The organism is Actinokineospora sp. PR83 (genome assembly GCF_021056305.1).
Classification (GTDB): domain Bacteria; phylum Actinomycetota; class Actinomycetes; order Mycobacteriales; family Pseudonocardiaceae; genus Actinokineospora; species Actinokineospora spheciospongiae.
The window spans coordinates 56,684-113,606 of the sequence record NZ_JAJCXD010000065.1 but is presented as its reverse complement, the minus strand read 5'-3'; the positions used below and the strand labels follow the sequence as shown (position 1 = coordinate 113,606).

The 56,923-nt window shown below is 72.9% G+C and carries 53 protein-coding genes and 2 pseudogenes (2 of these 55 cut by a window edge); 10 read left to right on the top strand and 45 right to left on the bottom strand.

The genetic code is table 11. The features are described 5' to 3' along the window. The 7 genes from gap to L6E12_RS21980 all read right to left on the bottom strand — a co-directional run. On the bottom strand, positions 1–867 hold the 5' portion of the coding sequence (gene gap / locus L6E12_RS22010) for a type I glyceraldehyde-3-phosphate dehydrogenase (protein WP_236229808.1). Its footprint begins 138 nt before the window's first position; the window shows 867 of its 1,005 coding nt (coding positions 1–867); its start codon is at positions 865–867; the stop codon falls past the left edge of the window. Between the two features lie 507 nt (positions 868–1,374). After that, complete coding sequence (gene whiA / locus L6E12_RS22005) at positions 1,375–2,361, bottom strand: DNA-binding protein WhiA (RefSeq protein WP_035287665.1); 987 nt, start codon at positions 2,359–2,361, stop codon at positions 1,375–1,377. 79 nt (positions 2,362–2,440) lie between these two features. Continuing rightward, positions 2,441–3,391, bottom strand: coding sequence for a uridine diphosphate-N-acetylglucosamine-binding protein YvcK (gene yvcK / locus L6E12_RS22000; protein WP_236229862.1), 951 nt, complete (start codon positions 3,389–3,391; stop codon positions 2,441–2,443). Between the two features lie 11 nt (positions 3,392–3,402). After that, positions 3,403–4,311, bottom strand: coding sequence for an RNase adapter RapZ (gene rapZ / locus L6E12_RS21995; protein WP_035287664.1), 909 nt, complete (start codon positions 4,309–4,311; stop codon positions 3,403–3,405). Further along, positions 4,308–6,383: an excinuclease ABC subunit UvrC gene (gene uvrC / locus L6E12_RS21990; RefSeq protein ID WP_236229807.1), complete on the bottom strand. Its 2,076-nt coding sequence runs from the start codon at positions 6,381–6,383 to the stop codon at positions 4,308–4,310. Before uvrC ends, rapZ begins: the two co-directional genes overlap by 4 nt. 83 nt (positions 6,384–6,466) lie before the next feature. Continuing rightward, entirely contained in the window at positions 6,467–7,492 is a 1,026-nt protein-coding gene (locus tag L6E12_RS21985) for a GDSL-type esterase/lipase family protein (protein WP_236229806.1), read from the bottom strand. A gap of 159 nt (positions 7,493–7,651) precedes the next feature. Continuing rightward, a complete protein-coding gene (locus L6E12_RS21980) occupies positions 7,652–8,170 on the bottom strand; it encodes a Rieske (2Fe-2S) protein (protein ID WP_236229805.1) in 519 nt (172 codons plus the stop codon). A gap of 180 nt (positions 8,171–8,350) precedes the next feature. Here L6E12_RS21980 and L6E12_RS21975 point away from each other — a divergent pair, with 180 nt between their 5' ends. Further along, entirely contained in the window at positions 8,351–8,665 is a 315-nt protein-coding gene (locus L6E12_RS21975; RefSeq protein WP_236229804.1) for a hypothetical protein, read from the top strand. Here the strand turns inward: L6E12_RS21975 and L6E12_RS21970 are convergent. From L6E12_RS21970 to rpe, 8 genes are all read right to left on the bottom strand, one after another. Next, positions 8,567–8,959, bottom strand: a complete 393-nt coding sequence (locus tag L6E12_RS21970; RefSeq protein WP_236229803.1) for a type II toxin-antitoxin system PemK/MazF family toxin — start codon at positions 8,957–8,959, stop codon at positions 8,567–8,569. The two genes, L6E12_RS21975 and L6E12_RS21970, sit on opposite strands and share 99 nt — an antisense overlap. 57 nt (positions 8,960–9,016) lie before the next feature. Next, on the bottom strand, positions 9,017–9,244 hold the full coding sequence (locus L6E12_RS21965; protein WP_236229802.1) for a ribbon-helix-helix domain-containing protein: 228 nt from the start codon (positions 9,242–9,244) through the stop codon (positions 9,017–9,019). A 49-nt stretch (positions 9,245–9,293) separates the two neighbouring features. Then, entirely contained in the window at positions 9,294–9,734 is a 441-nt protein-coding gene (locus L6E12_RS21960) for a PH domain-containing protein (protein WP_236229801.1), read from the bottom strand. After that, the gene (ribH, locus tag L6E12_RS21955) at positions 9,731–10,228 is read right to left on the bottom strand and encodes a 6,7-dimethyl-8-ribityllumazine synthase (RefSeq protein ID WP_035287657.1); all 498 of its coding nucleotides are present in this window, start codon (positions 10,226–10,228) and stop codon (positions 9,731–9,733) included. Before ribH ends, L6E12_RS21960 begins: the two co-directional genes overlap by 4 nt. Then, positions 10,225–11,502 (bottom strand): bifunctional 3,4-dihydroxy-2-butanone-4-phosphate synthase/GTP cyclohydrolase II, encoded by a 1,278-nt coding sequence (locus L6E12_RS21950; protein ID WP_236229800.1) that lies wholly within the window; start codon positions 11,500–11,502, stop codon positions 10,225–10,227. The genes ribH and L6E12_RS21950 overlap by 4 nt, the downstream gene beginning before the upstream one ends. Then, positions 11,495–12,148: a riboflavin synthase gene (locus L6E12_RS21945; RefSeq protein ID WP_236229861.1), complete on the bottom strand. Its 654-nt coding sequence runs from the start codon at positions 12,146–12,148 to the stop codon at positions 11,495–11,497. The genes L6E12_RS21950 and L6E12_RS21945 overlap by 8 nt, the downstream gene beginning before the upstream one ends. A gap of 32 nt (positions 12,149–12,180) precedes the next feature. Beyond that, entirely contained in the window at positions 12,181–13,176 is a 996-nt protein-coding gene (gene ribD, locus L6E12_RS21940) for a bifunctional diaminohydroxyphosphoribosylaminopyrimidine deaminase/5-amino-6-(5-phosphoribosylamino)uracil reductase RibD (RefSeq protein ID WP_236229860.1), read from the bottom strand. Positions 13,177–13,581: 405 nt separating this feature from the next. Next, positions 13,582–14,250, bottom strand: a complete 669-nt coding sequence (gene rpe, locus L6E12_RS21935) for a ribulose-phosphate 3-epimerase (RefSeq protein ID WP_240013396.1) — start codon at positions 14,248–14,250, stop codon at positions 13,582–13,584. A 144-nt stretch (positions 14,251–14,394) separates the two neighbouring features. On the opposite strand from rpe, the gene L6E12_RS21930 reads away from it, so the two are divergent. Continuing rightward, positions 14,395–16,182 (top strand): DUF262 domain-containing protein, encoded by a 1,788-nt coding sequence (locus L6E12_RS21930; RefSeq protein ID WP_236229798.1) that lies wholly within the window; start codon positions 14,395–14,397, stop codon positions 16,180–16,182. A 132-nt stretch (positions 16,183–16,314) separates the two neighbouring features. On the opposite strand, the gene L6E12_RS21925 is transcribed toward L6E12_RS21930, so the two are convergent. Together L6E12_RS21925 and L6E12_RS21920 are read right to left on the bottom strand one after the other, a co-directional pair. After that, complete coding sequence (locus L6E12_RS21925; RefSeq protein WP_236229797.1) at positions 16,315–16,773, bottom strand: NUDIX hydrolase; 459 nt, start codon at positions 16,771–16,773, stop codon at positions 16,315–16,317. Beyond that, positions 16,770–17,414: an MOSC domain-containing protein gene (locus L6E12_RS21920; protein WP_236229796.1), complete on the bottom strand. Its 645-nt coding sequence runs from the start codon at positions 17,412–17,414 to the stop codon at positions 16,770–16,772. Before L6E12_RS21920 ends, L6E12_RS21925 begins: the two co-directional genes overlap by 4 nt. A gap of 36 nt (positions 17,415–17,450) precedes the next feature. Here L6E12_RS21920 and L6E12_RS21915 point away from each other — a divergent pair, with 36 nt between their 5' ends. Then, on the top strand, positions 17,451–18,290 hold the full coding sequence (locus tag L6E12_RS21915) for an alpha/beta fold hydrolase (protein WP_236229795.1): 840 nt from the start codon (positions 17,451–17,453) through the stop codon (positions 18,288–18,290). A gap of 11 nt (positions 18,291–18,301) precedes the next feature. On the opposite strand, the gene L6E12_RS21910 is transcribed toward L6E12_RS21915, so the two are convergent. From L6E12_RS21910 to infC, 17 genes and pseudogenes are all read right to left on the bottom strand, one after another. Further along, positions 18,302–19,915 (bottom strand): alpha/beta hydrolase, encoded by a 1,614-nt coding sequence (locus L6E12_RS21910; RefSeq protein WP_236229794.1) that lies wholly within the window; start codon positions 19,913–19,915, stop codon positions 18,302–18,304. A 193-nt stretch (positions 19,916–20,108) separates the two neighbouring features. Continuing rightward, a complete protein-coding gene (gene pheT, locus L6E12_RS21905; RefSeq protein WP_236229793.1) occupies positions 20,109–22,619 on the bottom strand; it encodes a phenylalanine--tRNA ligase subunit beta in 2,511 nt (836 codons plus the stop codon). Next, positions 22,616–23,686: a phenylalanine--tRNA ligase subunit alpha gene (pheS, locus tag L6E12_RS21900; protein WP_035285145.1), complete on the bottom strand. Its 1,071-nt coding sequence runs from the start codon at positions 23,684–23,686 to the stop codon at positions 22,616–22,618. Before pheS ends, pheT begins: the two co-directional genes overlap by 4 nt. A 134-nt stretch (positions 23,687–23,820) precedes the next feature. Continuing rightward, on the bottom strand, positions 23,821–24,360 hold the full coding sequence (locus L6E12_RS21895; RefSeq protein WP_236229792.1) for a GNAT family N-acetyltransferase: 540 nt from the start codon (positions 24,358–24,360) through the stop codon (positions 23,821–23,823). Between the two features lie 12 nt (positions 24,361–24,372). Then, complete coding sequence (locus tag L6E12_RS21890; RefSeq protein WP_308075118.1) at positions 24,373–26,667, bottom strand: ATP-binding cassette domain-containing protein; 2,295 nt, start codon at positions 26,665–26,667, stop codon at positions 24,373–24,375. Positions 26,668–26,945: 278 nt separating this feature from the next. Next, positions 26,946–27,884 carry an ABC transporter permease gene (locus tag L6E12_RS21885; RefSeq protein WP_236229791.1) on the bottom strand — a complete coding sequence of 313 codons (939 nt, stop codon included), beginning with the start codon at positions 27,882–27,884 and terminating at the stop codon, positions 26,946–26,948. After that, on the bottom strand, positions 27,881–29,413 hold the full coding sequence (locus L6E12_RS21880; protein ID WP_236229790.1) for an ABC transporter substrate-binding protein: 1,533 nt from the start codon (positions 29,411–29,413) through the stop codon (positions 27,881–27,883). Before L6E12_RS21880 ends, L6E12_RS21885 begins: the two co-directional genes overlap by 4 nt. Before the next feature lie 9 nt (positions 29,414–29,422). Further along, positions 29,423–30,223 carry a class I SAM-dependent methyltransferase gene (locus L6E12_RS21875; RefSeq protein ID WP_236229789.1) on the bottom strand — a complete coding sequence of 267 codons (801 nt, stop codon included), beginning with the start codon at positions 30,221–30,223 and terminating at the stop codon, positions 29,423–29,425. After that, positions 30,220–31,428, bottom strand: coding sequence for an MFS transporter (locus tag L6E12_RS21870; RefSeq protein ID WP_236229788.1), 1,209 nt, complete (start codon positions 31,426–31,428; stop codon positions 30,220–30,222). Before L6E12_RS21870 ends, L6E12_RS21875 begins: the two co-directional genes overlap by 4 nt. Continuing rightward, on the bottom strand, positions 31,425–32,432 hold the full coding sequence (locus L6E12_RS21865) for a dipeptide epimerase (protein WP_236229787.1): 1,008 nt from the start codon (positions 32,430–32,432) through the stop codon (positions 31,425–31,427). The genes L6E12_RS21870 and L6E12_RS21865 overlap by 4 nt, the downstream gene beginning before the upstream one ends. Beyond that, entirely contained in the window at positions 32,429–33,487 is a 1,059-nt protein-coding gene (locus tag L6E12_RS21860) for a PLP-dependent cysteine synthase family protein (RefSeq protein WP_374201924.1), read from the bottom strand. The genes L6E12_RS21865 and L6E12_RS21860 overlap by 4 nt, the downstream gene beginning before the upstream one ends. Beyond that, entirely contained in the window at positions 33,484–34,281 is a 798-nt protein-coding gene (locus L6E12_RS21855) for a hypothetical protein (protein ID WP_236229786.1), read from the bottom strand. Before L6E12_RS21855 ends, L6E12_RS21860 begins: the two co-directional genes overlap by 4 nt. Further along, entirely contained in the window at positions 34,278–35,510 is a 1,233-nt protein-coding gene (locus L6E12_RS21850) for an ATP-grasp domain-containing protein (protein WP_236229785.1), read from the bottom strand. The genes L6E12_RS21855 and L6E12_RS21850 overlap by 4 nt, the downstream gene beginning before the upstream one ends. 213 nt (positions 35,511–35,723) lie before the next feature. Then, positions 35,724–36,551 carry an RNA methyltransferase gene (locus L6E12_RS21845; RefSeq protein ID WP_236229857.1) on the bottom strand — a complete coding sequence of 276 codons (828 nt, stop codon included), beginning with the start codon at positions 36,549–36,551 and terminating at the stop codon, positions 35,724–35,726. Then, on the bottom strand, positions 36,548–36,925 hold the full coding sequence (gene rplT, locus L6E12_RS21840) for a 50S ribosomal protein L20 (RefSeq protein ID WP_035285123.1): 378 nt from the start codon (positions 36,923–36,925) through the stop codon (positions 36,548–36,550). The genes L6E12_RS21845 and rplT overlap by 4 nt, the downstream gene beginning before the upstream one ends. A gap of 65 nt (positions 36,926–36,990) precedes the next feature. Then, positions 36,991–37,185 carry a 50S ribosomal protein L35 gene (rpmI, locus tag L6E12_RS21835; protein WP_035285120.1) on the bottom strand — a complete coding sequence of 65 codons (195 nt, stop codon included), beginning with the start codon at positions 37,183–37,185 and terminating at the stop codon, positions 36,991–36,993. A gap of 230 nt (positions 37,186–37,415) precedes the next feature. Beyond that, a pseudogene (gene infC / locus L6E12_RS21830) lies at positions 37,416–37,979 on the bottom strand (translation initiation factor IF-3); the annotation flags it as partial. Between the two features lie 274 nt (positions 37,980–38,253). Between infC and L6E12_RS21825 the strand changes: the two are divergent. Further along, the gene (locus L6E12_RS21825) at positions 38,254–38,613 is read left to right on the top strand and encodes a DUF1844 domain-containing protein (RefSeq protein WP_236229784.1); all 360 of its coding nucleotides are present in this window, start codon (positions 38,254–38,256) and stop codon (positions 38,611–38,613) included. Here L6E12_RS21825 and L6E12_RS21820 read toward each other — a convergent pair. Together L6E12_RS21820 and L6E12_RS21815 are read right to left on the bottom strand one after the other, a co-directional pair. Further along, positions 38,594–39,268, bottom strand: a complete 675-nt coding sequence (locus L6E12_RS21820; RefSeq protein WP_236229783.1) for a response regulator — start codon at positions 39,266–39,268, stop codon at positions 38,594–38,596. The genes L6E12_RS21825 and L6E12_RS21820 overlap by 20 nt on opposite strands. Next, positions 39,265–40,929 carry a sensor histidine kinase gene (locus tag L6E12_RS21815; RefSeq protein WP_236229782.1) on the bottom strand — a complete coding sequence of 555 codons (1,665 nt, stop codon included), beginning with the start codon at positions 40,927–40,929 and terminating at the stop codon, positions 39,265–39,267. Before L6E12_RS21815 ends, L6E12_RS21820 begins: the two co-directional genes overlap by 4 nt. Positions 40,930–41,079: 150 nt before the next feature. On the opposite strand from L6E12_RS21815, the gene L6E12_RS21810 reads away from it, so the two are divergent. Next, on the top strand, positions 41,080–42,456 hold the full coding sequence (locus L6E12_RS21810; RefSeq protein WP_236229781.1) for a cation:dicarboxylate symporter family transporter: 1,377 nt from the start codon (positions 41,080–41,082) through the stop codon (positions 42,454–42,456). Positions 42,457–42,553: 97 nt separating this feature from the next. Here L6E12_RS21810 and L6E12_RS21805 read toward each other — a convergent pair whose 3' ends face one another. The 5 genes from L6E12_RS21805 to L6E12_RS21785 form a co-directional block, all read right to left on the bottom strand. Next, a complete protein-coding gene (locus L6E12_RS21805; protein WP_035285113.1) occupies positions 42,554–43,174 on the bottom strand; it encodes an L-threonylcarbamoyladenylate synthase in 621 nt (206 codons plus the stop codon). Between the two features lie 67 nt (positions 43,175–43,241). Beyond that, the gene (locus L6E12_RS21800; protein WP_236229780.1) at positions 43,242–43,781 is read right to left on the bottom strand and encodes a hypothetical protein; all 540 of its coding nucleotides are present in this window, start codon (positions 43,779–43,781) and stop codon (positions 43,242–43,244) included. A gap of 1 nt (position 43,782) precedes the next feature. Beyond that, positions 43,783–44,148 (bottom strand): hypothetical protein, encoded by a 366-nt coding sequence (locus L6E12_RS21795; protein ID WP_236229779.1) that lies wholly within the window; start codon positions 44,146–44,148, stop codon positions 43,783–43,785. Between the two features lie 132 nt (positions 44,149–44,280). Continuing rightward, complete coding sequence (locus tag L6E12_RS21790; RefSeq protein ID WP_236229778.1) at positions 44,281–44,682, bottom strand: hypothetical protein; 402 nt, start codon at positions 44,680–44,682, stop codon at positions 44,281–44,283. Next, a complete protein-coding gene (locus tag L6E12_RS21785) occupies positions 44,679–45,125 on the bottom strand; it encodes a YbaB/EbfC family nucleoid-associated protein (RefSeq protein WP_236229777.1) in 447 nt (148 codons plus the stop codon). The genes L6E12_RS21790 and L6E12_RS21785 overlap by 4 nt, the downstream gene beginning before the upstream one ends. Positions 45,126–45,518: 393 nt before the next feature. Here L6E12_RS21785 and L6E12_RS21780 point away from each other — a divergent pair, with 393 nt between their 5' ends. Continuing rightward, on the top strand, positions 45,519–47,306 hold the full coding sequence (locus L6E12_RS21780; RefSeq protein ID WP_236229776.1) for a fatty acyl-AMP ligase: 1,788 nt from the start codon (positions 45,519–45,521) through the stop codon (positions 47,304–47,306). A 46-nt stretch (positions 47,307–47,352) separates the two neighbouring features. Here the strand turns inward: L6E12_RS21780 and L6E12_RS21775 are convergent, their stop codons facing one another. From L6E12_RS21775 to uvrA, 3 genes are all read right to left on the bottom strand, one after another. After that, positions 47,353–49,185: a YcaO-like family protein gene (locus L6E12_RS21775; RefSeq protein WP_236229775.1), complete on the bottom strand. Its 1,833-nt coding sequence runs from the start codon at positions 49,183–49,185 to the stop codon at positions 47,353–47,355. Then, positions 49,175–49,378, bottom strand: coding sequence for a hypothetical protein (locus tag L6E12_RS21770; RefSeq protein WP_236229774.1), 204 nt, complete (start codon positions 49,376–49,378; stop codon positions 49,175–49,177). Before L6E12_RS21770 ends, L6E12_RS21775 begins: the two co-directional genes overlap by 11 nt. A 185-nt stretch (positions 49,379–49,563) precedes the next feature. Further along, positions 49,564–52,413, bottom strand: coding sequence for an excinuclease ABC subunit UvrA (gene uvrA, locus L6E12_RS21765; RefSeq protein ID WP_236229773.1), 2,850 nt, complete (start codon positions 52,411–52,413; stop codon positions 49,564–49,566). Positions 52,414–52,523: 110 nt separating this feature from the next. On the opposite strand from uvrA, the pseudogene L6E12_RS21760 reads away from it, so the two are divergent. Next, positions 52,524–53,357 (top strand): annotated as a pseudogene (locus tag L6E12_RS21760) (maleylpyruvate isomerase N-terminal domain-containing protein); the annotation flags it as partial. Here L6E12_RS21760 and L6E12_RS21755 read toward each other — a convergent pair. Continuing rightward, positions 53,330–54,598, bottom strand: coding sequence for an acyltransferase (locus L6E12_RS21755; RefSeq protein ID WP_236229772.1), 1,269 nt, complete (start codon positions 54,596–54,598; stop codon positions 53,330–53,332). The pseudogene L6E12_RS21760 and the gene L6E12_RS21755 sit on opposite strands and share 28 nt — an antisense overlap. Positions 54,599–54,723: 125 nt before the next feature. On the opposite strand from L6E12_RS21755, the gene L6E12_RS21750 reads away from it, so the two are divergent. From L6E12_RS21750 to L6E12_RS21740, 3 genes are all read left to right on the top strand, one after another. Beyond that, complete coding sequence (locus L6E12_RS21750; protein WP_236229771.1) at positions 54,724–55,401, top strand: MBL fold metallo-hydrolase; 678 nt, start codon at positions 54,724–54,726, stop codon at positions 55,399–55,401. A gap of 183 nt (positions 55,402–55,584) precedes the next feature. Beyond that, positions 55,585–56,658, top strand: a complete 1,074-nt coding sequence (locus tag L6E12_RS21745) for a beta family protein (RefSeq protein ID WP_236229770.1) — start codon at positions 55,585–55,587, stop codon at positions 56,656–56,658. Between the two features lie 148 nt (positions 56,659–56,806). Beyond that, positions 56,807–56,923: the beginning of a UvrD-helicase domain-containing protein gene (locus L6E12_RS21740; protein WP_236229769.1), read on the top strand. The gene runs 1,791 nt beyond the window's last position; the window shows 117 of its 1,908 coding nt (coding positions 1–117); the start codon lies at positions 56,807–56,809; the stop codon falls past the right edge of the window.

Below are 56,923 nucleotides of genomic sequence, written 5' to 3'. Positions count from 1 at the left end.
GTCGGTGACGATGTCGGAGGACACGATCGGGTCGGTGTTGTAGCGCAGGATGCCCTTGAGCGGGCCCGCGGCAGCGGCCTGGTAGGCCTCCTGCACCTCGTCCAGGGTGACGTCGCGGGACAGGGTCACCGTCAGGTCGGTGGCCGAGCCGGTCGGCACCGGGACGCGCAGCGCGTAGCCGTCGAGCTTGCCCTTGAGCTCGGGCAGCACCAGGCCGATCGCCTTGGCGGCGCCGGTCGAGGTGGGCACGATGTTCAGCGCGGCGGCGCGGGCGCGGCGCAGGTCCTTGTGCGGGGCGTCCTGCAGGTTCTGGTCCTGGGTGTAGGCGTGGATGGTGGTCATGAGACCGCGCTCCACGGTGAACGCGTCGTGCAGCACCTTCGCCAGCGGGGCCAGGCAGTTGGTGGTGCAGGAGGCGTTCGAGATGACCGTCTGCGAGCCGTCGTAGGCGGCCTCGTTGGCGCCGAGCACCACGGTCAGGTCCTCGCCCGAGGCCGGCGCGGAGATGATGACCTTCTTGGCGCCGCCCTCGTCGACGTGCTTGCGGGCGTCGGCGGCCTTGGTGAAGAAGCCGGTCGACTCGACCACGACGTCGACGCCGAGGTCCTTCCAGGGCAGCTTGCCCGGGTCGCGCTCGGCGAGCGCCTTGATGGTGTGGTCGCCGACCTTGATGCCCTCGTCGGTCACCGACACGTCCTCGGACAGGCGGCCCAGGACGCTGTCGTACTTGAGCAGGTGCGCCATGGTCGCCACGTCACCGAGGTCGTTGAAGGCCACGATCTCGATGTCGTGGTCACTGGCGGCGACCGCCCGCCAGAAGTTGCGACCGATCCGACCGAAGCCGTTGACACCAACGCGAACCGTCACCTGTGTCTCCTCTTTGCGACTGGGTGCTTCTTGCGAACCTCTTGACCGGGAACCCTAGCGCCCGAACGGCCGGACGCAGGTCAGGAGGTCAGCGGTCTCTCTTTATCGAATCAGATCGGTGTGGTGATCGCCAGACCGATCGGCGCGCGGCGTGGTTTTTGTCTCCTGGCGCGCACCCGCCGCCCCCGGCTCGTGCGCCCGCGCGACCTTCGGACACCGGCCGGCGATTCCCCCTGGACAGCCCCGGGAAACAGCGGAGCGGGGTTCACCGACCCCCACGCCCGGTGAACCCCGCTCCGTCTCCCCCATCCCGGATGCCCCTCCCCCAAGCGGCACCCGAGCCTCACACCAGTAGAAGAGTTCCGGGTACCGCCCCGGATACACGATGAGACCCAGGTCACAAAATTCAGCGACGGTCGGTGATTCCCGACCAAGATCCACCGCGGGTGGACCGTTCGACCCAGCGGTGCTCACCGGCGCGGTTCCCGCCCGCGGGCGGGAACCGCCTCAGGCGTCGGCCTCGAGCATGTCCGGGGTGACCGCGGACTCGGTGTCGGGCAGGCCGAGGTCCTTGGCCCGCTTGTCGGCCATGGCCAGCAGCCTGCGGATGCGGCCCGCGACGGCGTCCTTGGTCATCGGCGGCTCGGAGAGCTGGCCCAGCTCCTCCAGCGAGGCCTGCTTGTTCTTGAGCCGCAGCTCCCCCGCGGCGGTGAGGTGCTCGGGCGCCTCCGGGCCGAGGATCTCCATCGCCCGCTGCACCCTGGCCGCGGCGGCCACCGCGGCGCGCGCGGACCGGCGCAGGTTCGCGTCGTCGAAGTTGGCCAGCCGGTTGGCCGTGGCGCGCACCTCGCGGCGCATCCGGCGCTCCTCCCAGGCCAGCACGCTGGAGTGCGCGCCGAGGCGGGTGAGCAGCGCGCTGATCGCGTCGCCGTCGCGGACCACGACCCGGTCGGCGCCGCGCACCTCGCGCGACTTGGCCTGGATGCCCATCCGACGGGCGGCGCCGACGATGGCCAGCGCGGCCTCCGGACCGGGGCAGGTGATCTCCAGCGCCGAGGAGCGGCCGGGCTCGGTGAGCGAGCCGTGCGCCAGGAACGCCCCGCGCCAGGCGGCCTCGGCGTCGCACACGCCGCCGGAGACGACCGGGGCGGGCAGGCCGCGCACCGGTCGGCCGCGCGGGTCGAGCAGCCCGGTCTGCCTGGCCAGGCCGTCGCCGTCCTTGACCACGCGGACCACGTAGCGGGTGCCCTTGCGCAGGCCCCCGGAGGTGATCACGTGCACGTCGGCGTGGTGGCCGTAGAGGTCGTGGACCTCCTTGCGCAGCCGCCGGGCCGCCGCGCCGGTGTCCAGCTCGGCCTCGACCACCACCCGGCCCGCGACGATGTGCAACCCGCCCGCGAAGCGCAGCAGGGAGGACACCTCGGCCCGGCGGCAACAGGTCTTGGACACCGTGAGCCTGCTCAGCTCGTCCTTGACTGCGGCGGTCATCGCCACTGGTCCTCCTCTCCGGGCCCGGTCACGGGCGTACCCGGCCTACATCCCACCACGTGCCGCATCGCGGTCCGTGCGCCCCTCACCGTTCGAGCGCGGTGGCCACCGCGCGGGCCACGCTGGCCCCCAGGGCCGCCGGGTCGTGCCGGTCGGCGGCGTCGGCGGCGGCGATGTGGTCGAGCCGGATGCCCGCGCCCAGCGCCTTCGCCGCCTGGCGCAGCCGGTCCGGGACGGGCACCGAGTCCACGTCGGCGATCACCGCGTCCACCCGCAGCCTGGGCGCGTGCTCGGCCAGCACGTCGAGGTGGTGCTCCGGGGAGAACCCCTCCGTTTCCCCAGGTTGGGGGACCAGGTTGAGCACCACGACCCGGGTGGCCTCGGTCCGCACCAGGGCGTCGTGCAGGTCCGGCACCATCAGGTGCGGCAGCACGCTGGTGAACCAGGAACCGGGGCCGAGCAGCACCACGTCGGCCGCCAGGACCGCCGCGACGGCCTCGGCGCACGCGGTGGGGCGTTCGCCCCGGCGGGTGGCCGACAGCAGCCGGATGCGGCGCACCCGACCCGGGGTGGTGGCCACCGCGACCTGCCCGCGGATGCGCCGCACGGTCGCCGGGTCCTCCGCCAACCCGGTCACGTCCGCCTCGATGTCCACCGGTTCGGGTGACATCGGCAGCACCCGGCCCGCGACGCCGAGCAGCCGGGCCGCCTCGGCGAGCGCGGCCACCGGGTCGTCCACGGTCTCCAGCAGGCCGGCAAGCACCAGGTTGCCCACGGCGTGCCCGGCGAGCGCGCCGGTGCCGCCGAAGCGGTGCCCGAAGACCGTGCCCCACGGCCCGGAGTCCGGGCCCGCCAGCGCCAGCAGCGCCTTGCGCAGGTCCCCCGGCGGCAGCAGGCCCAGCTCGCGGCGCAACCGCCCGGAGGAGCCGCCGTCGTCGGCGACGGTGACTACGGCGGTGACGTCCTCGGTGATCCCGCGCAGCGCGGTCAGGGTGGCGTGCAACCCGTGCCCGCCGCCCAGCGCGACCGCGCGCAGCGGTCGACCGGTCACTCGCGCCCCAGGTCGCGGTGCACGACCTTGACCGCCATGCCGTCCTCGTCGGACAGCCTGCGCGACAGCTCCTCGGAGATCGCCACGCTGCGGTGCTTGCCGCCGGTGCAGCCCACGGCGAGGGTCAGGTAGCGCTTGCCCTCGCGCCGGTAACCGGCGCCGATGAGCCGCAGCAGCTCGTGGTAGCGGTCGAGGAACTCGTCCGCCCCCTCCTGGCTGAGCACGTAGTTGCGCACGTCGGCGTCGCGGCCGGTCTGGTCCTTCAGCTCCGGGATCCAGAACGGGTTCGGCAGGAACCGCACGTCCATCACCAGGTCGGCGTCCATCGGCAGGCCGTACTTGTAGCCGAAGGACAGCACGGTGACCCGGGTCGCGGTGCTCGACTCGGTGCCGAACGCGTCCTCGATCTTGGCCCGGAGCTGGTGCACCGACAGCGTCGAGGTGTCCAGGATCAGGTCGGCCTCCCCGCGCAGCGGCATCAGCAACTGGCGCTCGGCGGTGATGCCGTCGATCAGCCTGCCCTCGCCCTGCAGCGGGTGGCCGCGGCGCACCGACTCGAACCGGCGGACCAGCACGTCGTCGGTGGCCTCCAGGAACAGCACCCTGGGCTTGTAGCCGCGGGCGTCGAGGTCCTTGATGATCGCCGAGAGGTCCTCGGTGAACGCCCGGGACCGCACGTCCATCACCACCGCGACGGTGGTGATCGCGCCCCTGGCCCGGGAACCCAGCTCGACCATGGTGGAGATCAGCTCCGGCGGGAGGTTGTCCACCACGAACCAGCCGAGGTCCTCCAGGCACTTGGCCGCGGTGCTGCGGCCCGCCCCGGACAGCCCGGTGACCACGGCCACCTCGATGCCCGGTCCCCCGACGGGGGGTTGCTCGTCCCGCACTGTCGCGTCGCTCACTGCTGCCTCTCCTGCCCGCCTGCCGCGGCGGTCGTGTCCTGCGCGCCGCCCGCGAGCGCGGTGTGCACGGCGCGGGCGGTGCCCGGTCCGATGCCGGGCACGCTCTCGATCTCCTCGACGCTCGCCGCGCGCAGCCGCTTGAGCGAGCCGAAGTGCTTGATGAGCACCGCCTTGCGGGTGTGGCCCAGCCCGGGCACGTCGTCGAGCGCCGACGCGGTGAGGCGCTTGGAGCGCTTCTGCCGATGGTAGGCGATGGCGAAGCGGTGGGCTTCGTCGCGCACCCGTTGCAGCAGGTAGAGCGCCTCGCTGGTGCGCGGGAGGATGGTCGGGTCCGGGTCGCCGGGCAGCCAGACCTCCTCCAGCCGCTTGGCCAGCCCGACCACCGCCACGTCGGTGACGCCCAGCTCGGAGAGCACCTCGGCGGCGGCGTCGGCCTGCGGGCCCGCGCCGTCGACGACGTAGAGGTTGGGCGGGTAGGCGAAGCGGCGCGGCTTGCCGGTCTCCGGGTCGATGCCCGGGGTGGGCCCCTGCCCGCCCGCCTCGCCCGCGTACTTGGCGAACCGGCGGCGGGTGACCTCGGCGATGGCGGCCACGTCGCCCTCGGTGGCGGCCTCGCGGATGGCGAAGCGGCGGTACTCGGACTTGCGCGCCAGTCCGTCCTCGAACACGACCAGCGAGGCGACCACGTCGCTGCCCTGGATGTGGCTGATGTCGACGCACTCGATGCGCAGCGGGGCGGTGTCGAGCCCGAGGCCCTCCTGCAACTCCTGCAACGCCGCCGAGCGGGCCGTCAGGTCGCCTGCGCGGCGCAGCTTGTGCTGGGTGAACGCCTCTTTCGCGTTGCGCTCCACGGTTTCCATCAGCGCCCGCTTGTCGCCGCGCTGCGGCACCCGCAGGGCGACCCGGGAGCCGCGCAGCCCGCTGAGCCAGTCGGCGAGCGCGCCCGCGTCGGCGGGCAGCTCGGGCACCAGCACCTCGCGCGGCACCGGGCTGCCCGCCGAGTCGTCGGCGGGCGGGTCGTCCGCGGCTGCGCCGTCGCCGGTCGGGTTGTCGGCGGTCGCGCTGTCGGTGGTCGGGCGGTCGGCGGGCCCGGTGCCGGGTTCGACGATCTCGGCCTGGTCGCCGTAGAACTGGCTGAGGAACTGCTCCACCAGGGCGGGCACCGGGCTGGTGGAGCCCTCCGCGCCGCCCTCCTCCAGCCGGTCGACGACCCAGCCGCGCTGGCCGCGGACCCGGCCGCCGCGCACGTGGAAGACCTGCACGGCGGCTTCGAGGTCGTCGTGGGCGAAGGCGACCACGTCGGCGTCGGTGCCGTCGCCGAGCACCACGGCCTGCTTCTCCAGGGCCCGGCGCAGCGCGCCGATGTCGTCGCGCAGCCGGGCGGCCCGCTCGAACTCCAGCTCGTCGGCGGCCTGCGCCATCTCCCGCTCCAGGCGGCGGACCATGGCGTCGGTCTTGCCGGAGAGGAAGTCGCAGAAGTCGAGCACGATCCCGCGGTGCTCCTCGGCGCTGACCCGGCCGACGCAGGGCGCCGAGCACTTGTCGATGTAGCCGAGCAGGCACGGCCGCCCGATCTGGCCGTGCCGCTTGAACACCCCGGTCGAGCAGGTGCGCGCGGGGAAGACCCGCAGCAGCAGGTCCAGGGTCTCGCGGATGGCCCAGGCGTGCGCGTACGGGCCGAAGTAGCGGACGCCGCGCTTGCGCGGGCCGCGGTAGACGTGCAGCCGCGGGTACTGCTCGTTCAGCGTCACCGCCAGGACCGGGTAGGTCTTGTCGTCGCGGTAGCGGACGTTGAACCGCGGGTCGAACTCCTTGATCCAGTTGTACTCGAGCTGCAGCGCCTCGACCTCGGTCGCCACCACGGTCCACTCGACGCCGCCCGCGGTGGTCACCATCTGCCGGGTGCGCGGGTGCAGCGCGGTCACGTCGGCGAAGTACGAGTTCAGCCTGCTGCGCAGGCTCTTCGCCTTGCCGACGTAGATGACCCGGCCGGTCGGGTCGCGGAACTTGTACACGCCGGGGGCGTCGGGGATGGTGCCGGTGGCGGGGCGGTAGGCGGACGGGTCGGGCACGGCGTCAACCCTACGGCCGGGGTACGACACTCCCGGCCGCAGGGTTGACCGCCGCGGCGCCGATCAGCGCGGGAACGCCCGGATCAGGCGACGGAGTGCAGGTTCCCGTCGCCGCCGATGAGGCAGGCGGCGGCGTCCGCGTCGGAGTTCACGAACTCCGCCACGCAGCGGCCGAGCTGGGCGTGCCCGCGGGCGTTCGGGTGGAAGGACTGCTGGGCCATGTGCACGCCGATGGCGTCGAGACCGCCGCTCACCAGCGCCTGCGGGTCGACCATGAGCCGGTTCTGCCACTCGCTGTCGCGGGTGCCGCTGCACGCCTCGCGGCCCTCGGTGGCCCGCCCGAAGTCCAGGAAGGACACCCCGGCCCGGGTGGCGACGCCGCGCAGCGCCCCGGTCAGCTCCGGCACCGCCTCGGTGCGGGCCCACTTGGCGTCGGTTAGGCGCAGCGGGCACCCGTCAAACCCGTGGGTGGTGGGGTTCATCTTCTCGGTGAGGGGCGAGGAGTACGAGGTCAGCACGAACCGGTAGTCGTCGTCGGCGTACCCGGCCTGGCGCATGGCGGACTTCACGTCGGCGACGGCCGCCTCGATCCGGGGCGCCATGGCCGACAGCCGCCCCGGCCACTGGCCGCGCAGCGCCGAGGAGCAGTCGGACCCGAACGGGTTGAACCACTTGAGGACGCAGTCGATGATGGTGTCGGTGAAGTCGGGGTCGTCGTTCGCGCCGACCTGGAGCACGACCGCGGTCACCCGGTTCTCGGTGGCCACCTGGACCAGCCGCCGCGCCTGGGAGCCCTCGGTGTGGTGGGTGGTGTCGGCGAGGGAGACGTTCGCGGCGTTCGCGCCGGAGCAGGCCAGGTTGACCGCCTTGTCGGCGAGCCGGGTCTGGTGGATCAGCGCGTGCGGGGAGCGGTGGCACCAGTTGCCGCCCTCCCCGTTGGTGCCCGCCTCGTAGTCGCCCGCGCCCTCCCCGGAGATGGCGCTGTCGCCCAGGGACACCACGGCGGTGGGCCGGTCGTCGGCTCGGGCCGGGGTGGTCAGGGCCGGTACGGCGAGTGCCGCGGCCAGCACGGCGGCGGCCGCGGTGCCGAGGGTTCGGGCGGGCAGCATTCGGGGGGCCTCCGGGATCCAGTGACAGCCATGATCGACAGGGTGACAATCACTCAACCAGGAGTAACCAGGTGAATCCATTACCCGAACGGGTCTGACCCGGTGTTCACCCCCGGCCGGGTGGCCGGGGGTGAACACTCCGCAGTGGACGGTGGGCGGTCAGGCGAGGACGACGTTCGCGCCGTCGACCTTGACCGCGATCTCCTTGAGGCCGCTGTTCGCCGGGCCCTTGGTGACCGCGCCGTCGGTGCTGGCGAAGGTGCTGCCGTGCCGCGGGCAGGTGATGACACCGGACTGCGGCGCGGTGACCGTGGCGCCCTGGTGCGGGCAGCTCGGGTCGAAGCCCTTGACCGCGGAGCCGGTGCGGACCAGCAGGACCTTCCCGTTCGGGCCGTCGGCCAGCACGCCGCCGCCGTCGGGGATGTCGGCCAGCGCCGCCAGCGCCGACCCGCCCGCGGGGGCGGACCCGCCGGTCGGGCTCGCGCCGCCCGCGCTGGAACCGGGGGTGTTCGGGTTGTCGACGGTGGAGCCGGAGTCGGTCTCGGTGCCGCAGGCGGCGATGAGCGCACCGGGCGCCACCAGGGCGACCATCAGGCCACAGAGGACCTGGCGGCGGGAGCGCGGCTCGGCGGTCGGGGCGGGGGTCTGTGATGTCGTCGTGGTGGTTTCGACAGTCACGCGGGTGCCTCCTCGGTGCACGGGAACGTCCGGGTCTACCCCCGTCGGTACGCGGGCCCGCTCCGGGCGGTTCACCCGATCCGGGCTTTCACAGGTTCGCCTCAGGTGGGGGCGAACTCCGGGCGCGGGTCGGGGGCTTCCCGGATGCCGCCGGTGCGCGGGTCCGGCGAGGGTGGGGACATGCGCAAAGCACTGCTCGCCCTGGCCGTGTTCCTCGGGGGCTACCTGGTGTTCCGGGCGGTCGCCGAGCCGTTCGTCATCGACGTGTTCGACCCGGCGTCCTACGCCGACGACTGGGGCGGGCCGAGCCTGGCGGGCGTGCTGCTGGTGCACTGCGGCCCCGGGGTGGTCTCGGCGGTGCTGCTGTGGCGCGGCGCGACCCGGGGTCGGCGGCGGTCACAGCCCGAGGTGCACGCGCAGGGCGGTGTCGAGGTCGGCGAGGAGCGCGGCGGGGAGGCTGCCCACCCGGCGGCGGACGCGGGCGGTGGCCAGTGAGCGGACCTGCTCGGCCTGGGCCTTCGAGTCGACCGACAGCCCGCACGGGGCGGCGGGGAGCAGCACCTGGAAGGGGAACACCCGAGTGGTGTTGGAGGTGATCGGCACGACGGTGAGCACGCCCCGGCCGGTGCGGCCCGCGACCTGGTTGGCGGCGTCGTTGGAGACGATCACGGCGGGGCGGACCTTGTCGGCCTCCGAGCCGCGGACGGGCTCCAGGTCGACCAGGTGGATGTCGCCGCGGCGGAAGTGCCTGGCGCGGGTCTCGGCCGCGCGGGCGTCGGGTGCGGGCATCAGCGGTGGGCACCGCGACGGGGCTCGGGGACGGGCATCAGCGGTCTCGGGTCGGGCTCAGCCGCGGGCCTCGGCCAGGCCGTCCGGCGTGGCGGGTTCCCACACGGCGGCTTCGTCGGCGTCCCACTCGTCGAAGGCGGCGGCGTAGCAGTCCTGCAAGCTGGTCTGCCGCAGCAGCGCGATGGCGGTGTGGATCACCGAGGAACGCGTGGCCGAGTCGGCGCGCGCGGAGTACTCGTCGAGGAAGCGCACGTCCTCCTCGGGCAGGCTCACACTCAGTTTCACACCCCCGATGCTACCCCGGGTGGCACCGGGAGGGCACCACCCGGGGCGCTCAGCCCGCCTCGGTGACCGTGGCGGCCCGGTGCAGCTTGCGCAGCTCGCGGATGGTGGCCACCGCGCGGTCGCCGTCGATGGCCTGCACGGCCATCACCGGCACGTACTCGTCGTCGGGCAGCTCCAGCCGGGCCCAGGAGGCGCCGTCGGGGAAGCTGATCGAGCGGATGTAGTCCCACGGGTAGCGGGTGCTCCCCAGCAGGTTGCGGACGGTGACGCCCTCGGCGTCCGCGGCGACCCTGGGCCGGGTCAACCACAGCGCGCCGCAGGCCAGCAGCACGCCGATGCCGACCATGGCCACCTGGTCGGACACCTGGAAGTACACCCCGGTCGGGGTGTCGCGCAGCAGCACCGCCACCACCGTGAACACCGCGACGAACACCACGGCGAACGCGGCGGCGACGAAGCGGACCTTGCGCGGCCGGGAGGTGACGGTCACCGGAAGCCCCGCTCGGTCCACGGCTGCCGCAGTCCCCGCAGCACCAGTGCCGCCTCCAACGCCGCCACGCACGCCTCGTACCCCTTGTCCTCGGCCGCCCCGGGCACCCCGGAGCGGTCCACCGCCTGCTGGTCGTCGTTCACCGTGAGCACGCCGTTGCCGACCGGGGTGCACTCGTCGAGCGAGATGCGGGTCAGGCCCGCGGTGACCGCGTCGCACACGTACTCGAAGTGCGGGGTGCCGCCGCGCACGACCACGCCGAGGGCCACCACCGCGTCGTGGTGCTTGGCCAGCTCCTGGCACACCACCGGCAGCTCGACCGCGCCCGCGACCCGCACCACGGTCGGCTCCTCCACCCCGGCGTCCTCGGCCGCGGCCAGCGCCCTGGTCAGCAACTGGCCGGTGACCTCCGCGTGCCACTTGGTCGCCGCGATGGCCAACCGGATGCCCGTCGCGTCCGGTGCCACCGCCTCGGGCCTGCCCGCGCCGCTCATGCCCGGTCCTCCCCGCCGCGCAGGCCGACCGCCCCGGCGGCGATGCCGTCCTCGTACTGCTCCAGCTCGGTGATCTCGTGGCCCATCCGGTCGCGCTTGGTGCGCAGGTAGCGCAGGTTCTCCGGGTTCGGCCACACCGACAGCGGCACCCGGTCGACCACGGTCAGCCCGTAGCCCTCCAGGCCGACCCGCTTGGCCGGGTTGTTGGTGAGCAGCCGCATCGACTTCACCCCGAGGTCGGCCAGGATCTGCGCGCCGGTGCCGTAGTCGCGGGCGTCCGCGGGCACGCCGAGCGCGAGGTTTGCGTCCACCGTGTCCTGGCCCTCGTCCTGCAACTGGTAGGCCTGCAGCTTGTGCATGAGGCCGATGCCGCGGCCCTCGTGCCCGCGCATGTAGAGCACCACGCCGCGGCCCTCGGCGGCGACGGCCTCCTGGGCGGCGTCGAGCTGCGGGCCGCAGTCGCAGCGCAGCGAGCCGAACACGTCGCCGGTCAGGCACTCGGAGTGCACCCGGACCAGCACGTCCTCGCCGTCGCCGAGGTCGCCGTAGACCAGCGCGACGTGCTCGATGCCGTCGAGCAGGCTGTCGAAGCCGACCGCGCGGAAGGTGCCGTGCGCGGTGGGGATGCGCGCCTCGGCGACCCGGACGACCTGCTTCTCGGTGCGCCTGCGGTAGGCGATCAGGTCGGCGATGGTGATGATCGCCAGGTCGTGCTCGGCGGCGAAGACCTCCAGCTCGTCGCGGCGGGCCATGTCGCCCTCGCTCTTCTGGGAGACGACCTCGCAGAGCACGCCCGCGGGCCGCAGCCCGGCCATCCTGGCCAGGTCGACCGAGGCCTCGGTGTGCCCGGGGCGGCGCAGCACGCCGCCTTCCTTGGCCCGCAGCGGCACCACGTGCCCGGGGCGGTTGAAGTCGGCGGCGGTGGCCTCGGCGGAGGCCAGCAGCCGGATGGTGTGCGCCCGGTCGTGCGCGGAGATGCCGGTGCTGATGCCCTCCTTGGCGTCCACGGTCACGGTGTAGGCGGTGCCGCGGGCGTCCTGGTTGGTGTGGAACATCGGCGGCAGGTCCAGCCGCACGCAGTCGGCGTCGGGCAGCGCGACGCAGACGTAGCCGGAGGAGTAGCGGACCATGAAGGCCAGCAGCTCCGGGGTGGTCTTCTCGGCGGCGAAGATGAGGTCGCCCTCGTTCTCGCGGTCCTCGTCGTCGACGACCACGACGGCCTTGCCCGCCGCGATGTCGGCGAGGGCGCGGTCGATGTCTGGGAAGTCACTCACCCTGGTCCTCCTGTCCGGCGGGATCTCCCCCAGTCTGCCCCGCACCGCTGACGGGCAGGTGTGGGGTGGTCAGACGTTCCACGTACTTGGCGATCACGTCGACCTCGAGGTTGACCTTGTCGCCCGGCGCGCGCTGCCCCAGGGTGGTCGCCCGGAGCGTCTCGGGGATGAGGCTGACGGAGAACCGGTCGTCCCCGACCTCCACGACGGTCAGCGACACGCCGTCGACGGTGATCGACCCCTTCTCCACCACGTACCTGGCCAGGTGCGGCGGCAGGCCGATGGTGACCAGGTCCCAGTGCTCGGACGGCTCGCGGCCGAGCAGCACCCCGGTGCCGTCGACGTGGCCCTGCACGATGTGCCCGCCGAAGCGCTGCCCCACGGCGGCGGCGCGCTCCAGGTTGACCGAATCACCCTCGGCGACCCCGTCGAGGCTGCTGCGCTTGAGCGTCTCGTGCATCACGTCGGCGGTGAAGGTGCCCGCGTCCAACTCGACCACGGTCAGGCAGACGCCGTTGACCGCGATCGAGTCCCCCTGCTTGGCGTCGCTGGTGACCAGCGGTCCGGAGATGGTGACCCGTGCTGCGTCCGCGAGGTCGCGCACGGCCACCACCGCACCGCGCTCCTCGACGATCCCGGTGAACAACGCCACTCTCCTCCTCGGTCGGCCGGTCCGGGTCAGTCCCGGACCGGGACGGCGGACACCCGCACGTCCGGCCCACTCATGGTGACCCCTTCGACGCGCAACCGGTGGGCCCCGGTGATCGTCGACACGCCCGCGTCACCCAGCGCCACCGGTCCGGCACCGAGCAGGGTCGGCGCCAGGTAGGCCAGCACCCGGTCGACGAGCCCGGCCCCGGCGAACGCGCCCGCCAGGGTCGGCCCACCCTCCAGCAGCACGTCGACCACGCCGCGCGCGCCGAGCGCGGCGAGCACCTCCGCCGGGTCGTGCGTGCGGACGTGCAGCGTCTCGGCGGCGTCGTCGAGCACCCGTGCGCCGTCCGGCAGGTCACCGAGTCCCACGACAACCCGCAACGGTTGCCGGGCCGCAGGTGTTCCACCCGCGTCCCGAGCGGTCAGCGCCGGGTCGTCGGCGAGCACCGTGCCCCGCCCGGCGACGATGGCGTCGACCTTGCGGCGCACCTCGTGCACCTCGGCCCGCGAGTCGGCCGAGCTGATCCACCGACTGGTCCCGTCGGCGGCGGCCACCCGCCCGTCGAGGGTGGCGGCGTACTTCCAGGTCACGTGCGGCCGCCCGGTGTCCACCGAGTGCAGCCACGCCCGCAACGGCCCGGCCGCCACCTCGTCGGCGAGCACCCCACCCTCCACCCGCACCCCGGCGTCGGCGAGCACCCGCCCACCCCCGGCGGCCTGCGGGTTCGGGTCGGACACGGCGTAGACCACCCGCGCCACCCCGGCGGCGAGCAGCGCGTCGGTGCAGGGAGGGGTCCGCCCGTGGTGCGAACAGGGTTCGAGGGTGACGACGGCGGTACCGCCCCTGGCCCGCTCCCCCGCCACGGCGAGCGCCCCCACCTCGGCGTGCGCCCCACCCGGGGGCCGAGTCCCCCCGGTCCCGACCACGACACCGTCCCGATCGAGCACGACGCACCCGACGGGCGGGTTGGGACTGGTCGTCCCCCGCACCGCCTCCGCGCACCCCACGGCGGTCCACATCGCCGCGACCAGGCTCTCCTCCACGGCGGACAGTCTGGCAGGGCACACCGCCCCTGGTACACGCGACCGGCCGGGACCACCCGGGTTCGAACCGATCAGACCCACCCGCCCCCGGCCGCCTGCGCGGAGACAACCACCAGCCAACCGGCCAGCCACCAGCAACCTCACCGCGCGCAGCCGCCGACCACCCGACAAGCCGCCGGCCCGGCTACGGAAATGCCCGGGTGGGCGGATCTGCTTGGGTGGGGGAAGCGATCATGTGCAAGCCTGCCCGGGCTGTGGGGCATCCCTTCAGCCCCACTCGGTCACACTGGGCACATGATCGCTGTAGGGGCCCCGCCCGAGCAGATCCACCCACCCGGGCACGCCCCGAAAATCCCGGCGCTTTAAAACAAGACCACCTGATTAGGCCCGACCGAACCGGTGATGCGCGGAAGCAGCCTGCTCCCGCAACGCCCGCACAGCCCGCCCCGGATCATCAGCCCCGTAAACAGCCGACCCGGCCACAAAGCAGTCCACCCCAGCCTCAGCAGCCTGCTCGATGGTGTCCGCGTTGATCCCCCCGTCGATCTCCACCAGCAAGTCCAGGTGCCCGGTGTCGACCAAGTCACGCACCGTCCGGGCCTTCGACAGCACGTCGGCGATGAAGCTCTGCCCGCCGAACCCCGGCTCCACCGACATGACCAGCAGGGTGTCGAACTCCTTCAACACCTCCACGTACGGCTCCAGCGGCGTCCCCGGCTTGATCGACAGCCCCGCCTTCGCCCCCGCCGCCCGGATGTCCCGAGCGATCTTCACCGGGTCCCCGGCCGCCTCCACGTGCACGGTGACGTTGTGCGCCCCCGCCTCGGCGTACCCGACCGCCCACCGGTCCGGGTCCTCGATCATCAGGTGGCAGTCCATCGGGATGTCGGTCACCTTGAGCAGCGACTCCACAATGGGCAGACCGAGCGTCAGGTTCGGCACGAAGTGGGCGTCCATGACGTCCACGTGCACCCAGTCGGCACCCTGGATGGCGGCGAGTCCGTCGGCCAGCCGGGCGAAGTCGGCGGACAGGATGCTGGGCGCGATCATCGGAGCACGGGTCACGGGCACCAGGGTAGTGGCTCGCTCGACTACTCCGTCCGGGTGTCTCCGCCCACGCACCCGGCGGCGGTGAAACCCAGGCGCCTCCTCCGGCGATGGATCATCCGATCAGCACGGCGAACGGGGGACCAGGTGGGCGTCGAGGCCTTCGGCATCGAGAAGGAATTCCTGAAGGACCTGCTCAAGCAGGTGGACCGGGGGGAGACCCAACTCCCCGACTTCCAGCGGGGGTGGGTGTGGCCGGACCGCAACATCGCCGCGCTCATCGCGTCGATCTCGCTCGGCTACCCGGCTGGCACGGTCATGATGCTGCAGCACGGCGGCGAGGTGCGGTTCAAGACCCGCGCGGTCGAGGGCGCGCCGGTCGACGGGGGCGTTGTGCCCGATCGGTTGATCCTCGACGGGCAGCAGCGGCTGACCTCGCTGTACCAGTCGGCCTTTCGCGACGCGCCGGTCGAGACCCGCGACGTGCGGGGCAAGGCGCTCAAGGGCTGGTTCTACATCGACATGGAGCAGGCGGTCCTGGGCACAGGTGATCTGGAGGACGCGATCCACCTGATTCCTGAGGACCGGGTTCGCTCGGACTTCCGCGGCACCCCGGTGCTGGACCTGTCCACGCCGGAGAAGGAATACGCGGCGCGGATGTTCCCGTGCACGGCGCTGCTGGACTCAATGGCCTGGATGTTGGCCTTCGTCCAGCACTCGCCCAACCTGCAGGCGGAGAACATCCAGCTGTGGCAGCGGTTCCACGAAGCCGTCGTGCAGCGCTTCGACAAGTACCAGCTACCGGTGATCGAACTGGGCAGGTCGACCCCCAGGCAGGCGGTGTGCCAGGTCTTCGAGAAGGTGAACACCGGCGGCGTCACCTTGACGGTCTTCGAACTGCTCACGGCGACGTTCGCCGCGGATGACTTCGACCTGCGCGAGAATTGGGACGGGCAGCGGGCTTCGTGGGCCGACGGCAAGTACCGGATCCTGCGCGAGGTCGCCAACACCGATTTCCTGCAGGCGGTCACCCTGCTTGCCACCCATGAGCGCCACGTCGCGGCGGTGCAGTCCGGGCGGGATGTGGCCCAGGCCCCGCGTGTCGGGTGCAGGCGGTCGGACATGCTGAACCTGACCGTCGCCGAGTACCGCAAGTGGGCCCCGCAGGTCGCGGACGGCCTGCGGGCCACCGCCAGGTTCCTCCACTCCCAGCGCATCTACGACACCAAGTTCCTGCCCTACGGCAGCCAGTTGATACCGCTGGCGGCGGTGTTCGCGCTGCTGGACAAGCAGGCGGAGACCGCAGGCGCCCGGGACAAGATCTCCCGCTGGTACTGGTCCGGTGTGCTCGACGAAGCCTACAGCGGCACGACGGAGACCCGCTTCGCCCGCGACGTGCCGGAACTGGTCGCCTGGATCACGGGGAACGGCTCGGAACCGCGCACGGTGCGCGAGGCGCAGTTCTTCTCGTCCCGCCTGTGGACGCTCAGGACCCGCGGCTCAGCCGCGTACAAGGGTCTCTACGCCCTGCTCTTGCAGGCGGGCCCCGTCGACTGGGGCACCGGTTCCGCGATGGCGGACGAGAACTACTTCGACAACGCGGTCGACATCCACCACATCTTTCCGCGGGCGTGGTGCGAGAAGGAGGAACTCCCCCCGGAGGACTACAACTCGATCGTGAACAAGACCCCGCTGACCGCGCGCACCAACCGCCTGATCGGTGGCCGCGCCCCGTCCGCCTACCTGCGGAGCCTGGCCAAGTCGGCCAGGACCACCGAGGAGGGCCTCGAGGAGAGCGTGTCGTCCCACGTCATCAACCCCCGGACGCTCCGGGAAGATGATTTCTACGGCATGCTGCGGGCGCGGGAAGAGGGGATCCTCGACCTCGTCGACAAGGCCATGGGCAAACCGGCGCAACGTGACACCGAGTGGTGAGGCCGTGTCAGTCGCCGGGCTCACCGAAGCGGGCGATGCGGCGCCAGGGACGTTGAGGAACCGGGGTCGTGGTCGCTCTCTGCCGGAACGGGCGACCCGGGGGCGGACACCGCGATGGGTCCGCCCCCTGGGTCAGGCCGGGAGGATGCCGTCGAGGCGGCCGGTCGGGGGGCGGGTGCGGGCCAACTCCAGGGCTGTGTCGACCAGTTCGGTGCGGTCGAGGGTGGCGACCTCCGCCAGGGGGACCCAGGCCGCCATGTCGGTGGAGCCGCCCTCCTCGAAGCGGAGTTCGCCGCCCGCGATGGTGGCGGCGTAGATGACGCGGAGGCCGTGCCAGTCGGTGTCGGCGAGGGCGCCGGGGAGGTTGCGGCGGATGGAGTCGACGCCCAGCAGGGAGTCGACGGTGACCTGGTAGCCGGTTTCCTCGTACACCTCGCGGACGGCGGCGTCGAGGGGGTCCTCGCCGTGGTCGAGGCCGCCGCCGGGGAGAGTCCAGCGCTTGCCGCTGGGGCCGACCCAGCGGGCCAGGAGCACCTCTTCGTTCTCCAGGCAGACGGCGTACGCGGCGACGCGCAGCGACCGGCGGCTCATGCGCCGATCCGGCGGCGGACCTTGCGCCGGATCTCGTCGGGCATGCCGTCGATGTCCAGGCGCGGCAGCAGTTCCGGTTCCAGGGTGGTCGCGCGGAAGGTGAGGGCGATGGTGATGCCGTGGCCGGGGCGCTGCTCGACGACGATCGGGTCGCCCGCGCGGACCGCGCCCGGCCGCAGGACCCGCAGGTAGGCGCCGGGCAGGGCGCGCTGGGTGAACGTCTTCATCCACCCCCGCTCGTCGAGCCACACCGCGAAGGTGCGGCACGGGATGCGCGGGGTGGTGACCTGGAGCACCAGGTCGTCGCCGACCCGCCAGACTTCGCCGACCTCGGCGGCGTTGACGTCGATGCCGGTGGTGGTCAGGTTCTCGCCGAACTGCCCGTCGGTCAGCGGCCTGCCCAGTTCCTCCGCCCAGCGGTCCAGGTCCTCCCTGGCGTAGGCGTAGACGGCCTGGTCGGGTCCGCCGTGGTTGGCGACGTCGCAGATCTCGTCGCCCGCGAGGCCGCTGGCGCCGGGTCCGGGGGCGGTGACGGCCACCGGGCCGGTCACCGGCCGCTTGTCGATGCCGCTGCGCCCCGCCTTCGCCTCGATGGGGAAGGACTTGCCGACGTTCACCGTCCGCACCCGTGCCTGGTCCATGGGACCGAACCTACCGGGCCGCGGGATGATCGCGACATGGGTTTCGCGGTGCGCGCCGACGACGGGTGCGGGTTGTGGGCGGTGGCGACCGGGGTGGGCGACCCGGTGGTCTGCTGCCACGGCGGTCCGGGCCTGTGGGACATGTTCGACGCGGTGGCGCTGCCAGGTCGGGTGGTGCGCTGGGACCAGCGCGGCGGCGGGCGCTCGCAGCGGCGCGGGCCGTTCACCACCGCCCGGTTCGTCGCCGACCTCGACGACGTGCGGGCGCACTTCGGGTTCGCCGCGACCGCGCTGCTCGGCCACTCGTGGGGCGCCGACCTGGCCCTGCGCCACGCACTGGCCCACCCGCACCGGGTGACCGGACTGGTCTACCTGGCCGGGGTGGGCCTGTCCCCCGGCTGGCACGCCGAGTTCACCGCCAACTTCCGCGCCCGGCTCGGCGACGACCTCGCCGCGTGGACCCGGCTGCGGGAGCGGGAGCGCACCGAGGACGAGGAGCGCGAGCTGGCCGTCCTGCAGTGGACCGCCGACTTCGCCGACCGGGACCGCGCCCGCGCGCACGCCGAGACCATGGCCACCCCGTGGTTCCCGATCAATTACGAGGTCAACGCCGCGGTCGGCCGCGACGGTGACCAGGCCGACCTGCTCGCCGCGTGCGCGGACCTCGCCGTCCCCGTGCTGGTCGTCGACGGCAGGCACGACATCCGCCCGCGCTGGGCGGTGGACTCCCTGGTCGAGGCGCTGCCGAACGCCACCCGGGTCACCCTCGACACCGGGCACGTCCCCTGGCTGGGGCGGCCGGAGGAGTTCACCGAGGTCGTCGGCGGGTTCCTGGAAGACCTCGGGTCCGGCGCGGACGCCGGACCCGAGGGGTGAAGCGGCACCGATCAGGGGCGGGCGCCCGCGATCAGCTCCTGCAGGTCGCCGCGGGTGATGTCGGCACCGGCGGTGCGCTGGCGCGCGGTCGCCTGTGGGTCCGGCCGCGGCACCGGGTCGCACTTGCTGTCGGAGACGCGGCCCGGCTTGCGCGCGGGCAGCTCGCCGGTGGCCAGGTAGGCGGCCACCAGGTTGTCCACACAGGACACGCCGTTGAGCGAACCGGCGTGCGTGGTGCCGCCGACGCCCTCGACCAGCGACGATTTCGGGAACCGCGCGCGGGTTTCCAGGCTGCCCTCGAACGGGGTCGCCGCGTCGAGGGTCTCGCTGATCAGCAGGATGCCCGGCGCCTTCCGGCCGTCGACCTTGACCGGCTTGCCCGCCTTCGCGGGCCAGGTCAGGCACGGTGCGTTGAACCAGGCGTTGCCCCAGGTCTCGAACGGGGCGCGCAGGAAGGTCCTCCAGTTGTCGGCCCGCCACCGGTTCCAGCTCGTCGGCCACTGCACGTCGGTGCACTGGACGGCGAGGTACATGGCGAAACCGTTGTCGCTGCCCGGGCCCTGGCCGTTGGCCGAGTCGTAGAGGGCCTTGAGCCCGCTGAAGTCGCCGTTGTTCACCCACGCGGAGAACGCTTCGGCGATGCCCTCCCAGCCGAAGACGTAGTAGCCCGCGGGCAGGAAGATGTCCACCCACTCGTCGGGGCCGATGACGCCGCCCGCGGGTTCCTTGAGCAGCTTGGCCTGCTGGACGTAGAACAGCTTCTGCACGTCCTTGCCGCTGGTGCCCAGGTGGTAGACCGCGTCGTGCTCGGCGATCCAGTCGAAGTAGATCGACATGTTCTTGTCGAACGCCACGTCCTGCACGAGGTTCGCCTCGTACCAGACCTTGCGCGCGTCGACGTTGCCGTCGAGCACCATCCGGCGCACCCGCTCCGGGTACAGGGTCGCGTAGACCTGGCCCAGGTAGGTGCCGTAGGAGAACCCGTAGTAGTTGATCTGCTGCTGGCCGAGGGCCTTGCGCAGCACGTCGACGTCGTTGACCGTGTCGGTGGTCTTGACGTGGTCGAGCAGGTCACCGCCCGCCGCGCCGCAGGCGGCGGAGTAGCCCTTGGACCGGTCGAGCCAGGTCTTCTCCAACTCCGGGGTCACCGGGACGTAGAACGGCCGGTTGTAGGAGAAGTAGTTCCCGTCGCAGGACAGGGACGGCCGGCTGGAGCCGACGCCGCGCGGGTCGAAGCCGATCCAGTCGTAGGCCAAGCCCGCGCCGTCCGGCACGAACTCACCGAGCACCGACAGCGTCAGGCCGGACCCGCCGGGACCACCCGGGTTGGTGATCATGACGCCCTGGTACTGCTCCCGCGCCACCTTCGCCTTGATCCGGGACACCGCGATCTTGATCTTCGTGCCGGTGGGCCTCGCGTAGTCCAGCGGCACCTCCAGGAACCCGCACTCCGCGCCGCGGCGGGCCAGCGCCGCGCTCGCGCAGGTGCCCCACGCGATCGGCGCCGGGTCGTAGGCCACCTGGGCGGGCACGGCCTCGGCGGGCGTGGCCGAGACGGTGGGCGCCAGGGCAACACCCCCGACCACGACACCGACCGCGGCGGCGATCGCCACGATTTTCCTCAACTGCTGCCCCTTTCTCGCGCTGTCCGGTCCACTCTCCGCGACGGACCGCTCGATGCTGCCCCTCGACACGGCTGTTGGGAATAGCCGTTCGGAGGAATTCCGCGTCCCGGTGGGGGTTTGGGGGCGGGTGTCCGAAAAAGACGGTGGGGGGCGCCCGCGGGCACCCCCCACCGTCGTGGGCTGTTCAGCGCAGTCAGCCGCGCAGCGCGGCCCCGTGGCGTTCCGCGGCCGCGGCCACGGCGGCGTCGCGGGCCGCGGTGGCCTCCTCGACCGTCAGCGTCCGGTCGGCCGCGCGGAAGCGCAGCGAGTACGCCAGCGACCGCTTGCCCTCGCCGACCTGCTCACCGGTGAAGACGTCGAACAGGCTCAGCTCCTCCAGCAGGTCTCCCCCGCCGGAGCGCAGCGTGCGGGTCAGCTCGCCGACCGGGACCGAGTCCTCGACGACCAGCGCCACGTCCAGCAGGACCGGCGGGTACGGCGAGACCTTCGGCACCGGCCTGCGCTCCACCAGCGGCAGCAGGTCGAGGTCGAGTTCCATGGCGCAGGTGCGCTTGGGCAGCCCGAACGCCTCCACGACCTTCGGGTGCAGCTCGCCCGCGTGCCCCACCGGGAAGTCGCCCACCCGGAGCTGGGCGCAGCGGCCCGGGTGCCACGGCGCGGTGTCGCCCTGGGTGACGGTCAGCTCCACCCCGGCGGCCTCGGCGACCAGCCGGGCGGCCTGCACCGCGTCGGCCCAGTCTGCCTGTTCGGCCTTGCCCCACCAGCCCGCGCGGACCCGCGGCCCGGCCAGCACCACCGCGACGTGCGTGGGCTGCGCGGGCAGCGCGGCGTCGAGGGCGGCGACCTCCGGTCCGGAGGGGCGCCCGGCGACGCCGACCGACGGCATCGGGGACTGCTGGGCGCGCGGGAGCACGACCTGCCCGACGTGGAACAGCGACACCTCGCGGGCGCCCCGGGACACGTTGCGCACCACCGTGTCCAGCAGACCGGGCAGCAGCGTGGTGGCCAGCTCGTCGCGGTCGGACTCCAGCGGGTTGAGCACCTTCACCGTGCGCCTGCGCGGGTCGTCGGCGTCGAGGCCGAGGGCGTCCCAGGCCGTCGGGGAGACGAACGGGAACGGCAGCACCTCGACGAACCCGTGCTCGGCCAGCGTCCGCGACACCTGGCGGCGGCGGCGCTGCGCGGCGGTCAGGCCGCGGCCGGACGGCGCCTTGGGCAGCACCGCCGGGATGGTGTCGTAGCCCTGCAACCGCAGCACCTCCTCCACCAGGTCCGCGGGCTGGTTGAGGTCCGCGCGCCAGCTCGGCGGGTACGCGGTGACGGTGGGCGTGCCGTCGTCGGCGGCGCCCACCTCGACCCGGCAGCCGATCTGCTGCAGGCGGCCTGCGGTCACGCCGCGGTCGTAGCGCACCCCGGCGACCCGGTCGGGCAGGTCCATGGCCATCACGACCGGCGCGGGCAGCGCCGGGTGGCCGACGTCGGTGCGGCCGGGGTGGATCGTGCCGTCGCCGTAGTCGCGCAGCAGCCGGGCCGCGCGCTCCAGGGCGGCGGGCGCCAGCGCCGGGTCGACGACCCGCTCGAAGCGCTTGGACGCCTCCGACGGCAGCTTGTGCCTGCGGACCGCGCGGGCGATCGAGGCCGGGTCCCACACGGCGGCTTCGAGCAGGATGTCGGTGCTCTCCGGCGTCACCTCGGTGCTCGCCCCGCCCATGACGCCCGCCAGCGAGACCGGCCCGGAGTCGTCGGCGATGACGATGTCGTCCGGGTCCAGCGCGCGGGTGGCGCCGTCGAGGGTGGTCAGCTTCTCCCCCGCGGTGGCCCGGCGGACGGTGAGCCCGCCGCTGAGCTTGGCGGTGTCGAAGGCGTGCATCGGCTGGCCGAGTTCGAGCATCACGTAGTTGGTGACGTCGACGGCCAGGGAGATGGAGCGGATGCCCGCGAGCATCAGCCGCCTGCGGATCCAGAACGGCGTCGGCGCGGTCGGGTCGACCCCGGTCACCCGGCGCAGCACGAACCGCGGGCACGCCTGCTCGTCGGTGACGGTGACCGGCGTGGACGGGCCCTCGGCGGCGGGCACGTCGATCGCCGCCGGGTCGAGCAGCCGCTGGTCCAGCGCGCAGGCCAGCTCCCTGGCCAGGCCGCGCACCGAGAAGCAGTAGCCGCGGTCGGGGGTCAGCGCCAGCTCGATGACGGTGTCGGTCAGCTCCAGCAGCTCGATCGCGTCGTCACCGGGCTCGACGTCGGAGTTCTCCCCGCTGGGCAGCACCATGATGCCGCTGTGGTCGTCGCCGAGGCCCAGCTCCGAGGCCGAGCAGATCATGCCGTTGCTGACCCGGCCGTAGGTCTTGCGGGAGGCGATGGCGAAGTCACCGGGCAGCACCGCCCCGGGCAGCGCCACCACGACCAGGTCGCCCTCGACGAAGTTGCGGGCGCCGCAGACGACCTCGGTGGTCTCCGGTGCGCCGTCGTCGGTCTCGCCGACCTCGACCACGCAGAACCGGATGGGCTTCTTGAACTCGGTCAGCTCCTCGATGGAGACCACGCGGCCGACCACGACCGGACCGGTGACCGGGCCGAGCGGGCTGACCTCCTCGACCTCCAGGCCGACCCGGGTGAACGCCGCGGCGATCTGCTCGGCGTCGAGGTCCCGGTGCTCACCGGAGAGTTCGAGCTGCTGGGTGAGCCAGCTTACGGGGATCCTCACTGGGCCTCCGTGCCGAAGGGAAGGGTGAACCGGACATCGCCCTCGACCATGTCGCGCATGTCGGGGATGCCGTTGCGGAACTGGAGCGTGCGCTCGAGGCCCATGCCGAAGGCGAACCCGGTGTAGACGTCCGGGTCGACGCCGCAGGCGCGCAGGACGTTGGGGTTGACCATGCCGCAGCCGCCCCACTCGACCCAGCCCGCGCCGCCCTTCTTCTCGGCGAACCACACGTCGGGTTCGGCGGAGGGCTCGGTGAACGGGAAGAACGACGGCCGCAGCCGCACCTTCGCCTCGTCGCCGAACATGGCCTTGGCGAACGCGTCCAGGGTGCCCTTGAGGTGGGCCATGGTCAGGCCCTTGTCGATGGCCAGCCCCTCCACCTGGTGGAACACCGGGGTGTGGGTGGCGTCGAGCTCGTCGGTGCGGAACGTGCGACCGGGGCAGACGACGTAGACCGGCAGGTCGCGCTCCAGCAGCGCGCGGACCTGCACCGGGGAGGTGTGCGTGCGCAGCACCAGCCCGGAGTCCTCCGGCGCGACGTAGAAGGTGTCCTGCATGGTGCGCGCCGGGTGGTCCTTGCCGAAGTTGAGGGCGTCGAAGTTGAACCACTCCGCCTCCAGCTCGGGCCCCTCGGCGATCTCGTAGCCCATGCCGACGAACACGTCGGCGATCCGCTCCGACAGCGTGGTCAGCGGGTGCCGGGCGCCGCGCGGGGCGCGGTCCCACGGGAGGGTGACGTCGACGCCCTCCTCCCGCAGGACCCGCTCGTCCCGCTCGGCCTGCAACCGGGCCAGCCGCTCGTCGAACGCGGCCTTGATCTCGGTCTGCGCCTCGTTGACCCGCTTGCCCGCCTCGGAGCGCGCCTTGGGCGGCAGCGCGCCGATCTCCCGGCGGGCCAGCAGCAGGGGCGACTTGTCGCCGAGGTGGGCGGGCTTGGCCGCGGCGAGCGCGTCCAGGTCGGTCGCGGCGGCGAACGCCTCGCGGGCGGTGCCGACGGCGGCCTGGAGCGTCTCCGGCGCGAGCGCCGCGACCTCCTTCGGGTCGTACGGGTCGTTGGCTCCGGACATGGTTGGTGGACAGCTCCCCGGGGGTCCTATGCGGCCTGACGCGCACCCGGTCGGCCGGGTGAACAACTCGATCCTAGGTGATCGGCCTCCGGCACCTGAACCGAGTTCCACCTGCGGCGTTTCCCCTGGCGGGCTCAGCCGAAGGGGATCTCGAAGTGGACGGTCTGGAACCGGGTGGGGTCGCCGTCGCGGCCGTCGTGGATCTCCTTGGCCACCGACCGCCAGAACGCCTCGGCGCCCTCGACCCTGGTGTCGGTGTGCAGGCAGAGCACGTCGTAGCCGGGGGTGTCGGCGACGAACCGGGTGGCCAGGTCGACCAGGCCCCTGGCCAGCCCGTGCCTGCGGTGCTCGGGGCGCACGTAGACGCGGAAGAGCTGCGCGGTGCGCCCCGCCGGGTAGCGCTCGGCCAGCCAGGCCGGGTGCGGCGGGCTGGTCGGGGCGACCGCCCGCACGGCGGTGGTCGCCACCACCTCCTCGCGGCCGTCGTCGTGGGTCAGCGCGGCGACGAACAGCGCGTGCCGGGGGGTGCGCAGGTAGGCGCCGTCGAGGTCGATGACGTCGCCGTGCCAGGCGGGCGTGTACCCGTAGCCCAGGTCTCGGTAGAGCGTGTCGAGGATGACGGAGCGCGCGCCGTCGAGGTCGTCCGGGCGGGCTTGGCGCAGGTCGTAGCGCATGGGTTGATCCTTCTACCGGTTGTGCAGGCCGCCCTCCTGGACGGCCAGGGTGCGGTCGGCCAGTCGGGCGACCGCGGCCTCGTCGTGGGTCACCACGACCAGGGCCAGGTCCAGGTCGGCGAGGTGGTCGAGGACCACCCGCCGGGTGCGGGCGTCGAGGCCCGCGGTGATCTCGTCGCACACCAGGACGCGCGGCCGCGCCAGCAGCGCCCGCGCCAGCGCGGCCCGCCGCAGCTCGCCGCCGGAGAGCGCACCGGGTCGCCGGGCCGCGGTGGCCCGGTCGAGGCCGAGGGTGCGCAGCAGGGCGGCGGCCTCGTCCCGCGCGTCCGGTGTGGACAGCCCGCGCAGGCGCACGGCGGTGCGGGCGACCTGGTCGAGCACGGGCCTGCGGTCGTCGAAGGACAGGCGGGCGTCCTGGAAGACGTACTGCACGCCGCCGTCGACGGTGATGGTGCCCGCGCTGGGCCGGTGCAGCCCGGCGATGGCGCGGGCGAGGGTGGTCTTGCCCTGCCCGGAGCGCCCGGTGATGGCCACGCACTCGTCCGCGGCCAGGCGGAGGCTGACGCCGTCGAGCACGCGGTTGCGCCGGTAGCCGACGCTGAGGCCGTCGACGCTGAGCACGGTCGGCCCGGTGGGCGGCGGCTTGGGGGCGGGGGTCGGGGTGGGCTCGGGTGGGCGGGTCTCGGTGGGGACGCCCGCGTGCAGGGTGAGGACGTCGTCGGCGAGTTCGTCGACCAGGTCGAGGTCGTGCGACAGGAGCAGGACGCCGACACCGCGGTCGGCGAGGCCCTTGAGCTGCGCGGCCACCTCGCCCCGGCTCAGCGAGTCCTGCCCGGTGGTCGGCTCGTCGGCGATCACCACGGCCGGGTCGCCGATGAGGGTCTGGGCCAGCACCAACCGCTGCTGCTGCCCGCCGGAGAGCTGGTGCGGCAGCCTGCGGCGGAACCTCCACGCGGAGTCCAGACCGACCCGGGTGAGGACGTCGCGGACGACGGGACCGGGGTCGGTCCCCGGCTTGCGGGCGCGGACGACCTCCCGCAGCACACCGCCGATCCGGCGCACGGGGTTGAGCACGGTCGAGGGGTGCTGCGGCACGAACCCGACGAACCCGGCGGTGGCGACGTCGCCGTGGACGTCGCCCGGGGCCTCGCCGAGGAGGGCGAGCGCGGTGGTGGTCTTGCCGCTGCCGGACTCCCCGACCAGGGCGAGGACCTTCCCGGCTGGCAGCTCGAAGCTCACCCCGTCCACGACCGGGCGGCCGTCGACGACCACGCGGAGGTCGCGCACCCGGGCCGCGAGCCCGCTGCCCGCAAGATCATCCGTGCGCTGGAGCCCCCGAATCGATCCAACCGCGGGGGTCTGACGCGATTCGCCGCTCGAAGCCGGGTTGTCCACAGGCGGGGTGCCGGTGGGAGGCGCATCCGCGGGCGAGGTGGCGGGGGTCGGCGTGACCACGGGTGGGGCAGCGGCGGGGTCGTCGGCCACGGCGCGCGGAGTCCGCCGCCCCCCGGCACGCGGGGTGGCGGTGGAGTGGGCGTCGAAGAGGAGGTTGACGCCGACGGACAGGGACACGATCAGCAGGGCGGGGACGACGACCGCCCAGGGCACCAGGTAGCTCCCACCCTGGTTCCGGTCCACCATCACCGCCCAGTCCGAGGCGTCCGGGGCCACGCCGACGCCCAGGAACGCCGCCGAGGCCACCAGGTACACCGAGGAGGTGAACCGCACGCCGAGGTCGGCGACCACGGTGGGCAGCACGGACCGCCCCACGTACCCGCCGGAGGTCCGCCACCACCCCTCGCCCTGCATCCGCATGGCCTCCACCACCGGCCCGGACGCGGCGGGCAGCGCGGCCGCCCGCACCACCCTGGCCACCTCCGGCACCAGCACCACCACCACGACCCCCACCAGCGTCGCGGTCCCCGGCGAGCTGAGCCCGGCCACCAGCACCAGGACGAGCAGCGAGGGCACGGCCAGCACCAGGTCCAGCGGGCGCATCAGCACCTCGTCCACCCACCGCCTGCGCGAGGTCGCCGCCACCAGCGCCAGCGGGATCCCCAGCGCGTAGGCCAACCCGGTGGCCACCAGAGCCACCAGCACCACGGTCCGCCCACCCAGCAGCACCTGCTCGAACACATCCCGCCCGACGAAGTCGGTCCCCAGCACCCCCTCGGTGGAGAACGCCACCGACCGCGAAACCTCCCCGACGAACAGCGGCCCGAACACGGCCACCAGCAGCGGCACCCCCACCAGCACCAGGGGAACCACCCGCTTCACCCAGCCGCCCCCGCCCGCAGCACCCGCCACCTGAGCACCACCGGAACCAACAGCGCCCGCACCAGTGCCACCTGCGCCGGTGCTGCCACCGGCATCCACCGAGTCCACACCGGCCACAGTCCCACCAGCCGCGCTCCCAACCCCCTCGATGCGACCAAGGGCACTCCCGCGGTCAGCGCGCGCCGCGCGCACTCCGACGGCAGGCCCGGCAGCCACGTCGACCACACTCCCCTCACCGGCAGCGGCATCCGCCGAACGAGCACCCGACCGGTCCGGCCCACCGGGACCGGCACCCTCCACTCCGGACATCACACCCCCACCCCCGCCCGTGGCGCCAGTCGAAACGACAGCGCGTCAGCCATCAGGTTCACCGTCACCGTCGTGGTGGCGAACAGCAGTGCCAGTCCCTGCACCACCGGCAGGTCCCGCGCCGCCACCGCGTCCACCAGGATCGTGCCGACGCCGGGCAGGACGAACACCGCTTCCACCACGACCACCCCGCCCAGCAGCCAGTCGGTGGTGCGGGCCAGTTGGGTGGCGGCGGGGGCCAGGGCGTTGGGGAGGGCGTGCGCGAGCCGGACCCGCCGCCCGGACAGGCCGAGGCGGTGGGCGTGGCGCACGTATTCGGCCCCGTTGGCGGTGATCATCGAGGCGCGGACCAGGCGGCTGATGGAGCACACCGGGCGGGCCAGGAGCACGACCAGCGGCAGCAGGAGCACCACCGGGTCCAGCAGCGGGTCCACGCCCACCGCCGTGGGCGGCAGCCAGCCGAGGCCGATGCCGAAGACCGCCACCAGCAGGATCGCCAGGGCGAATTCCGGTACGGCGTGCAGGCCGATGAACACCGCCGTCAGCCCGCGGTCGAGCCTGCTGCCGGGGCGCCGGGCGGCGAGCACGCCCAGGCCGACCGCCAGCGGCACCAGCAGCACCAGCGTCGCCCCGGCGAGGGTGGCGGTGACGCCGAGGCCCGAGCCGATGATGTCGGTCACCGCCCGGCCCGACACGACCGAGGTGCCCAGGTCGCCGTGGGCCAGGGCGGCGAGCCAGTCCAGGAGGCGCTCGGGGATCGGGCGGTCGAGGCCGAGGGACACGCGGATGCGCTCGATCCGCCCCGGGTCCGGGTCGTCGCCGGCGAGGGCGACGGCGGCGTCGCCGGGGAGGGCCTCGACCAGGAGGAAGACCGCCACGGCGAGGGTGAGGACCTGCGCCAGGCCGAGGAGTGCGCGGCGACCCAGGTAGCTGCTCACCCCAGCCACACCGTGTCGAAGCGGGCCCAGTCCAGGGTGTTGGCCGGTGCCGTGCGGACCCCGCCGACCTTCGCGGCGGTGCCGACGATCCAGTCGGCCTGGCCCCAGATGAGGTAGCCGCCCTCGGCGTGCAGGACGCGCTGCATCTCGCCGTAGGCCGCGGCGCGGGCCGATTCGTCCGTTGTGGACACGGCCTTGTCGTAGAGGGCGTCGAACTCCGGGCGGGTCCACTTGGTGGTGTTGGTGGTCGACGAGGACAGCAGGCGGCCGGAGATGTGCGACTCGATGGGCATGGCGCCGGAGCGGAAGCTGGTCAGCGAGCCGTTCTTGAGCGAGTTCGCCCAGTAGGTGTCCTTGTCGCCCACCGCGACCTGCACGTCAAGGCCCGCGGCGCGGGCCTGCTCGGCGAACACCGTCGCGGCCTCGACGAAGCCGGTGGCGGCCGTGCTGGTGTCCAGCCGCACCGCCAGCCCCTGCGCGCCCGCGCGGTTGATCAGCCACCGGGCCCGGTCGAGGTCGCGGGTGCGCTGCGGGATGTCCTCGGCGTAGTACTTGAAGCCCTTGCCGAACAGGTCGTTGCCGACCTGTCCCGCGCCGGAGAGGGTGCTGTCGACGAGCTGTTGGCGGTCGGTCAGCAGGAACATCGCCTCGCGCAGGTCGCGGTTGTCGAACGGCGGGCGGTCGACCTTCATGGCGAAGGCCTGGATGCCGGAGTTGGGGGCGCGCAGGATCGACAGGCCGCGGCCCTCGTGGCTGCGGGCGGTGACCGGGGACAGGTCGTGGGCGTACTCGACCTGCCCGCCCAGCAGCGCGTTGATCCTGGCCGACTCCTCGTTGGCGAGCACGAACTCCAGCTCGTCGAGGTGCGGCGGGTTCTCCCAGTAGTCGGCGTTGCGGGTCAGCAGGGTGGAGCGGCCCGGGGTGAACGTGCCGAACCGGAAGGGGCCGGACCCGACCGGCTTGGTGAAGTCCTCGGTGGATTCCGGGATGATGTAGGCGGAGAACGACGCGAGTGCGTTGGGGAACTCGGCGAACGGCCTGGTCAGCGCGAACTCCACGGTCCGGTCGTCGACGGCGCGGCTGTTGGCCAGGTCGATCAGCGACAGGCTGGCCTTGGCCCGGAAGGCGCGCTTGGGGTCCATGATCCGGGCGTAGCTGGCGAGCACGTCCTGCGGGCGCACCGGCTTGCCGTCGTGGAACACCGCCTTGCGCAGGGTGATCCGCCAGCGGGTCAGGTCCGCGCTTGGCTCCCACCGCTCCGCCAGCCTGGGCACCGGCGCGGCGTCGTCGCCGAGGTCGGCGAGCTTGTCGTAGAGGGCCTTGGACCGGGCCGCCTCGACGAACAGGTTGGCCAGGTGCGGGTCCAGCACCTCCTTGGCGCCGCCACCGGCGAAGGCGGCGCGCAGCCTGCCGCCCCGGCGCGGCTCGCCCGCGGCGCTGCCGGAGCCCCCGCCGGGTGAACCGCACCCGGTGAGGGCGGCCAGGGACGCCCCGGCGGTGAGGCCGAGGAAGAGACGACGGTCGATCATGGGGGTTCCTTACCGGTGGGGACGCCTGCGGGCGACCAGGTGCAGGCGGTCGCCGGTCAGGCCGGAGGACAGCGGCGCGTCGGGGCGCCAGGGCTCGTCGGTGCGGGGTCCTGGGCTGTCGAACAGGGCGGGCACGTCGAAGCCCGCGCGGTCGCAGAAGGCGCGCAGCTCCTGCGGGAACAGCAGCCGCCAGGCGGAGTCCTGGGCGAGCGGCTCGGTCTGCCCCGGCCACTCCCAGACCCGGTGCCTGCGCAGCAGCTGCTCGGCGTGGTCGAGGTACAGCCTCGTGTGCGAGGTGTGCGGCACGCCGTCGACGGTCACGGTCCGGGTGCGGACGCCGTCGAGCAGGTCGGTGTTGCCGGGGGTCCCGGCCAGGAAGAACGCCCCGTTGCGCATCTCGGCGACGAGCAGCCCGCCGGGCACCAGGTGCCGGTGGCAGCGGTCCAGGCAGGCGTTCAGGTCGTCGTTGGTGTGGCAGTAGAGCAGGGCGCTGTCGAGGCAGGTGATGGCGTCGAACTCCCGGCCGAGGTCGAAGTCGCGCAGGTCGCCCTCGACGAAGGTCGCGGCCGAGTGGTGGGCGGTGGCGTACTCCAGCATGGCCCGCGAGGAGTCCAGGCCGACGACCTCGTGGCCGAGGGCGGCCAGGTGCCCGGCGTCGCGGCCGGTGCCGCAGCCCAGGTCCAGGACGCGCAGGGGCCGGGAGGCGCCGAAGCGGGCGAGCACGTCGTGGGCGAACCGGGCGGCGCGGTGCTCGGGGTCGGGGAACTGCCGCTCGTAGATGGCCGGGTTGTCGGTCAGGAAGTTGCTCATGCCACCCTCTCCGGTTCCGGCGCCAGCGCGCCTCGGCGGTCCAGCAGCAGCACGCCGACCGCGCCGCCGATCCCGAGCAGCAGGCACAGCACCGACGCCGCCCAGCCGTGGCGGCCCTCCCCCGCCCAGCCGACGACCACGGTGCTGACCGCCGCGACCGCCCCGGACCCGAGGTAGAACACGCCGAAGTAGGTCCCGGTGACCCGCTCGGCGCCGAAGGCGGGGATCAGCTCGTAGACGAACGGCTGGGCCACCGCCAACCCCACCGCCAGCAGCACCGCCGCGATCAACACCGGCACCAGCCCCGGCCACACCGCCCCCGGTGACGGCCACAGGTACGCCAGCGCCGGGGCGGCGAACGCCAGCCCCATCAGCACCAGCCCGAGGGCGATCGACCACCCGCGCGGCCGGTCGGCCAGCGCCCGGGTGATCCGCACCTGCGCGAGCAGCGTCACCACGGTCGAGGCGATGAACAGCGCCGCGACCGACGCGGGCGTCCCGGTCAGCCTGCGCGCCTCGACCGGCAGGACGAGGTAGAGCTGGTTCTGCAACGCGAACATCCCGCTCAGCGCCAGCGTGAACGCCACGAACCGCTTGTTGCCCAGGCACTCGCGCACGTCCGCCCACACCGTCCCCGGTGCGGGCGGCACGGCCCTGGCGGGCAGGACCAGCGCCTGCGCGACGGTCAGCGCCGCGAAGATCCCGGCCGCGACGACGGCCGAGACCCGGAAGTCGACGAGCAGCAGCGCCGCGCCGAGCACCGGGCCGACCAGGGCGCCGGTCTGGGCGAAGACGTTGAACAGCGCGAACGCGTCCGCCCGCTGCCCCTCCCCGACCTCCAGGGAGATGTAGGCGCGCACCGCCGGGTTGAACAGCGCCCCGGCCAGCCCGCTGAGCACGGCGGCGGCCAGCAGCACCGGCAGCGACTCCCCCACGGCGAACAGCCCGAACCCCACCGCCCGCAGGCCGCAGCCCGCGATGATCACCCCGCGGGCGCCGAGCCGGTCGGAGGCGGTGCCGCCGAGCAGGAACAGGCCCTGCTGGCTGAGGTTGCGCGCCCCGAGCACCAAGCCGACGGTGGCGATGGTCAGCCCGATGTCCTCGGTGAGGTAGGTGGCCAGGTACGGGATCAGCAGGTAGAAGCCCGCGTTGACGCCGAACTGGTTGACCAGCAGCAGTCGCACGGCCGGGGGGAAGCGCCTCATCGGCGGACGACCCCCAGGCCCGCCCGGCCGCTGAGCCGCAGCGTGCCGTCCTCGCCGCCGAGCCCGGTCCACGGGTCGCGGGCCAGCAGCAGGTGCCCGTCGAGGTCGACCCAGCGGGCGTGCGGGGTGAGCTGCACGGCCGGGGCGATGCCCAGCGAGCTGGCGACCAGGCAGCCCAGCATGACGTCCATCCCGGCGCCGCGGGCGGCGGTGACGATCTCCCGGGCGGCCCGCAGCCCGCCGCACTTGGCCAGCTTGACGTTGATGCCGTCGACGGCGCCGACCAGCCCGCGCACGTCGTCGAGGGTGCTCGCGTCCTCGTCGGCGATCAGCGGCACCGGGGAGCGGGCGCCGACCCAGGCGAGCCGGTCCGGGGTGCCCGGGGCGATCGGCTGCTCCACGGCGTCGAGCAGCAGGTCGGCGGTGCGTTCCAGGAAGCGCACGGTGTGCTCGGGGGTCCAGGCGCCGTTCGGGTCGAGCAGCAGCCGGGCTTCCGGGGCGGCGGCCCGGACCGCGGTCAGCCTGGCCAGGTCGTGCTCGTCGCCCGCTTTGACCTTGAGCACGGAGAACCCCTGGGCCACCAGGGCCCCCGCCTTGGCCGCCGCGTCCTGCGGCGAGGACAAGCCGATCGTGTAGGCCGTCGGCACGGCCGTCCACTCCGGACTGTCGAACAGCGCGTGCGTGGGCACCCCGGCCCGCTTGCCCAGCAGGTCGTGCACCGCGGCGTCGGCGGCGGCGCGCACCCCGGGCGGCCCGTGCGGCAGCGCGTCGAGCAACTGCTCCGGCGTCGCCGCGGCCTCCACCACGCGCTGCCAACCGGTCAGCGCCGCGGCGATGCCGTCGACGTCCAGGCGGAAGTACTCGCTGGTCACGACCTCGCCGTGGCCCAGCCGCCCCTCGTGCTCCAGGGTCAGCTCCACCGCCTGCCGCCCGGCCATGACCGAGCGGGAGATGCGGAACGGCTCGCGCAGCACCAGCTCCCGGGTGCTCCAGACCAGCTTCACGCGGGCACCGCCTCGCGCACGGCGAGCGGATCGGCGACCGCGCGGCACCGGGCCCACTCCGACACCGTCACCGCGGCCGGGTCGGCCACCTCCACCGGGTGCGCGCTGGGGTTGCCGAACAGCCCGCGGGCGCGGCAGAACCCGTCGTCGAAGATCGTGTCCAGGTAGCGGTGGGCGCCGTCGGGGAAGATCGTGACGACCTCGGCCCACGGTTCCACCCGCGCCGCCCACGCCGCGACCAGCGCCACCGCGCCGGTGCTCCACCCGCCGGTGACGAACGCGCCCCTGGCCAGCCTGCGGCAGGAGTCGACGACCTCCACCGGGCCCAGCCAGTGCACCTCGTCGAACTGCGGGTAGTCCACGTTGCGCGGGTGGATGCTGCTGCCCAGCCCGCGCATGACCCGGGGCAGCGCGGGCTGCCCGAAGATGGTCGAGCCGACGGTGTCGACGCCGATCAGCCGCACCCCCGGCCGCCGCCTGCGCAGCTCGGCCACCACGCCCGCGCTGTGCCCGCCGGTGCCGACGCTGCACACCAGGACGTCGATGCGGTCGAGACGGTCGAGCAGCTCGGTGGCCAGGGACGCGTACCCGGCCGGGTTGTCCGGGTTGTTGTACTGGTCGGGCCAGAACGCCCCGGGCAGCTCGGCCAGCACCTCGTGCACCCGCTCCAGCCGGGCCTGCTGCCAGCCGCCCTGGGGGTGCGGTCGGCGCACGACCTCCAGCCGGGCCCCGTGCGCGCGCAGCATCGCCCGCATGGCGGGTTCGAGCTCGTCGTCGACGACCAGCACCACCGGGTGCCCCAGCGCCTGACCGGCGAAGGCCAGCCCCAGCCCGAGGGTCCCGCTGGTGGACTCCACGACGGTGGCGCCGGGGCGCAGCGCGCCCCTGGTCCGGGCGGCGCGCAGCATCGACACGGCGGCGCGCGCCTTCATCCCGCCCGCGCCCAGGCATTCCAGCTTCGCCCAGAAGCCGGGGTGCTCGTGCGGCAGCGGGGTGGTGATCCGGGCCAGCGGGGTGCGCCCGACCAGGTCGAGCAGTGCCGGGTTCGCGTTCACGCGGGCACCGCCCGGTACCGGTGGATCGGGGTGGGGCCGCCGTCGAGCCAGAAGAACGGGTACGGCTCGGCGGACACGGCCGTGGCGCCGTCGCCGATGAACCAGGGCAGCACGGCGCTGCCGGTCTGGGCGAAGAACACCAGCGGGACGCCGGTGGCGCGGGCGTGGTCGAGCAGGAGGTCCACGCCGTCGTCGCCGAGGGTCATGCCGGAGGCCAGGATCGCGTCGCAGTCGGTGAGCCCCTTGGCCGCGTCGCGGAGGATCGGCTCGCCCCACTCGGTGGTGCCGCCCTTGCGGTCGCAGGGGGTGTAGTCGACCCGCCGCAGCCGGAGGTGGTGCAGGAGCGAGTTGACGACGCCGACGACCAGGACCCGCTGCCCGGTGACCGGACCGAGCAGGTCGACCACGGTTTCCGCCCGGTGCAACGACTTCGTCAGCGAATCGCCCGCCGGGACGGTGATGGTCTCGGCCACGTCCGCGTGCGGGCGGACACCCATCAGGTACGCGTCCAGCGCCGCCACCCGCACCGCGCGGTCCGCGTGCTCCAGCAGCTCCGCGACGGGCCTGCCCACGCACTCGAACACCGCGTCGTCGGTGATCCGCCCCGGTTCCACCGCGCACGACCCCACGGCCGCGCCGACCCGCAGGCTGACCACCTCGTTGCGGTACCCCCCGTCGCGGCCGGGGTGGCGAACCCCTTGCCGGGTGGTGAAGCCGACGCTCACCCGCTGATCGGCCGGGTCCGGGCCCAGTTCCCCGGCGAGCGCGCGCCGCAGCAGCGCGTCGAGGCTCACGAGTAGGTCACCGACAGGGCGCCGACCAGTTCCTCGGCCCGCCGCCGGGCGCCCGCCCCGCGGTCGACGACCATGACGTGCCCCAGGTAGTGGTTGTTGCTGGTGGCGGGCCCGGCCTCGTGCCCGACCGGCTTGACGGCCCAGTCGACGACGTCGCCGTGCCCCAGCGCGTCCACCCCCTCGATCGCGGCGATCGTCCCGGGCCGCTCGGGCAGCAGGAAGCCGATCGCCGCGCTGCGCGCCCCGGTGTCGACGTGCCGCAGGTCCGGGTTCTCCCCCATCGCCAGGCGCGCGTAGACCATGGGCAGGTCGATCCCGGTGGTGCGGCGGACCAGTTCGGTGATCTGGTTGCCCGCCGGGCGCGGGTTCACCTCCACCAGCCGGGGACCGGCGGCGGTCAGCTTGATCTCGGTGTGCGCGACGGTCCGGTCCAAACCCAGGCGCCGCACCGCTTCCACCGCGGTCTCGGCGATCAGCGCGGTGGTCTCCTCCGGCAGGTCGGCCGGGAACATGTGTCCACTCTCGACGAACCAGGGGGAACCGGTGACGGACTTGTCCGTCACCCCGACCACGTGGGTGTTCCCCTCGAAGGTCACCGTCTCCACGCTGAACTCGGGTCCGTCGAGGAATTCCTCCAGCAGCACCAGCGGGTTGCGCTGCTGCCCGCGCGCGTTGACCGGGAAGCCCTCGATCGCCTCGACGGCCTCCTTCAGCTCCGCCGGGTTGGCCGCCACCCGCACGAACATCCCGGCGCAGAGGTCGACCGGCTTGACCACCACCGGGTACCCGATCCGCTCGGCCTCGGCGTGGGCGGCTTCGACGGTGTCGGTCAGCGCGAACGCGGGCCCGAGGTCGGGCAGCGCCTGCCGGGTCAGGTCCTTGCGGTAGGCGCGGTCGACGGCGTCGGGGTCCGGGCCCGGCAGGCGCAGGTGGTGCGCGATGCGGGCGGCGGTCTCCAGGTAGTAGTCGCAGGAGGTGATGACGCCGTCGAAGCGCAGGACGTCGTGGACCCGTTCGAGGTAGGGCAGGAGGGTGTCGAGGTCGTTGGTGTCCGCGGTCAGGACGTTGTCGGCGGCGAGCAGCGGGTGGGGGGTGGCGGGGGCGGAGCGCAGGTAGTGGTGCAGGTCCCGGGTGAGGAACGTGAACCGCCCCCCGGCCTCGCGGATCGCCCGCGGGAGCAGGGAACTCATCGCCCCGACCCAGCTCTCGACCATCAACAGGTGCCCCACGTCGCTCCCTCGCTCGGTGATGTTCGATCGGGGCGGAATGATAATCATTGTCGATCAAAGGGCACAAGTGCGTCCACTCGAATGAGTGATCACGATTGGGCCGTCCAGGCGAACGCCACGAGTGCCGGTGACAGCCGGGCGGTGGGGTGATCACCGCCGACCGGACCACCGTCGAACGCGGAGGTGGTCGGCGGGGTCAGCGGCGCCGGAAGGTCAGTGGCGCTGGGCGCGGGCGGAGGCGTAGAGGCACACCGCGGCGGCGGTGCCGAGGTTGAGGCTCTCCGCGGCGCCGTACAGCGGCACCTTCACCACGTCGTCCACAGCGGACAGGATCTCGTCCGGCAGGCCGTGGGCCTCGCTGCCGAACACCCACGCCGTGGGGGCGCGCAGGGCGCCGGTGTCGATCGAGTCGTCGAGGTCCACCTCGGCGTGGCCGTCGGCGGCGACCAGGCGCAGACCGGCGGCCCGGCAGCGGGCGAACACGTCGGCGGTGTCGCGCGAGCGCGCCAGCGGGAGGTGGAACACGCTGCCGGTGGACGCCCGGACGCACTTGCCGTTGTGCGGGTCGACGGTGTCCCCGGCGAACAGCACGGCGTTGGCCCCGGCGGCGTCGGCCACCCGGGTCACCGTCCCGGCGTTGCCCGGGTCGGCGACGCCCACCAGCACGGCGACCAGCACGGGGTCGCCGGAGAGGGCGTCGGCCACGGGGGTGTCGAGCAGGTCGCAGACGGCGAGGATGCCCTGCGGGGTGATCGTCTCCGACAGGCCGGACGCGGCCTTGTCGGTCACCAGGGAGATCGGCAGGCGCAGTTCGTCGGCGCGCTGCAGGATCTCGGTGTTGCGGGCGGCCCCGGCCTCGGTGGCGAAGACCTCGTGGACGGTCCCGTAGGCCAGCGCCTCGCGCACGGCCTGGGCGCCCTCGGCCAGGAAGCGGCCCGCCTTCTCCCGGCCCGCCCGCCTGGTCAGGGCACGAGCGGCAGCGACCCGGGGCGTCCGCTCGGTGAACGGATCAGCCCCGGGTCGCGGGAAGCGCGTGCTCAGGAAGCGGCCTTGCCCTGGGTGCCCGCGTTGGCGCGGGCCAGTTCGACCAGCGCGGTGAACGCGGTCGGGTCGCTCACCGCGAGCTCGGCGAGGATCTTGCGGTCGACCTCGACACCGCCGACCCGCAGGCCCTCGATGAAGCGGTTGTAGCTCATGCCGTTCTGGCGCGCGGCTGCGTTGATCCGCTGGATCCACAGCTTGCGGAAGTCACCCTTGCGGGCGCGGCGGTCCCGGTAGGCGTAGTTGAGCGAGTGGAGCACCTGCTCCTTGGCCTTGCGGTAGAGCCGCGAGCGCTGGCCGCGGTAGCCGCTGGCGAGCTCGAGGGTCGTGCGGCGCTTCTTTTGGGCGTTCACTGCCCGCTTGACGCGTGCCACGGGTCCGTCCTGTCGATCTAGTGGGCCATGGTGCGGCCCTGGTGGTCAGTAGGGGGAGGGGTGCCTCAGCGGCCGAGCAGGCGCTTCAGGCGGGCGACGTCCGGCTTGGCGACCTCGGCGGTGCCGGAGAGCCTGCGGGTCAGCGTCGTCGGCTTCTTCTCCAGCTTGTGGCGGAGGCCCGCCTGCTGGCGGCGAAGCTTGCCCTTCCCGGTGACCCGGATGCGCTTGGAGGTCCCGGAGTGGGTCTTCATCTTCGGCATGGTGTTCAGATCCTCGTCATCGAGCCGCCCCGGACGGGTGGTGCTTCGCCGGGGCGGCAGGCGTGGTGTGGTTCGACTGGGGAACCCCGGTCCGGTCACTCCGCGGTGTTGTTCTCCGCGGTCGTGCCCTCCGCAGTCGTGCTCTCCGCAGTGGTGCTCTCCGGGGCGGCGTTCTCCGGGGTTGTGCTCTCCGGGGCTGTGTTCTCTGGAGAACCCCCGCTGGGCTCATCGGAGTCCGAGGTCACCTTCGGCTTGGGCTTCAGGTTCTTGTGCGGTGCCAACACCATGATCATGTTGCGGCCGTCCTGCTTGGCGGACGACTCCACGAAGCCCAGCTCCTCCACGTCCTCGGCGAGGCGCTGCAGCAGCCGGAACCCCAGCTCGGGGCGGGACTGCTCGCGACCGCGGAACATGATGGTGACCTTGACCTTGTTCCCGTGCTCGAGGAAGCGCACGACGTTGCGCTTCTTGGTCTCGTAGTCGTGGGAGTCGATCTTCGGCCGGAGCTTCTGCTCCTTGATGACGGTGAGCACCTGGTTGCGCCGGGACTCGCGGGCCTTCTGCGCGCTCTCGTACTTGAACTTCCCGAAGTCCATGAGCTTGCAGACGGGCGGGCGGGCCTGGGGAGCGACCTCGACGAGATCAAGATCCGCTTCCAGGGCCAGGCGCAGCGCGTCCTCGATGCGGACGATGCCGACCTGCTCGCCGTTCGGCCCGACGAGTCGGACCTCCGGCACCCGGATGCGGTCGTTGATGCGTGTCTCCGTGCTGATGGGGCCTCCTCGGTCGAAAATGCCTGGTCGTACTGCGTGCCGACCCTGGTGGGTCGGCCCGTGCGCGGCGCGTGAGGTCCCCTACAACAGCGATGGGCCCCGCCGCCGTGTCCGGCGTGGGGCCCGCTTCCTACCGATCCCCGACGTCGAGAGCAGTCGGGTACACCATGACCCCGCGAAGGATCGTGGCAACCGGACCCGGCCTCCTGGTTCGGTGGCTCGGGTGGGAGCGGGGGCTCCACTTTGCCGCCCCCGCGCAAACGGGGGCTGGTCGCACGTGCAAGGGTAGCAGACCGTGAGCGAAGCATCTGCCACCCCCGGTGACACCCAGTCCAACGCCCGCGAGCTGGCCGACATTCCCAGCGTCGAGGTCATCAGCCGATCGGCGCTGATGCTGATGTCGGCCGCCGCGGAGCGGCTCGGGCTGGCCGACGCCGACCCGGACACCAGCCCGCACCGCGACCTCGACGAGGCCCGGCGGCTGATCACCGCCCTGGCCGGGCTGGTCACCGCCTCCGCCGAGTACCTCGGCCCGCACGCCGCCCCGATCCGCGACGGCCTGCAGGGGCTCCAGAAGGCCTTCCGCGAGGGCTCGGCGTTCCCCGACGCCCCCGGTCAGGGGCCGGGCGAGAAGTTCACCGGGCCGGTGTACTGAGCCGGTACCAGACCTCCGGCCGCCCGACCGCCCCGTACTGCGGCTTGCGCACGGCCAGCGCGTTGTCCGCCAGGTACTCCAGGTAGCGGCGGGCGGTGACCCGCGACGCCCCGACCCTCTCCGCCGCCGCGGCGGCGGAGAGGCCCTCGGGGGCGGCGCGCAGGGCGGCCAGGACCGCGTCCAGCGTCTCGCCGCTCATGCCCTTGGGCAGGGTCAGGTTCTCCGAGCCGCGCAGCGACCCGAACACCCCGTCCACCTCGGCCTGGCCCGCGGCTTCGCCGTCCTGGGCCCGGAAGCGGGCGTAGGCGGTCAGCTTGTCGCGCAGGGTGGCGAAGGTGAACGGCTTGAGCAGGTACTGCACCACGCCCAGCGACACCGCGGTCCGCACCACGGTCAGGTCGCGGGCGGAGGTCACGGTGATCACGTCCGCCGGGTGCCCCACGCCGCGCATGGCCCGCACCACGTCGAGGCCGTGCGCGTCGGGCAGGTACAGGTCCAGCAGCACCAGGTCGATCGCGGTGGACTCCAGCGCGCGCAGCGCGTCCCGGCCGGAGTGGGTCACCCCGACCACGCGGAAGCCGGGCACCCGGTCGACGTAGAGGCGGTGCGCGTCGGCCGCGACCGGGTTGTCCTCCACCACCAGCACGTCGATCACGAGCGCCCCCGCAGCGGCAGCCGCACGGTGAACACCGCACCACCGCGGCCCACCTCGCCCACCTCATCGATCCCACCCACCCCGTCCGCCTCACCCAACCCACCGGCCCGGCCGACCTCGATCGTCCCGCCCGCCCGCCGCACCGCCTGCCCGACCAGCGCCAGGCCGAGGCCGCGGCCGTCCGCGCCCGCCTTGGTGGAGTAGCCGCGGCGGAAGGCGCTGGGCACGTCCGGCAGGCCCGGCCCGGAGTCGGCGACGCGGAGCACCAACTCGTCCGGGGTGGTGCGGGCGGAGACGTGCACGGTGGGCCTGGCCGCGGCGGCGCCCTCCACGGCGGCGTCGACGGCGTTGTCGATCAGGTTGCCCAGGATGGTCACCAGGTCGCGCGGGGTGGGCGGCTCGTCGGTCCCGGCGCCGAGGGCGCTGTCGGCGATCTCGGTGTCCGGGGAGACGACCAGCTCGACGCCGCGCTCGCTGGCCTCGGCGGCCTTGCCCAGCAGCAGCGCGGCCAGCACCGGCTCGGCGACCGCGGCCACCACCCGGTCGGTCAGCCGCTGGGCGATGGCCAGCTCGCCGGTGGCGAACTCGACGGCCTCGGCGCCGCGGCCGAGTTCGACCAGCGACACCACCGTGTGCAGCCGGTTCGCCGCCTCGTGCGCCTGCGAGCGCAGCGACTCGGCGAAGCCGCGCACGGAGTCCAGCTCCCCGGTCAGGGCCTGCAGGTCGGTGCGGTCGCGGATGGTCACCACGCTGCCCAGGTCGCGGCCGGAGAAGCGCACGGCGGAGGAGTTGACCACCAGCACCCGGGTGTCGGTCAGGTGCAGCTCGTCGCGCATCTCGGTGGCCGCCAGCAGCCGGGCGGTCAGCGCGTCCGGCAGGCCCAGCTCGTCGACCCGCCTGCCCTCGGCGTCGGCGGGCAGGTCGAGCAGGGCGCGCACGCCGTCGTTGCACAGGGTCACCCGGTGGTCCGGGCCGACGAGGACCAGGCCCTCGCGGACCGAGTGCAGGATCGCCTCGTGGTACTCGATCACCTGGCCGAGCCGGGCGGGGGCCAGTCCCCCGGTCTGCCTGCGCAGCCGCCTGCTCACCAGGTAGGTGCCGACGGCGCCCGCGAGCAACCCCACCGCGGCGACACCGAGCAGTGGCAGCACCCGGCCCGCCACCTGGGCGCTGATCGCCTCCAGCGTGATCCCGGCGCTGACCAGGGCGATCACCCGGCGGTCGGCGTCGAACACCGGCACCACCGCGCGGACCGACGGGCCGAGGGTGCCGGTGTAGGTCTCGGTGAAGGCACGGCCCGCGAGCGCCTCACCGGTGTTGCCGAGGAACCGCTTGCCGATCTCGGCGGGGTTGGGGTGGGTGAAGCGGACGCCGTCGGTGCCCATGATGGTCACGAAGTCGACGTCGGTGTCGGCCAGCACCGCCTGCGCGTAGGGCTGCAACACCGCGGTCGGGTCGGGTGAGCGCACGGCCTGCGCCACCGACGGCGCGTCGGCGACGGCCCTGGCCAGGGCCACCACGGTGGTCGCGCTGGACTCGCGGGCCCGGTCGGCCACGTCCGCCCAGGCCAGCGCCGCGCCCCCGGCGACCAGCACCCCGACGATCACCACCTGGAGCACCAGCAACTGCCGGGCCAGGCTCCACTGCTTGCGCCCGCTCATGCCCGACAGCATCCACCGCCCCCGGGCGGGGCGAAACGTCGGCGACCCGTGAACGCAATGAACACAATGGTGACCTGGACCACAAAGCAGGGGACTCTCGGCCCGATCCCCCGGGCCGCCCGCCGCGGCCCGACTCCCCAGGAGGCACCCGTGTCGACCACCACCAGCGCGTCACCGCCGCAGCGCCGGGACAAGACGCACTACCTGTACATCGCCGTGATCGTCGCCGTCGTGCTCGGCATCGCCGTCGGCTTCCTCTTCCCGGACCTCGGCAAGGCGCTCAAGCCGGTGGGCACCGGGTTCGTCAACCTGATCAAGATGATGATCAGCCCGATCATCTTCTGCACGATCGTGCTCGGCGTCGGCTCGGTGGCCAAGGCCAAGGCCGTCGGCAAGGTGGGCGGGCTGGCGCTGGTCTACTTCCTGGCGATGTCGACGGTGGCGCTGGCCATCGGCCTGGTCGTCGGCAACTTCCTGCACCCCGGCGACGGCCTGCAACTCACCGAGGCGGTCGCGGCCAAGGGCGAGGCCCAGGTCGGCGAGGCGGCGAGCACCACCCAGTTCCTGCTGGGCATCATCCCGACCACGCTGGTCTCGGCGTTCACCGAGGGCGAGGTGCTGCAAACCCTGCTGGTGGCGCTGCTGGTGGGCTTCGCGCTGCAGGTCATGGGGCGCACCGGGGAGCCGGTGCTGCGCGGCATCGGGCACATCCAGAAGCTGGTCTTCAAGATCCTGTCGATGATCATGTGGGTGGCCCCGGTCGGCGCGTTCGGCGCGATGGCGGCGGTGGTCGGCGAGACCGGGTTGACGGCGCTCAAGAGCCTCGCGGTCATCATGCTCGGCTTCTACCTGACCTGCCTGCTGTTCGTGACGGTCGTCCTCGGCGGCCTGCTGTGGCTGGTGACCCGGATCAACCTGTTCAAGCTGCTGGCCTACCTGGGCCGGGAGTTCCTGCTGATCCTGTCCACGTCGTCCTCGGAGGTGGCGCTGCCGCGGCTGATCGCCAAGATGGAGCACCTGGGCGTCAGCAAGCCGGTCGTGGGCATCACCGTGCCGACGGGCTACTCGTTCAACCTCGACGGCACCGCCATCTACCTGACGATGGCCACCCTGTTCGTGGCCAACGCGACCGGAGCCCCGCTGTCGGTCGGCGAGCAGATCTCGCTGATGGTCTTCATGATCATCGCCTCCAAGGGCGCCGCGGGCGTCACCGGCGCGGGCCTGGCCACCCTCGCGGGCGGCCTGCAGTCCCACCGCCCCGACCTGGTCGACGGCGTGGGCCTGATCGTCGGCATCGACCGCTTCATGTCCGAGGCGCGGGCGCTGACCAACTTCGCGGGCAACGCCGTCGCCACGGTCCTGCTGGGCACCTGGACCAAGGAGTTCGACCACGAGCAGGCCAACCGCGTCCTGACCGGCCAGTCCCCCTTCGACGAGACCACCATGACCGACGACGGCCACGGCCCCGCCGCCGACGCACCCGACCACCGGGACCCGACCCCCGAGAAGGTCACCGCATCGCAGTAGCCGCCGCGGTCGTTGGACCGAACGAACCGCCCGAGTCCGATGCCCCCGGACCCGGGCGGTTCGGTCGTCCAGCCCGACAACCGCACCCGTGCGCGGCCTACTCGAACCGGCTCACATCCCCAGCCCCCACCCGGACGACCTCGGCGACGTCGTCGGAAAAATCGATCACGGTGGTCGGCACCGTCCCGCACTCCCCCGAGTCGATCACCGCGTCGACGACGTGGTCGAGCTCCTCCTTGATCTCCCACCCCTGCACCATCGGCTCCGCCTCACCGGGGATGAGCAGCGTGGTCGACAGCAACGGCTCCCCCAGCTCGGCCAGGATCGCCTGCGTCACCACGTGGTCGGGAATCCGCGCCCCCACGGTCTTCTTCTTCGGGTGCATCAACCGCCGCGGCACCTCCTTGGTGGCGGGCAGGATGAAGGTGTAGCTCCCCGGCGTGGCGGCCTTCACGGCGCGGAACACGGCGTTGCCGACGTGCACGAACTGCCCGAGCTGGGCGAAGTCCCGGCACATCAGGGTGAAGTGGTGGTTCTCGTCCAACTTGCGGATCTGCCGGATCCGCTCGATGGCGTCCCGGTTGCCCAGCGCACAGCCGAGGGCGTAGCAGGAGTCGGTGGGGTAGGCGATGAGTCCACCCTGGTTCAGCAGGTCCACGACCTGGCCGATCGCTCGGCGCTGCGGGTTGTCGGGGTGGATGTCGAAGTACTTCGCCATGGGTGGAGTGTGCCGCTCCCCGGCCCGGTGCGCACATCTGGGGTGCGGCCGTGGAGCACCACCGCCCTCAGCGCTTGCGGGGGCGCCCGGGTTTTCGGCCGGAGCGGCGCATGGGGCGCAGGACGAGCTTCTCCGGCGGCGGCTCGGGCAGGAGTCGGGCCAGGCGGTCCCCGATCAGGAACCCGAGACCGAGACCGACAGCGGGAATGCCCATCAGCAGCACGAACACCAGCGCCGCGTCCTGGCGGAACGGGAAGTCCGCGGTGGTGACCCGCGTGGCCGGGCTGCCTCGGCTGCGCTTGTCGTTGCGCAGGTGGACCTCAACCGTGGTCCCGCTGACGTCCCGCACCGACTCCAGCCGCTTCACGACCGCCTCTTGGCTGCCTTCCCACCGCACCCGCGCCTGACAGCTCGTGGTCAACCAGAGGTCGAGTGCGCTCTTCGAACACGAAGAGACTTCCGCGGTCCCGGTGCGGTCGATCCGCAACGGGTTCGTGGTCAGGCCCATCCGGTGCTGCACGGCAAGGGTGACCCAGATGGCGGCGAACACGCCGAGGACGCCCACTGCGATGGCCGGTCCGATGCGCGTCCGGCGTTCGACTCCCACGTCACTCGTCCGGGTTCAGGGCATCGTTGATGGACTTCGCGCCTTCTTTGGCGACTTTCGTACCGGTGTGGTCGAGGGCTCGACCGAGGCCCGACTCGGCATTCCGCTCGACACGGTCCGCGTACGACTTGAGCTTTCCCGACTGCGGGGCCAACGCGTCGAGGGTGCCCGCGGTTTCCCTGATCGCCCTGTTGGCTTCCCTGCCCAGTTCGGTCGACTTCCGACCCAGGGCCTTCGCCGCGTCAGCCGACTTGTCGCCGAGGACGCGGTACTTGGACACGAACTGCTGGATCGTCTGCAGCAGCTTGCCGAGCCGCTTCTGGAGCTTGGCGGCCAGTTGGGCCGCGTCGGCTACGACACTGGCCACGAAGATACCCACGGACGCGCCGAAGGTGAACCACGAGGGCGAGTAGGGCCCGGGTGATCACATCGCTGATGAACGTCGCGATCAGGTCGAAGACGATCGCCCGCTCGGTCCCCACCACGACATCCGCGATCTTCACCCCCTCGGCGGCGTCCCCCGCCTGTCCGGCGATCTGCCCGAGGGCCGCGATGTAGCCGCGGTACCCGGCCGCCGCGTCGCCACCCCAGCTCTCGGTGAGGGGCATGGCCGTCGACGTTCGAGGTCGTCGTAGTCGGTGATGTTCCTGCTGATCCCCTCGGACAGCGCGGACGCCAGATCGGCCGCGCTGCGCAACAGCTCGTCGGCATCTCCCTGGAAGGCCTGCAACGCCGGGATCACCAGGGGTGAGCACAGCAGGCCGTAGGCGGCGACACCGCCGAGTCCGACCTGGCTGCCCGCCGCACCGGCCTCGCGGATCCCGTCGGCGACACCCACGACTTTGCCCGCGTGCGCGGCCAGGGAAGTCGGATCTCCGATTTCGTACCCCGGTGCCGTCACCTCCGGCCGCCGAACCCGCGGAAACCGCCGTCGTCGTCGTTCTCCGTTCCCGGGTGCCCGCCTGCCCCGCCTCCGGGTTCCGGCTCGACGGGCATGGCCCGGCGAACGAGGTCGAGGGCTTCGGACTCCCGGCCGACCGGGTCAGCCATGATCTCCATGGTCCGGGTGGCCGCCTGCCGCGCGGCCTGGTTGTAGGCGGTCATGATCAACACCGCAAGTTGCCGGTGCCCCATCCGGTCCGCGTCCGGCGACAACGACAGCGCCGTCATCCCCCCGCCGGGGTTGACGGTGATCGAGACCACCCGGTCCGAGCTGGTCACCGCGGCGGTGTTCTCCGCCAGCCGCACCTGCGCGTCCTGCGCCTCGGCCAGCATGGCCGCGGTGCGCCGGTCCTGCTCGGCCAACCACTCGTGCGGATCCCGAACACGTTCACCTGACGTCACTGACGCATCCCCCTGAACACGCGATTCGTTCGGCGTGGAGGTATAGGCCAACCGCCGTTCCCAGGGGGAATCGGAGAAACCGGCAACTTCCTCGTGTTCGCCGTGCCGGTTCACGTGGACGAGCAGGTCCTGCGCTCCACGGGGATCCGGAACCTGCCTGCAACCCGAAACCCGCCCCGGAGGGCGACGGTGCTGTGGCCCGGTGTGACCGAGGCGGTGTCCTATGGCGACTCCGCGTCCTGCGCGGTTAGGGTCGACCGCGCGGACGCCCTGAGCACGACCGACTTCTGCTCACCCGACACGCCTTTCCGGACCCACCAGCACCAGGAGCTGCGCGGATCCCGGCGGGCGGCACGGGTGTCCGACGCGAAACCGATTGATGGAGGCACCACGATGACTTCGACCCACGGGCGGCTGCGGCGGACACCGGACTCGGTCGACGGCGGGGACGTGTCGCTGCCCGCCGCTCTGGCCAGGTGGGCTCGTACGCAGGGGGACAAGCGGGCGGTGGCCTTCGTGGACCACCGGGCCGACCCCGACGGGGAGGTCACCGAGCTGACCTGGCGGGAGCTGGACGCCCGGGTGGACGCGGTGGCGGCGTGGTGCCAGAAGCGGGCTGCCCGGGGCGCGCGGGCGGCCGTGCTGGTGGAGCAGGGAACCGACTACGTGGTGGCCTTCCTGGGGGTGTTGCGGGCGGGGCTGGTGGCGGTGCCGCTGTTCGAGCCGAACCCGCTGCCCGGTCACACCGACCGGCTGGCCGCGGTGCTGGCCGACTGCGCCCCTGAGCTGGTGCTGACCACCAGTGCGCACGCGGCGGCCGTGGAGTCGTTCCTGCGTGAGCGGGAGCTGGCGGGGCCGGAGCTGGGCTCGGTGGACGTGGTGGCGACGAGCGGGACCGGGGCAGGCGCCGAGCCGGTGGACCTGCGGTCCGAGGACGTGGCATATCTCCAGTACACGTCCGGTTCGACCCGGACCCCGGCCGGGGTGGTGATCACCCACGGCAACGTGGTGGCCAACGCCGCCCAGGGCTACGAGGCCTACGAGTGCGAGCAGGGCGAGACGACCTCGGTGTGCTGGCTGCCGCTGTTCCACGACATGGGGCTGGTCGTCGGGCTCGCCACGCCGGTGCTCGGTGGGTTCACCGCGCTGCTGATGGACCCGATCTCCTTCGTGCTCCGCCCGCAGCGCTGGTTGGAGGAGATCGCCGGGGTGGAGGGGCCGGTGGTCTCGGCGGCCCCGAACTTCGCCTACGGCTACGTCGCCTCGCGGATGACCGCTGAGGAGCGCGCCGGGCTGCGCCTCGACCACGTCGTGTCCCTAGGGGACGGGTCCGAGCCGGTGATGTCCAAGACGCTGGACACCTTCTACGCCACCTTCGCCGACAACGGGCTGGACCGGCGCGTGCACCGGCACACCTACGGCCTGGCCGAGGCCGTCGTCATGGTCGCCGTCTCCCCCGCGGGGCGCGCGCCGCGCGAGGTCACCCTCGACCGGGTCAGCCTGGCCGCGGGGCGCGCGGTCCACGCCGAGCAGGGCACCACGCTGGTCTCGGCCGGGCAGGGGGCGGGCGGGCAGCTCGTCCGCATCGCCGACCCGGCCACCGGGGTCGCCCTGCCCGAGGGGCACGTCGGCGAGATCTGGTCCAGTGGCCCCAACGTCGGTCTGGGTTACTGGGGCAAGGACGACTCGCACGAGGTCTTCGAGGCCACCCTGACCGACGCCGACGGCACCGTGGTCGACCCCGGCTGGGGTCGGGCGGGCTGGCTGCGCACCGGCGACCTCGGGGTCCTGCTCGACGGCGACCTGTTCATCGCCGGGCGCATCAAGGACCTGATCATCGTCGACGGCACCAACCACTACCCCCAGGACATCGAGTACACCGCCGAGCACGCCCACCCGGCCATCCGCCGCCACACCGTGGGCGCGTTCTCCGTCCCCGGTGAGACCGGCGAACTGGCCGTCGTGGTCGCCGAGCGGGCCAAGCAGGTCACCGCCGAAGACCTCGACCACGCCGAGGTGGCCGCCGCGGTCAAGGCCGCGGTCTCCGCGGCGCACGCCCTGGCGATCCACGACGTGGTGATCCTGGGGCCGGGTGAGGTGCCGCGCACCTCCAGCGGCAAGATCCAGCGCTCCGCCTGCCGCACCCGCTACGCCGAGGGGACGCTGCGCGCGGGGAGCTGAGGCGACGACCGGCGGCGGTGTGCTCCCCGCCCACCGCCGCCGGTCCTCACCAGACCGGGTGGATGAGCCTGCGGGGCAGTGGGACGCGGGCGTGCCTGAGCCTGGCCACCAGCGAGCGGTCGTTGCCGTGGCCGTAGCTGATGGGTTGCAGGTCGGGGCTCACCGCGCGGACCACCCGGAACGGGCCGGTGGCCACGTCGGCGCTGGTGACGTCGACCAGGGCCACCCGGATGTCCTTGTTCGCCAGGGTGGTGGCGAGGTCGTCGCGGGTGGTGGGGGCGGCGGGTTCGGGGAGGGCTTCGAGGGTCGTGGTGCCGCCGCAGCGGAGGCGGTCGAAGGCGGCGATGCGCTCGACCGGGAAGTAGTAGGCGGCGTGGTCGAGCACCTCGCGGACACCCCTGGGGCGGCCGGGGACCGGGTGGTGGCCCTCGCGCAGGACGCGGGCGAGGTGGGGGGCGGTCTGGGCGAGTTCGAGGACGGCGTGGCGGATGGCGGTGCGGGGGCTGCGGTCGGTGCCCAGGCCGAGGCTGACCCCGGGCCAGCGGCGGCCGTCGCCGATGGCGATGGCGACCGCCGTGGTGCCGTAGGTGGAGGTGGGCAGCAGGTAGACCTCCACCGAGGGGCCCATGCCCTGCAGCGCGTCGAGGGTGGCGCGCAGGTCCGGGTCGAGGGTGTCGTCCAGGTCGACGAAGCGGCCCCGGGCGCCGGTGAGCCAGGCGGCCATCATCGCGTCGCGCTCGACCAGTTCCAGGGTGGCCCGGGTGGCGGCGGAGTCGGCGTCGGTGCCCGCGGCCAGGCCGTTGGAGGTGCCCTGGCAGATGAGGTGTTCCGGGAGGACGGTCAGCGCCAGGTAGGCGAAGACGGCGGGCACCCACACCGGGGCGCCGGTGGTGAGCCAGGTGCCGCGCACCCACGGGTGGTCGACGCGGCGGTCGAACGGGACGTGGCCGAAGCCGGGGGTGGCGTACTGCTCCGGTTCGTAGAGCGGGAACTCGCGCGGGTCGAGCACTTCCCCGTCCAGGTCGGCCGGGCGGGCCCACACCAGCCGGTCCGGGTCGGGCAGGGAGGCCGAGTAGCGCTCGACGGCCTCGCCGACGGCGGAGACCAGGGCGGCGCGGCGGGTGGGGCCGTTGCCCCAACCCGCGGGCGTGGCCCGGGGGGTGCCGTCGGCGTCGAGCAGGTGCGGTGGGGCGGCTGTCGCCACGAACGGCAGGCCGGGGCCGGGGCCCAGGGGGCGGCGCAGGGACAGCCACGGGATGACGCCGGTCAGCGGGTCGACCCAGCCCGCCAGCGCCTCCAGCAGTTCCGCCGGGTCGTCGCCCGGGGGGAGGCCGACGGTGCCGATGCCGTCGGCGCCGCCGCAGACGCCGCAGGCCGGGAGGGGGATCACCCGGTGCCACAGCGGGTCGGCGCCGTCGACCAGTTCGGCCAGGTGGTCGACGAGGTCGGTGGCGCCGTCGAGCAGGGCGGCGACCAGGCACACGACCCGGTCGGGCACCGTGCCCAGCGGCGCCGGGAGCGCGCGCCCCGAGCGGTCCCGGGTGGCCGCGGCGGCGGCGAGCCTGCGGGCCCGGGCGCAGCAGGGGCCACCGGGGCGGCCGGGGACGGCCAGTGGGCCCACCAGCGCGGTGCCGCCGTCGAGTTCCACGGTCAGCGCGCGCAACCGGTTGGCCCGCGCCCACCGCGGGAATTCGACGTCGACCTGGACGTCACCGCCGACGGCCACCGCCAGCCGGGCCGCGGGCGGGACCGGGGCGGCCCGGTCCAGCACGACCCGGTCGCCGAACTCGGCGCGCAGCCTGCGCAGCAGCAGCGCGCGGGTGCCGGGGACGGTCTCGTCCACGGCGGCCTCCTGGTCCAGGACTCCCTCAGCGCGCACGCACCGTCCCCTTGCTCCCGGCCCGGCCCCGGGTTCGGTCGGACACCAACCGGAAGTCGGCGGAGTCGGTGATCCCCCGGAGGACCTCGCAGGTGGACAGTCGCTCGTCGTCGTCGCCGAGCAGCGCCAGCCTGGCGGCGGTGAGCCGCGCGTGCGGGAGGACCCGCGCTTCGAGTTCCCGGATGTCGGGCATGGTGACCTCCTCGCGGGTGACGGGGTCGGGTGACCGCGTCTACGAGGTAGGAGCAAGCATCGGACACCGGGATACACATGTCCAGATCCCGCGGGCAACCATCACCGGCTGTGAGCCGGGGACGGCGTACGGGTGCGCACCGTGCCCGTTCGGGCGGGAACGGGCACGGTGCGCGGCCCGATCGCTCAGAGGACCTTGCCCAGGAACTGCCCGGTGTAGCTCTCCGCGACCTGCACCACGTCCTCCGGTGTGCCCTCGGCGACGACCGTCCCGCCGCCGGAACCACCCTCGGGACCCATGTCGACGATCCAGTCGGAGGTCTTGATGACGTCGAGGTTGTGCTCGATCACGATCACCGAGTTGCCCTTGTCGACCAGGCCGTTGATCACGCCCAGCAGCTTGCGGATGTCCTCGAAGTGCAGGCCTGTGGTGGGCTCGTCGAGGATGTAGACCGTGCGGCCGGTGGAGCGCTTCTGCAGCTCGCTGGCGAGCTTCACCCGCTGCGCCTCACCGCCGGACAGCGTCGGGGCGGGCTGGCCGAGGCGGACGTAGCCAAGGCCGACGTCGACCAGGGTCTGCAGGTGGCGGTGGATGGACTTGATCGGCTCGAAGAACTCCGCCGCCTCCTCGATGGGCATGTCCAGCACCTCGGCGATGGTCTTGCCCTTGTAGTGCACCTCCAGCGTCTCGCGGTTGTAGCGGGCGCCCTTGCAGACCTCGCAGGGCACGTAGACGTCGGGCAGGAAGTTCATCTCGATCTTGATGGTGCCGTCGCCCGCGCACGCCTCGCAGCGCCCGCCCTTGACGTTGAAGGAGAAGCGGCCCGGCTGGTAGCCGCGCACCTTCGCCTCGGTGGTGGAGGCGAACAGCTTGCGCATGTGGTCGAACACGCCGGTGTAGGTGGCGGCGTTGGACCGCGGCGTGCGCCCGATCGGGGACTGGTCGACCTGCACGAGCTTGTCCAGGTGTTGCAGGCCGTTGATCCGGGTGTGCCGCCCGGGCACCTGGCGGGCGCCGTTGAGCTTGTTCGCCAGGACGGTGGCCAGGATGTCGTTGACCAGGGTCGACTTGCCGGAGCCGGAGACGCCGGTGACCGACACCAGGCAGCCCAGCGGGAACGACACGTCGATGCCGCGCAGGTTGTGCTCGCGGGCGCCGACGACGGTCAACTGCCGCTTCTTGTCGACCGGCCTGCGGATCTCCGGCACGTCGATCTTGCTGCGGCCCGCCAGGTACGCGCCGGTGAGCGACTCCTTGTTGCGCAGCAGGTTCTTGAAGGTGCCGCTGTGCACGACCTTGCCGCCGTGCTCGCCCGCGCCCGGTCCGATGTCGACGATCCAGTCCGAGGTGCGGATGGTGTCCTCGTCGTGCTCGACGACGATCAGCGTGTTGCCCAGGTCGCGCAGCCGGGTCAGGGTCTCGATGAGCCGGTGGTTGTCGCGCTGGTGCAGGCCGATCGACGGCTCGTCGAGGACGTAGAGCACGCCGACGAGACCGGAGCCGATCTGGGTGGCCAGCCGGATGCGCTGCGCCTCGCCGCCGGACAGGGTGCCGGAGGCGCGGTCGAGGGACAGGTAGTCCAGGCCGACGTCGAGCAGGAACCGCAGCCGGGCCTGGATCTCCTTGAGCACCGCGCCCGCAATCATCGACTCGCGCTTGCCCAGGGTCAGCGCGTCGAGGAACGCCGAGCACTCCCCGATCGACATGGCCGACACCTCGGCGATGGACCGGTCGCCCTGGGCGTGTTGGAGGGTGACCGCCAGGATCTCCGGCTTGAGCCGGGTGCCCTGGCAGGCCGGGCAGGGCACCTCCCGCATGTAGCCCTCGTACTTCTCCCGCTGCGACTCGGAGTCGGTCTGCTCCTGGCGGCGCTCCAGGAACGGGATCACGCCCTCGAACGCGGCGTAGTACGAGCGCTGGCGGCCGTAGCGGTTCTTGTAGCGGATGTGGACCTGCTCGTCGACGCCGTGCAGCACCGCCTTCTGCACCTTCGCGGGCAGCCGCCGCCACGGGGTGTCCATCCGGAACCCGAGGGCCTCCGACAGCGAGGTGAGCAGCCGGGTGAAGTACTCCGCGGTCTGCCCGCCCGCCCACGGGGCGATCGCGCCGTCGAGCAGCGACAGCTCGTCGTCGGGGACGACCAGCTCCGGGTCGACCTCCTTGCGGATGCCCAGGCCCGTGCACACGGTGCAGGCGCCGTAGGGGGAGTTGAAGGAGAACGACCTCGGTTCGAGGTCCTCCAGGCCCAGCGGGTGCCCGTTCGGGCAGGCCAGGTTCTCGGAGAAGCCGCGGCGGCGGCCCGGGTCCTTCTCGTCGAGGTCGACGAAGTCCAGCTCCACCAGGCCGTCGGCCAGGCGCAGCGCGGTCTCCACCGAGTCGGTGAGGCGCTGCTTGGAGCTCGACTTCACCGCCAACCGGTCGACGATGACGGCGATGTCGTGCTTCTCCTGCTTCTTCAGCTTCGGCGGGTCGGCCAGCGAGTGCGCGACGCCGTCGACCAGGGCGCGGGAGTAGCCCTGCGCCTGCAACGAGGAGAACAGGTCGACGTACTCGCCCTTGCGGCTGCGGATGACCGGCGCGAGCACCTGGAAGCGCAGGCCGCCCTCCATCGCCAGCACCTGGTCGACGATCTGCTGCGGGGTCTGCTTGCTGATCGCCTCACCGCAGGTCGGGCAGTGCGGCTTGCCCGCGCGGGCGTAGAGCAGCCGCAGGTAGTCGTAGACCTCGGTGATGGTGCCGACCGTGGACCGCGGGTTGCGGCTGGTCGACTTCTGGTCGATCGACACCGCGGGCGAGAGGCCCTCGATGAAGTCGACGTCCGGCTTGTCCATCTGGCCGAGGAACTGCCTGGCGTAGGCCGACAGCGATTCGACGTAGCGCCGCTGCCCCTCGGCGAAGATGGTATCGAAGGCCAGGCTCGACTTGCCGGAGCCGGACAGCCCGGTGAAGACGATGAGGCTGTCGCGGGGCAGGTCGATGTCCACGCCGCGCAGGTTGTGCTCCCGGGCGCCGCGAACGACGAGGCGGTCGGCCACTGAGGTCCCTTCGGTAGAAACTGCTGGTCGAGCTGCCGGTGGGTGGCGTGCGGACCCTGGTCGAGGGCGCGCGGGAGTGCGGGTGGCACCCACTTCGGTGGCAGGCGGTCATGCTAGGACGGGGCACCGACAATTCTCGCCGACCGCTTCCCGGCCCGCATTCCACCCCGGGTCTACCCGCCGGTAACACAACGGCGCCTACCCTGGTGGTGGTGACGGGCGCGGCGCCGCGTCCGCACGACTGGCAGCCGGGGGTCTGGATGAGCGCAGCGAGCACGTCGGCCGGTTCAGCGGTGGACCGGGGCGGTCCGCCGGACCAGCGTACGCCCGACCACCCGACGGCGGCCGAGCGCGCCGCGTCGGCGCACGAGCTGCTCCGGCAGGCCTGGGCGGTGCTGCGCGAGCGGGTCGCCGGGCTCGACGAGGACGCGTTCCGGGCGCCGAGCCTGCTGCCGGGGTGGAGCAGGGCGCACCTGGTGAGCCACCTCGCGCGCAGCGCCGACGCCCTGGTGAACCTGCTCACCTGGGCCAGGACCGGCATCGAGCACCCCGCCTACCCCAGCCGGGCCGACCGCGACGCCGACATCGAGGCGGGCGCCGACCGGCTCGGGCAGGTCATCCGCGAGGACCTCGGCGCCGCGTGCGACCGCTTCCACGTCGCGGTCGAGGGCCTGGCCGACGACCAGTGGTCGGCCACGGTCGCGCACTACACCGGCCGCGCGTTCCCTGCGGAGCAGGTCGTGGAGATGGCCCTGTTCGAGGCGTGGAACCACCTGGTCGACCTGGACGTGGGCGTGGGGTACGCCGACGTGCCGGACGCGGCGCTGGAGCGGCTGCTCGACCACGCCGTCCGCCCGCACCTGGCGCGGTCGGACGGCGAACCGGTGGTGCTGGTGGCCGAGCTGGCGAGCGGGGTTCAGCGCCGCTGGGAGCTGGCCATCGCGGCGGCCCCGGGGTCCGAGGAGCTGCGCGGTTCGGGCACCGCGGTACTGGCCTGGCTGACCAGGGGCGACGCGTCCGGCATCAGCGGGGAGCCGCCGGAACCCGCCGCCTGGGGCTGAGGCACCTGGGGCAGTTCGCGCAGCGCCTCGGCCGCCGCCAGCGCGGTGGCCTTGGCCGCGGCCCAGCGCCGCGGCCAGACCGTCGTCAGCCAGCGGTGCGCGGGCGCCTCGACCAGCCGGGTCATCGCCCAACCGGCCACCACGGCCATCGCGGTGCACAGGACCAGCCTGCCCCAGGCGCCGACCCCGGCGTCGAGCAGGAACCGGGCGAGCACGAAGCCCAGTTCCTGGTGCACCAGGTAGACGCCGAAGGAGATGCCGCCGAGCCAGCGGATCGGCCCGGCGAGCGAGCGCAGCACCGGCAGGTCCCAGTCCGGCCCGCCCGCGGCGGCCACGATGCCGAGCAGGATGACGCCGAAGGCGATCGTCGACGGGGTGTCGGCGAAGTAGGCGTGCGCGTCCTGGGCGACCAGCGCGGCCAGCAGGTAGAGGGCCAGGTGCGTGCCGGAGAACCGGCCCCTGGTCCACAGCCAGATCGCCGTGCCGACGCCGAAGAGCGCCACCCGGTGCAGCGCGAGGCCGTCGAACGCCGAGATGACCCACTGCTGGGCACCGTCGCCGCGCCACAGGAACCGGATCACCAGCGGGGCCACCACCAGGGTCCACAGCAGCACCGGAAGCTTCGCGCCGCGCCCCCAGCCGCGCGGCCACAGCAGCGCCGCCACGAAGAAGGCCATCACCTGCACCGGCAGCGTCCAGTAGGAGGCGTCGACCCAGTGGAACCGCGGGGACCACGCCTGCACCAGGAACAGGTTCGCCAGCAGGTCGGTCGGGGTGGGCAGGTACCAGCCGAACAGCGGCGCGACCGCCCGGGACACGGCGTAGGTCAGCACGACCGCCACCAGGTACGCGGGCAGCAGCCGGGCCAGCCGGTTCCACAGCCAGGTGCCGGTGTTGCCGCGCCGCACGGTCACGCAGACGAAGTACGCGGAGATCACCAGCAGGGTGCTCGCGCCGAATTGCAGCGGGAGCACAAACGGGTAGGGGCCCAGTTCGGCGTGGTTGATCGGCGACTGGTGCGTGATGTGCTGGATGACGACCGAGTAGACGGCCAGCACCCGGATCACGTCCCAGCTGATCTTGCGCGGGGACCGCTTCTGGTTCGCTGTCTCAGTGGTGTCCACGTGCTCACAGGTGCTCGGCGACGGGGGCTTGGTTAGCAGGTCACGCGTCGGTAACAGGGTACGTTCCCCGGATACACGGATCTGAAACGGGTACCCGGCCCGACTGTGCGCTAGCGTCGGTCGGCGTGGACTTCCTCGACGACTACACCGGCCACGTCGACCCCGGTGGACCGGCAGCCCGGCGCACCCTCGGCACCCTGGAGGTGACGAAGGTCTCGGTGGGTCCGATGGACAACAACGCCTACCTGCTGACCTGCCCCGCCACCCGCGAGGCACTGCTCGTGGACGCCGCCAACGACCCGGACCGGCTCTCGGACCTGATCGGCTCCGGGCCCGACCGCCCCACCCTGCGCACCATCGTCACCACCCACCAGCACGGCGACCACTGGCAGGCCCTCGGCGCCATCGCGGGCAAGTTCGGCGCCGAAACCATCGCCCACAACGACGACGCGGGCCCCCTCCCGGTCCCCCCGGACCGCCTCGTCATCAACGGCGACAAGATCCGGGTGGGCGAGGTCGAGCTGGAGGTCATCCACCTGCGCGGCCACACCCCCGGCTCCATCGCCCTGCTCTACCGCGACCCACAGGGCACCCCCCACCTGTGGACGGGCGACTCCCTGTTCCCGGGCGGCGTCGGCAAGACCACCCTCCCGGAGGACTTCGAGTCCCTCATCAACGACGTCGAACACCGCCTCTTCGACACCCTCCCGGACGACACCTGGTTCTACCCCGGCCACGGCGACGACGGCACGCTGGGCAACGAGCGCCCCAAGCTCCACATGTGGCGCGAGCGCGGCTGGTAGGTGAGTGCTGAGTGCTTCGGCAGGTGGGCGGGCGTCCCTTGCCGGAGCACTCAGATCGCGATCACCACGAGCATGCCGCCCAGACCGGCGAAGTCAGCGGCATTGCGCATGTGGAGCGGGAGGTCACGGATCTCCACCCGATCGGTCGCTGTCGAGGGCACCTCGCTCTCGGACGATGGAGTCATGACCATCCGGCCGCTGGCGGCGCTGAAGAGCAAGGTGGGGGAACTCGAGGCGATCGGCCACCTACCTGCCGGGGACTCGCCCCGGGCGCGGGTCCTGCTCGAACTGACGGACAGGGTGCGGGTGACCGACCGGGCGAAGGTGTTCCCCGCGCTGGTCGAGGCAGCGGCGTCGATGGCGGCGGCCGGGGAGCCACTGTGGGTCGATGGCCACCTGGTGGGGGCGGACGGCCCGTTGGCCCGGCAACCGGGTGGCGTCCTCCAATTCCTGGACCGCGAGGTGGAAGACCGGCTGGGACTGTGGGGGGAGGACCGCCCCGCGCTGATCCCCGTCGTGCGAGACCATGCGTCCCCCGAGGAACTGCGCACCGTGGCACTCCTGCGTGAACACCGCTCCCGCGACGTGGTTGTCCGGATCGGCCAGAACGCGCCGATCGCCGAGCTGGCGGGCAGGCTGCGGGACATCACCCGACGTATCGGGGACCAATCCGGTGCCCTGCACGCGGTGATCGACCTGGGTTTCCTCGATCCGCCGAGCCGTGAGCGGGTCGATCGGGTGGCGGGGTTGGCCGAGTGGCTGGTCGCGCGGTTCGGGCCGGGGTCGACCACCCTGCTCGCGGGTTCGATCCCGGCCAGCCGGTCGGGCTACGCGACCACGGTCCGCGAGCGGCCGGAAGCTGCGCTCTGGCAGGTGGTCAACGACCGGGTGGAGATCGGCTACGGCGACTACGGCGTCGCGCACCCCGTGGCGCAGCCGCTGAGCGGGTCGGTGGCCACGATCCCGAACCCATACCTCTTCTACACCGTTCCCGGGCGGACACTCGCATTGCGCCGACAGGTGCCCAAGGCGGACCGGTTGTCGCAGTCGAACGCGCTGGGGCGGGCGTTCACCGACATCGCCGAGGAACTGGTCAGCCGCTCGGACTTCGCCGGGTCGCACTACTCCTGGGGTGACGAGCAGCTCGACCGCTGCCGCACGTCGGATGGGCGGGGGTTCGGCAGCGCCACGCGGTGGGTTGAGATCGCCACGTCCCACCACCTCGCACACCTGGCCCGGCGTTCGGCGGACTGGTGATCGGGCGACACCCCGGACAAGATTCCTGTCCGCTGTCGCCTGGCGCGGCTGCCCATCCGGGCATGTCACTACCGGAACAGCGCACGGCCATGCGTCTGACCGATACGCGCTAGGTTGATTACCCAGGGTCACAGACGGGGGGTGCGGCGTGCCGGGTGCGGTGGAGTTGGTCGCCGGGGTGCCCGGGTTGGATGCCGGGCGGCGGCGGGTGCTGGCGGCGCTGGTGGAGCACACCGCGACCGGGGGCGGGTTGTTCGTCCGGGTG

Excerpts from the sequence above, each read along its gene's own strand:
- L6E12_RS21985 (WP_236229806.1), bottom strand. The coding sequence starts at position 7,492 with ATGCTGCCCGCCCGAACCCTCGGCACCGCGGCCGCCGCCGTGCTGGCC.
- L6E12_RS21975 (WP_236229804.1), top strand. The coding sequence starts at position 8,351 with ATGCGCAAAGCACTGCTCGCCCTGGCCGTGTTCCTCGGGGGCTACCTG.
- L6E12_RS21970 (WP_236229803.1), bottom strand. The coding sequence starts at position 8,959 with ATGCCCGCACCCGACGCCCGCGCGGCCGAGACCCGCGCCAGGCACTTC.
- ribH (WP_035287657.1), bottom strand. The coding sequence starts at position 10,228 with ATGAGCGGCGCGGGCAGGCCCGAGGCGGTGGCACCGGACGCGACGGGC.
- ribD (WP_236229860.1), bottom strand. The coding sequence starts at position 13,176 with ATGTGGACCGCCGTGGGGTGCGCGGAGGCGGTGCGGGGGACGACCAGT.
- rpe (WP_240013396.1), bottom strand. The coding sequence starts at position 14,250 with ATGATCGCGCCCAGCATCCTGTCCGCCGACTTCGCCCGGCTGGCCGAC.
- L6E12_RS21925 (WP_236229797.1), bottom strand. The coding sequence starts at position 16,773 with ATGAGCCGCCGGTCGCTGCGCGTCGCCGCGTACGCCGTCTGCCTGGAG.
- L6E12_RS21920 (WP_236229796.1), bottom strand. The coding sequence starts at position 17,414 with ATGGACCAGGCACGGGTGCGGACGGTGAACGTCGGCAAGTCCTTCCCC.
- L6E12_RS21915 (WP_236229795.1), top strand. The coding sequence starts at position 17,451 with ATGGGTTTCGCGGTGCGCGCCGACGACGGGTGCGGGTTGTGGGCGGTG.
- pheS (WP_035285145.1), bottom strand. The coding sequence starts at position 23,686 with ATGTCCGGAGCCAACGACCCGTACGACCCGAAGGAGGTCGCGGCGCTC.
- L6E12_RS21895 (WP_236229792.1), bottom strand. The coding sequence starts at position 24,360 with ATGCGCTACGACCTGCGCCAAGCCCGCCCGGACGACCTCGACGGCGCG.
- L6E12_RS21880 (WP_236229790.1), bottom strand. The coding sequence starts at position 29,413 with ATGATCGACCGTCGTCTCTTCCTCGGCCTCACCGCCGGGGCGTCCCTG.
- L6E12_RS21875 (WP_236229789.1), bottom strand. The coding sequence starts at position 30,223 with ATGAGCAACTTCCTGACCGACAACCCGGCCATCTACGAGCGGCAGTTC.
- L6E12_RS21870 (WP_236229788.1), bottom strand. The coding sequence starts at position 31,428 with ATGAGGCGCTTCCCCCCGGCCGTGCGACTGCTGCTGGTCAACCAGTTC.
- rpmI (WP_035285120.1), bottom strand. The coding sequence starts at position 37,185 with ATGCCGAAGATGAAGACCCACTCCGGGACCTCCAAGCGCATCCGGGTC.
- L6E12_RS21815 (WP_236229782.1), bottom strand. The coding sequence starts at position 40,929 with ATGAGCGGGCGCAAGCAGTGGAGCCTGGCCCGGCAGTTGCTGGTGCTC.
- L6E12_RS21805 (WP_035285113.1), bottom strand. The coding sequence starts at position 43,174 with ATGGCGAAGTACTTCGACATCCACCCCGACAACCCGCAGCGCCGAGCG.
- L6E12_RS21780 (WP_236229776.1), top strand. The coding sequence starts at position 45,519 with ATGACTTCGACCCACGGGCGGCTGCGGCGGACACCGGACTCGGTCGAC.
- L6E12_RS21770 (WP_236229774.1), bottom strand. The coding sequence starts at position 49,378 with ATGCCCGACATCCGGGAACTCGAAGCGCGGGTCCTCCCGCACGCGCGG.
- L6E12_RS21745 (WP_236229770.1), top strand. The coding sequence starts at position 55,585 with ATGACCATCCGGCCGCTGGCGGCGCTGAAGAGCAAGGTGGGGGAACTC.